Origin of the sequence: Tropicimonas sediminicola (assembly GCF_900188335.1) — a bacterium.
Classification (GTDB): domain Bacteria; phylum Pseudomonadota; class Alphaproteobacteria; order Rhodobacterales; family Rhodobacteraceae; genus Tropicimonas; species Tropicimonas sediminicola.
On sequence record NZ_FZOY01000007.1, the window covers coordinates 1 to 55979 of the forward strand.

The window sequence follows — 55979 nt, forward strand, 5'->3', positions numbered from 1 at the left end:
TCAAATCAAGAAGGGCAAAGGTGGACGACTTTTACGCCGCCCGCAGCAGGGTCATCCCGCCGCTACCGTGGCCGACTTTCTCACCGCCGTTCTCATGATTGGCGGAGGCGGTGGGATTCGAACCCACGGTACGCTTTCACGTACGCCGGTTTTCAAGACCGGTGCATTCGACCACTCTGCCACGCCTCCAGCAGACCCCCGATAGACCCTGGCCGACGATTCTGAAAGCCTCGGCGTGCAACGACTGCCAGCGAATGTCGCTCCAGCCGCGCCTCGGGCCTTCCCCAAAGGCGGATCTGCCTGTATAACTTTTGCAAATCGGGTCGAAAACGGCCTGAAAGCGAGCGGTGGGGTCGTCGGCCGGCCCCAAACAAGCGCGAACAACGCGCGAAAAGGGGTCAAGCATGGGCGGACACGGGCGGATTCTGTTCCTCGGAGCGTCACTTATCACTCTCACTGTATCTGGCTGCATGGAGGGCGGGCTCGGCACGTCCAAGGAGCCGGGCGGCGAGGCGACGGCATTTTCCGAACGTCCGGCGGCCACGCGACTTGTCGAACGGGATGTCGAGGCCCCCGAGGTCTTCCAGGTGTCCGACAAGGGCCTGTGGGACGGGCGCCCCTCGCTCGGTGGCGTCTGGGTTGCCCATCCCGACGTGACAGCGCCGGAACGCGTCGTCATCCGCAACGAGAGCAATGGCCAGTTCGTGATCGGCGCCCTGTTCAAGCGCGAGCGGGAAAACCCGGGACCGACCCTGCAGGTGTCTTCCGATGCAGCCTCCGCACTCGGGCTGCTCGCCGGGCAACCGACGCCCCTCAACGTCACGGCCCTTCGCCGCGAGGAACCGACCGAGGAAAGCGCCCCGGCGCCCGCCGAACCCGTGATGGCGGAAGTCGCCGAGCCGGTCGAGGCCGCGCCAGTGGCCACCCCGGAACCGGCAGGCGAGGCGATCGCGGCCGGCACCATCGGCGGTAGCCTCCCGGCCGAGACCCAGGTTGCCGAGACGACCATTTCCCAGGACACCGAGGCTCTCGGGGCGTCCGCGGCGGATGTCGCCGCCATCGAATCCGCCCCGGCCAAGAAGCGCCAGTTCTGGAACCCGTTCCGCAAGAAGGCGCCGATCGAGGAGGTGACGCCCGTCGCGCTCACCCCGTCCGAAGCGTCGGCCGTCGCGCTCGCCACCACCGAGACGCTCTCGAGCGAGCCGCTGGCCGCGGTTGCCGACGAGCCCGCCTCGGCACCGGCAGCGATCCAGGACGCCCGCAAGGCCGGCTCGAGCATCGACAAGCCCTACGTGCAGATCGGCATCTTCTCGGTCGAGGCGAACGCCAACAACACCGCCGAGGCCATGCGCCAGAATGGCGTTGTGCCGAAGGTCTACGAGCAGGAAAGCAGCGGCAAGACGTTCTGGCGCGTGGTTGTCGGCCCCGCGACCTCCACGTCGGACCGGACGAACCTGCTCAAGAAAGTGAAGGCGCTCGGCTTCGCCGATGCCTACCCAGTCAACGGCTGACGGGTTAGAGATACGGCCATGATGCGAAAGTTCACCGCTCTTCTGATTCTGGCCGCTTGCCTCGCCGCGTCTGCGGCGTCTGCGGCCTTCGAGACCCGGGCCACCTCTGCCTGGGTTCTGGACGAGACAACCGGCACGGTTCTTCTGTCGAAGAACGCGCAGACACCGCTGCCGCCGGCGTCGATGTCCAAGCTGATGACCCTCAACATGCTGTTCGAGGCGCTGGCCGACGGCCGCGTCACGCTCGACACCCGGTTCAGCGTTTCGGACAAGGCCGCCGCGATGGGCGGCTCCTCGATGTTCCTCACCCAGAAAGACCGACCGACGGTCGAGGAGCTCATCAAGGGCATCATCGTCCAGTCGGGCAACGACGCCTGCGTCGTGGTCGCGGAGGGGCTTGCCGGCACCGAGGAAGGCTTCGCCCGGCTGATGAACGAGCGTGGCCGCGCGATCGGACTGCGCAACTCGGTCTTCGCCAATTCTTCCGGCTGGCCGCATCCGAACCATCGCATGTCGATGGAAGATCTGGGCCTGCTGGCGACTCGGCTGATCGAGGACTTCCCGGAGTACTACGGCTACTTCGCGATGGAAGAATTCGCCTACGACGGCCGCGTGCCGTCGAACCACCAGAACCGCAACCCGCTACTGTCCCTCGGCATCGGCGCCGATGGCCTCAAGACCGGGCATACCGCCGAGGCCGGCTATGGTCTCGTGGGGTCCGCCGTTCAGGGCAACCGCCGGATCGTGTTCGTGATCTCCGGCCTCGACAGCGAGACCGCCCGCGCCGAGGAAGCCGAAAGCGTGGTGAACTGGGCGTTCCGCCAGTTCGTCCAGAAAAAGATCGCCGACAAGGGCACCCGCCTCGCCACCGCGCCGGTCTGGATGGGATCCAAGCAGACGGTGGGCATGGTGGTGCCCGAGGATCTCGAACTGCTGGTGCCCGCTGTCGTGCGCGGCGAGATCGAGGCCGAGATCACCTATGAAACGCCGCTGCGCGCGCCGATCGCGGCCGGCCAGCAGATCGGCACGCTGATCGTTGACCTTCCCGACCTGGCCCGTCAGGAACTGCCGCTGACGGCCGAGACGGATATCGCCCGGGGTGGCTTCCTGCCCCGGATCCGCACCGCCGCCTACGTTCTTTTCCGGCAGGTTACCGGACAGGCCGCGGGGCTCTGAACCGATGCCCGCCCCCGAGGCCCGCCGCGGGGTCTTCATCACCTTCGAAGGTATCGACGGCTCCGGCAAGTCGACCCAGGCCCGCCGTCTCTACGAGGCGCTGGCGGCGCGGGGTCATTCCGTGGACCTGACCCGCGAGCCCGGTGGCTCCGAGGGCGCGGAACAGATCCGCAGCCTGGTTCTCGAGGGCGACCCGGACCGCTGGTCCGCCGAAACCGAGATCCTGCTGTTCACCGCGGCACGGCGCGACCATCTTGAAAAACGCATCTGGCCTGCGCTCGACGCGGGACGGATCGTCATCTGCGACCGGTTTGCCGACAGCACCCGGCTCTACCAGGGACTGCGCGGCCCCGGCCTGCGCCAGCAGGTGGACCGGCTGCACGAGATGATGATCGGAACCGAGCCCGACATCACCTTTGTCATCGACCTCGACCCAGCCACCGGCCTCAGCCGCGCCAAGGGGCGGCAGACCGCCGAGGAGCGGTTCGAGGATTTCGGCGAGGGTCTGCAGCGGCAGATGCGCGACGGCTTTCTCGACCTCGCACGCGCGCATCCCGAGCGCTTCATCGTGATCGACGGTGCGCGCAGCCCCGATGCTGTGGCAGCCGACGTGCTTGACCGTGCGTCGGCCCGCCTGCCCCGGCCCGTCGCGGGCTGATGAGCGACATCGACGACATTCCCGAGCCGGACCGGCTTGCAGGCGCGCCTCACCCGCGCGATGCGCGCGAACTCATCGGACAGGGCGAGGCAGAGGCGACCTTTCTCGAGGCCTTCACCTCCGGCAGGCTGCACCACGCCTGGCTGATCACCGGGCCGCGCGGGGTCGGCAAGGCCACGCTCGCCTGGCGGATCGCCCGTTTCCTGCTGACCGCCCCCGATCCCGGCGGCGAAGACAGCCTGTTCGGCGCCCCGCCGCCTCCGACGACGCTCGACGTCGATCCGGAGAACCCGGTCTCCCGCCGGATGCAGGCGCTCTCGGAACCGCGGCTGTTCCTGCTGCGCCGCCCGTGGGACCCAAAAGCCAAGCGTCTGCGCCAGGAGATCACGGTCGACGAGGCACGCAAGCTCAAGGGCTTCTTCTCGATGTCCTCGGCCGATGGCGGCCGTCGCGTGGTGATCGTCGACGCGGCCGACGAGATGAACACCGCCGCGGCCAACTCGGTGCTGAAGCTCCTGGAGGAGCCCCCTGCCCGCGCCGTTCTGCTGCTGATCTCGCACCAGCCCTCGCGACTGCTGCCGACGATCCGCTCGCGCTGCCGGACCCTGCGGTGCCAGCCGCTCGAAGCCGACGAGATGGCCCGCGCGCTTGAAGCCGCCGGCGCGCCGATGCCGGATGACCCGGCCCCGCTCGGCGCGCTCTCGGGCGGATCGGTCGGGCTTGCGCATCAACTCCTCACCGAAGACGGGCTCGCGCTCTATGGCGCCATCGTGCGGCTGTTCGAGGGAGCGCCCCGGATCGACCGGGAACGCGCCCTTGCCTTCTGCGACATGGTCGGCGCCCGCGGCAGCGAGGTGACCATCGACCAGGTCCTGCAGATGCTGGACCTGTTCCTGTCCCGCCTCGCCCGCGCCGGCGTTTTCGGTCCGCCCGCCCCGGAGGCGGCCCCCGGAGAGGCTGCGCTGATGTCCCGCCTCTGCCCGCATTCAGGCGCGGCGCGCCAATGGGCGACGCTGCAACAGGCCGTCAGCGAACGGACGAGGCATGGCGTCGCCGTCAACCTTGACCCCGCCGCGCTGCTGCTTGATACGGTGCTCAAGATGAACGCGGCGGCCCAGGAGGGATCGCCCGCGCCAGATTGAGCCGAGCAAGATGCCCCTACCCGAGATCGTCGACAGCCACTGCCACCTCGATTTCCCCGATTTCGAAGGCCAGCATTCCGAGATCGTCGCCCGCGCGGCCGAAGCCGGGGTGACCCGGATGGTGACGATCTGCACCAGGTTGCGGCTGGAGCCGCAGGTCCGGGCAATTGCCGAAGCGCACGATCCGGTCTTCTACGCCGCCGGCACCCACCCGATGAGCGCCGCCGACGAGCCGCTCGCCACGGTGGAAGAACTCGTCGCGCTGGCCGCCCACCCCAAGTTCGTGGGGATCGGCGAGACCGGGCTCGACTATCACTACACCGCGGAAAGCGCGGGGGTGCAGCAGGAAAGCCTGCGCATCCATATCGAGGCCTGCCGCCGCACTGGCCTGCCGCTGATCATACATTCTCGCGACGCTGACGAGGACATGGCCCGGATCCTCTCCGAAGAGCACACCGCGGGTGCCTATACCTGCGTCATGCATTGCTTCAGCTCTGGCGCCGGGCTCGCGCAGGCCGCGCTGGAGCTGGGGTTCTACCTCTCGATGTCCGGCATCGCCGCCTTCCCCCGCAGCAAGGAGCTGCGCGAAATCTTCGCCGCCGCCCCGGTCGACAGGATCCTCGTGGAGACCGACGCCCCCTACCTCGCGCCGCCCCCCTATCGCGGCAAGCGTAACGAGCCCGCCTATACCGCCCACACGGCAAGGGTCGGCGCCGAGATCTTCGGCCTCGACTACGCGGAGTTCGCCGCCCGCACCTCGGCCAATTTCGACCGCCTGTTCTCCAAGGCCGCCGCCTGGGCCAAGGCCGCCTGATGGCCGAGCTGCGCTTCACCATCCTCGGCTGCGGCTCGTCTGGCGGCGTGCCCCGTGTCGGCGGGATATGGGGCGCCTGCGACCCGAAGAACCCGAAGAACCGCCGCCTGCGCTGTTCACTCCTGGTCGAGCGGTTCGAAGGCGACAGCGTCACGCGCGTCCTGATCGACACCACCCCGGACATGCGCGAGCAACTGCTCGCCGCCGAGGTCGGCACGCTGGACGCCGTGGTCTATACCCACGACCACGCCGACCACACGCACGGCATCGACGACCTGCGCATGGTGGTCTTCAATCGGCAATCCCGGCTGCCGGTCTGGGCGGATCCGGCCACCCAGAACGCGCTGCTGCTCCGGTTCGGCTACGCCTTCGTCCAGCCGGAAGGGTCCAACTACCCGCCGATCCTCGACATGCACACGATCAACAAGCCCTTCGCCATCGAGGGCGCGGGGGGCGCGATCGAGTTCGCGCCGATCCACGTCCGTCACGGCGGCATCGATGCGCTCGGCTTCCGGATCGGCAAGCTGGCCTACATGCCGGACGTGAACGAGATCCCCGAGGAAGCGTGGGAGCACCTCGCCGATCTGGACTGCTGGATCATCGACGCCCTGCGCTACACTCCGCACCCCAGCCATGCCCATCTCGACATGGCGCTCGACTGGATCTCCCGCGCCGCCCCGCGCAGCGCCGTGCTCACCAACCTCCATATCGACATGGACCACGACACTGTCGCGGGGGAGACACCCGACCACGTCGTCCCGGCCCATGACGGCATGGTCCTCGCCTGCGAAGTCTAGCCCATGCTCGGCATCCTGATCTCGATCCTGCCGGTCTTCCTCGTGGTTGGTTTCGGCTACATCGCGGTGCGCAACAAGCTGTTCCCGGACCAGAGCGTCGACGGCCTGATGATGTTCGCGCAGAACTTCGCGATCCCCGCGCTGCTGTTTCGCGCCATGTCCACGCTCGAACTCGGCGAGGCGTTCCACCCTGCCCTGTTCCTCAGCTACTACGGCGGCGCAACGGTCTCCTTCCTGCTCTGCCTGCTGGGAGCCCGACTGCTGTTCGAGCGCCCGTGGGAAGACAGTATCGCCATCGGCTTCTGCGGCCTGCTGGCCAACGGCCTGCTTCTCGGCGTGCCGGTCACCGAACAGGCCTTCGGGCCAGAGGCAACGGAATCGAACTTCGTCATCATCTCGGTCAATTCGCTCTACTGCTACGGCCTCGGCATCACCGCGATGGAGATCGCCCGCGCCCGCTCCAGCGGCGGCTCGCTGGCGCAGATGCCGATGCGGGTGCTGCGCGCGATGTTCCGAAACTCGCTGATCCTCGGGATCGGCGCCGGGCTGCTGGTCAACATCTCCGGCGTTACCCTGCCCGCCTTCTTCACCGAGGCGCTCGACATGATGGCCCGCGCCGCCCTGCCGGCGGCCCTGTTCGGGCTTGGCGGTGTGCTCTGCTTCTACCGCCCCGAGGGCGACCTGCGCACCATCGCCTGGATCGTGCTCGCCTCGCTCGTCGTCCACCCGACGGTGACATGGCTCATCGGCTCCGCGACGTCGCTGCCCGAACCTGGCTTCCGCTCCGCCGTGACGATGGCGGCTATGGCGCCGGGGGTGAACACCTATCTCTTCGCCAACATGTACGGGGTGGCCCGCCGGGTCGTCGCCTCCGCCGTGCTCATCGGCACGGCGGTCTCGCTGTTCACGACCTGGGTCTGGCTCGCGCTGCTGCACTAAGCGGGCGGGCTTCTTCTGTCGGAAAGTATCCCGGGGGTCCGAGGGCAGCGCCCCAGGTCCTGCGGCCTCAGCTGGGCGAGACGCCGCGCAGCCTCTCCGAACGCCGCCGCAACAGCTCGACCGTCGTCAGCAGGGCGATGGAGATCACGACGAGGATCGTCGCGACCGACAGGATCGCCGGAGAGATCTGCTCGCGGATGCCATTCCACATCTGGCGCGGGATCGTCTGCTGGTCATGCGCCGCCACGAAGAGCACCACCACCACCTCGTCGAACGAGGTCACGAAGGCAAAGAGCGCGCCCGAGATCACGCCGGGCAGGATCAACGGCATGGTGATCTTGAAGAACGTCGTCGTCGGGTCCGCGCCGAGCGACGCGGCGGCCCGTGTCAGCGAATGGTCGAAGCCCACCAGCGTCGCCGTCACCGTGATGATGACGAAGGGGATGCCGAGCGTGGCATGCGCCATGATGATCCCGATGTAGGTATTGGCGAGACCGGTGGCCGAGTAGAAGAAGAACAGGCCGGTCGCGGTGATGATGATCGGCACGATCATCGGCGAGATCAGGACCGCCATGATCGTCCGCCGGAACGGCATCTCCGGCCGCGACAGGCCGAGCGCCGCAAGGGTGCCGAGGCAGGTCGCCAGCACCGTCGAGAAGAAGCCGATGATGACGGAGTTCTTGGCGGCGTTGATCCAGGCAGCATTCGCCCAGGCGTCGGCCCACCATGAGCCATCCCGCGCCGCCTCCGGATCGACCATGCCGAAGGTCAGCAGCATGTCGTACCAGCGGGTCGAATACCCCGTCGGATCGAAGCTGAGCATCTTCTCGGTAAAGGTGAAATACGGCTCGGCGTTGAAGCTCAGCGGGATCACGATCAGGATCGGCGCGATCAGGAACAGGAAGATCAGCCCGCAGATCACCAGGTAGGCGTAGTGCCAGATCTTCTCGAGCGGCGAGGCATATGTCGGCAGGGCCATGGCGTTTCGTCCTTTCGGCTGGGCCGGGGGGCTAGCCCCCCAGACCCCCCAGGATTTTTCCGGACAGAAGATGCATCGGCGGTCTCCCCTATCCCAGCTTGAGGTTGTCGATCCCGACCAGCCGGTCGTAGAGCCAGTAGAGCAGCAGCACGCCGGCAAGCAGCAGCGAGGCGAGCGCCGCGGCCAGCGACCAGTTCAGCGACTTCTGCATGTGGAAGGCGATCAGGTTGGAGATGAGCTGCCCCGAGGAGCCGCCAACCAGCGCCGGGGTGATGTAGTAGCCCACGGCGAGGATGAACACGAGCAGCCCGCCGGCGCCGATACCGGGCACCGTCTGCGGCATGTAGACACGGCGGAATGCGGTCCAGGACGTGGCCCCGAGCGAGCGCGCGGCGCGGACGTAGGACGGGTCGATCGGGCGCATCACCGAGTAGAGCGGCAGCACCATGAACGGCAGCAGGATATGCGTCATCGCGATGATCGTGCCGGTCTGGTTGTAGATCATCTGGATGCGGTTCTCATCCGCGATCAGGCCGGCGGCGACACCGATGTCGTTGACCACGCCCTGGCTCTGCAACAGCACGATCCACGAGGTCGTTCGCACGAGGAGCGATGTCCAGAACGGCAGCAGGACGAAGATCATCAGCAGGTTCGACTTGCTCAGCGGAAGCGTCGCCAGCAGGTGGGCGATCGGGAAGCCCAGAACCAGGGTCAGGAACGTGATCAGCGCCGACAGGATCAGCGTGCGTTGGAACAGCAGGACGTAGACGGCGCGCTCTTCCTCGACCTTGACGATATTGCCATCCGCATCGCGGGTACGGTCGAGCGCGGCGAGGTAGAAGTCCAGCGTCACCGACTTGGAGGCGTTGCGCATCGCAGCCCAGAGCTTGGGATCAGCCCATTCGTCGTCGGCGTCCAGAATCGCCTCCTTGAAGGGCGGCTCCATCCTCTCGGCCTTGCGCGCGGTCGAGGTGAACATCGAGCGCGTGCCCGAGACTTCGTAGTTGATCCGCGTGCCGATCTGACCGATGGACTTGGTTTCGCGGGCGTGGGCGAGGCCGGCCCGGAGGGCGGCATAGGCGGCTTCATCCGGCTCGGTACCGGCCGGGTTGGCGTCAAACCACTCGCGCAGCTCGACCATCAGCGGCACGGTCTCGCCGGTGTCCCTGTCCTTCCAGGAGTAGAAGCCGGTGTTGGTGACCGACATCGACAGCATCTGGCCGATCGGGATCAGGAAGGTCACGACCACGAACAGCAGCAGTGGCATGACGAGGTAAAAGGCGCGGCGGCGGTTGCGGGCCTGGGACCGGGCCAGTGCCGCCTTGAGCGGCTTGCCATCGGCTGTGGTCAGCTTTTCCGTCGTGGACGTTGCGGCAACTGCGTCGGACATCCGCTCTCCCGCTGTGTAGGGGCCGCGGCGTGCGGCCCGGGTCTTGCCGGTGTCCGCCCCGGGTATTCCGGGGCGGACGGTTTCGCATCGGGCCGGATCAGCCGGCGAGCCAGGCGTTGAAGCGTTCGTTCAGCTCGGTGTCGCGGTCAGCCCAGAACTCGAAGTTCGACGGCAGTGCCTTCTGGAGGTTTTCCGCCGCGGTCGGCATGTGCGGACCCATCTCGGTCTTGCCGTCCTGGTAGAGGCCGACGAGCGGACCGGAGGACTTGCGGGCCGGACCGTAGCTGATCCACTTGGCCTGCTCGGCGAGCTGCTCGGTCTCGGTCGCGAAGACCACGAAGTCCAGCGCGGCCTCGAGGTTCGGAGCGCCCTTCGGGATCACGTAGCCGTCGTATTCGTAGACCTGGCCGTCGAAGATCGTGACGAAGGGCTGGCCCTCGCCGACGGCGGCGTTGAAGATGCGGCCGTTGTAGGCGGTGGTCATCGCGACCTCGCCGTCGGCCAGCAGCTGCGGCGGCTGCGCGCCGGCTTCCCACCAGACGACGCTGTCCTTGATGGTTTCGAGCTTGTCGAAGGCGCGGTCGACGCCCTCGTCGGTCTCGAGCATGTCATAGACCTCTTCCGGGGCCACGCCGTCGGCCATCAGCGCCATTTCGAGGTTCGCCTTGGCGCCCTTGCGAAGGCCGCGCTTGCCCGGATAGGTCTCCAGGTCGAAGAAATCCGCGATCGTGGTCGGCGGGTTGTCGGCGAACACGCTGGAATCATAGGCAAAGATGGTCGAGAACACGATCGTGGTCACCAGGCAGTCGGTGACCGCACCCGGCAGGAAATCGTCCATCGCCGGGGTGCCGTCCGCACCGTCGGGCAGGATCGAAGGATCGATCTCTTCCAGCAGACCCTCGTCGCAGAGACGCACGGCGTCGGCATATTCCACGTCGGCCACGTCGATGGTGACGTTGCCCGCCTCGACCTGGGCCTTGATCGGGGTCGCGGGGTTGTCGGCATCGACCGAAACCACCTTGATGCCGGTCTTGTCGGTGAAAGGCTTGTGGTAGGCCTCGATCTGGGATTTGCCGTAGGCGCCGCCCCAGCTCATCACCGTGATCTCCTGCGCCGAGGCGCCGAAGGCCATAGCCGTCAGGGCCGTGGTCAGGATCAGTGTCTTCTTCATGTTTGTCTCCCTGTTGGACACTCTTGTTTTGTTCGGACGGGCTTTGTGCCCGCGCCGTTTGATATGGCTCCGGATCACATCGGGTCGAGCGCCCGCGCGTCCTGCATATGCCAGCTGATCGGAAGCTTGCGGCCCGGTGTCAGGCGCTCCTGGCCGAGCATGTTGCGGCATTTCATGATGAAATCATCGTGGCCGGCGACCCGCAGCCGGGTGCGGAAGCTGTCGCCCATGTAGATGAACTCCAGCACCTCGGCCTCGATCGTGTGCGCCCCCGGGTCGAAGTTTTCCGGCTTGAACTCCACCCGTTCGGGACGGATCGACACCAGCGTCTGCTGTCCGACATTGGTGATGTTCACCGGAGTCGCGTCGATCAGTTCCCCGGTCTTCAGACGCACCGTTGCCTTGGACCCTTCGATGCTCTCGATCGTGCCTTCGAGCCGGTTGTTCTCGCCGATGAACCCGGCGACGAAGCTGTTCTGCGGCCGCTCGTAGAGCTCGTCCGGCGGGGCGAGCTGCTGGATCACGCCGTCGTTGAAGACTGCCACGCGATCCGACATGGTCAGCGCCTCGGTCTGGTCGTGAGTCACGTAGACCACCGTGATGCCGAGACTTTCATGCAGGTGCTTGATCTCGAACTGCATGTGCTCGCGCAGCTGCTTGTCGAGCGCGCCGAGGGGTTCGTCCATCAGCACCAGTTCGGGCTCGAACACCAGCGCGCGCGCCAGCGCAATGCGCTGCTTCTGGCCACCGGAAAGCTGGGCGGGACGACGCGCCGCGAAGGCCCCCATCTGCACCATCTCCAGCGCACGCTTCACCTTGGCCTCGCGCTCCGACTTGTCCATGCCGCGCACTTCCAGCGGGAAGGCGAGGTTCTCGGCCACGGTCATGTGCGGGAACAGGGCGTAGTTCTGGAACACCATGCCGATCCCGCGTTTGTGCGGCGGGATGTTGTTGATCGACCTGCCGTCCAGGTTGATCTCGCCGTGGGTCGCGGTCTCGAACCCGGCAAGCATCATGAGGCAGGTGGTTTTTCCAGATCCCGACGGCCCGAGCATCGTCAGAAACTCGCCTTTCGGCATCTGGAGGTTGAGATCCTTGACGACGAGAGTTTCGCCGTCATAGCTCTTCTGCACCCTGTCGAACTCGACAAAGGGTCGATTAGCTGGCTCGGTCAAGGCAGCTCCTGTTGGACAAGTCTTGCGTTCATTGATGGTGACGCAATTGATTGGGCTCAACTAAAGCAACCCAATTCCCACTTGGCAATGCCCAACAGCGGATCAAATGCTGTCGAAAACGACAGATGCCCTGTGTTTCAGCAGCCCTTCCGCGTGGTCTGCCGGAGGATCCGGCAGGAACACGCTATGTTTTCGAATGGGAATAACTCTGAAACGCAGGCGCTTCAGCCAGAGCGATCGGCGGAGCCGCTCAACGCCCGGCAGCACAGATTTCCGCTGTATCTACTTGCAGTTGCGCAGCCCGTCGGCGAGGCCCTGCAGAAGCGCGCCATAGAGATCCGGCCCCGGTTCCAGGTCGACGCCAAGGGGGTCGAGCACGGCCAGCCCCACGTTCCGCCCTTCCGTCACGGCGTCGATGAGCGAGGCGTTGAACTGCGGTTGCGACAGGATGCAGGTGACGCCTGCGCTGCGCATTTCATCCCGCAAGGCCGCCACGCGGGCCGCGCTCGGATCGGTCGCATCGCCCTTGGAGATCGCACCAAGCGCGCTCAGGCCGAAACGCTCCTCGAAATATCGGTAGGCGTCGTGCAGAACGACGAATCGCATGTCCTGAACCGAGGCGAGATCGGCGACGATCCGGGCTTCCAGCGCGACGAGCGCGACGATCCCCGCCTCCGCGTTCGCGCGATAGACGTCGGCGTTTTCCGGGTCGGAGTACGCCAGAGCCTCGGCGATGGCCGCGAGCCAGACCCGGCCATTCTCCGGATCGAGCCAGAGATGCGGGTCCGCACCCTCGTGAACGTGACCTTTGTGATCGTCATGCGCTTCGTGGTCATCGTGATCCGCATGATCGTCGTGATCGTCATGCGACTCGTGGTCATCGTGATCCGCCTGATCGTCGTGTTCAGCATGGTCGTCATGCCCATCATGATCGGTGTCGCCGTCATGGTGCTCGGTGTCCTCCTCCATGGAAAACACGGCGTCCTCGCGCATCTCGAACTGCACCGTGCCGGGCACCTCCGAGAGCGTCAGCACCCGGGCGCTCTGCCCGAGGTTCCGAATGGGGGTCTCGAGCCAGGGTTCCAGGTCCTCGCCCACCCAGACGACCAGCCCGGCTTCCGAAAGCGCACGCGCCTCCGAAGGTCGCATCGCATGGCTGTGCGGCGAGGCCCCTTGCGGCACGATCAGCGTCGGCGCGCCGAGATCGCCCATGACCTGGGCCACCAGCGAATGCACCGGCGCGATGTCGACAGCCACGCTGGGCACTTCCGCGGTCGCGGTCGTGGCGAACAGCATTGCGACTATGAACGATTTTGCGATACGGCTTTGCATTCCCGGCCTCCAGTTCTCGATGGCGGCTCCCTAGATGATATGTTATAACAAAACAAGTCCAATTCGGAGGGGCCATGTCGGACCTGCACAGACATCAGGAAACGCTGGGATTCGCGCGCCATGACCACGGCGGATGCGTCACCACCGCAATGGCGGCGGCCGAAGCGCGCTGCGCCGAGGACGGCTTGCGTTTTACACCTGTCCGACGCCGCGCGCTCGAGATCCTGCTGGAGCGTCACCAGGCCATGGGCGCCTACGAGGTGCTGGAGCGGCTGCAGAAGGAAGGTCTGGGCGCGCAACCGCCGGCGGCCTATCGGGCGCTCGACTTCCTCGTCAGCCATGGCTTCGCCCACCGGATCGAACGGCTCAATGCCTTTGTCGCCTGCGTTTGCCCGGGCAGCGACCACCTGCCCGCCTTCCTGATCTGCACCTCTTGCAACCGGGTCGCGGAGACCGTCACGATACCTGCCCGGGAGTTCTTCGAGACCGCGGCCGCGGAGGCGGATTTCGCGATTGCCAAGATCCTCGTGGAGGCAGAGGGCACCTGTGCCACCTGCCGGAGCAAGGAAACCTGATGAAAAGCCCCCAAGCGCCCCTGGTGTCGGTTCGCGGCCTGGCGATCCGGCTCGGCCCCCACGACGTGCTGCGCAACGTGGATCTCGACATCGCCGCAGGCGAGATCGTGACAATCGTCGGGCCGAACGGCTCCGGCAAGTCGACCCTGCTGCGCGCGATCATTGGCGCGATCGAGCCGCGCGCAGGCACGGTCACGCTGCGGCCCGGCGTCCGGCTGGGCTACGTGCCGCAAAAGCTGCAGATCGACCCGACGCTGCCGATCAATGTCGCGCGTTTCCTCAACCTGCCCACCCGCCGGCCTGCCGCTGACATCGCCGAGGCGCTGCACACCGCCGGACTGCCGGACCTGCAGAAGCGTCCGATGTCGGCCCTGTCCGGCGGCCAGTTCCAAAGGGTGCTGCTCGCCCGGGCGCTGCTCGAGAAGCCCGACCTGCTGCTGCTGGACGAACCGACGCAGGGGCTCGACCAGCAGGGCTCCGCGGCCTTCTACCAGCAGATCGAAGAGGTCCGCGCGCGACTCGGCTGCGCGATCCTGATGGTGAGCCACGAGCTGCACGTGGTGATGAGCGCGTCCGACCGGGTGATCTGCCTCAACGGCCACGTCTGCTGCCACGGCACGCCCGAGGTCGTGGCCTCGGCGCCGGAATACCGCGCCCTGTTCGGCACCGGCACCAAGGGCGCGCTGGCGCTTTATCGGCACACCCACGACCACGGGCACGATCACGACCATCCGCAGCCCGACCATCATCACGAGGACCACGCGATCTGATGCTCGACGATTTCATGATCCGGGCGGCGCTTGCCGGCGTCGGCACCGCGGCCGCGGCCGCGCCCCTGGGATGCTTCGTGGTCTGGCGCCGCATGGCCTATTTCGGCGATGCGACAGCCCACGCGGCCATGCTGGGCGTCGCGCTGGCGCTGACCTTCCAGGTGCCGGTCTTCGGCGGCGTGCTCGCCGCGGCGCTCGCCATGGGTCTCACCGTCAGCACCCTCTCCGGCAAGGGGCTGGCCGCCGACACGCTGCTGGGCGTGCTCGCGCATTCGGCCCTGGCCTTCGGCCTTGTCGCTGTCTCGTTCCTGTCGGGCGTTCCGGTCGATCTCATGGGCTACCTGCTTGGGGACATCCTCGCCGTCAGCAAGGGGGACCTTGCGGTCATCTGGGCCGGCGCGGCCATGGTCTCGGCGCTGATCGCCTGGCGGTGGTCGGACCTGCTCATCGCCACGGTCGGTCCGGATCTCGCACGGGCGAGCGGCATCGATCCGCGCCGGGAGCAGATGGTTCTGACGCTCTGCCTCGCCCTGACCGTCGCAGTGGCGATCAAGGTCGTGGGGGTTCTGCTGATCGCCGCCCTGCTGGTGATCCCCGGCGCGACCGCGCGCGGCCTCGCCAGCAGTCCGGAGGCCATGGCCCTTACGGCCGCCGGCCTGGGGAGCCTGTCGGCGCTCGGCGGCCTCTGGGCCTCCTTCCAGTTCGACACGCCCACCGGCCCGACCATCGTCTGTGTCGCGGCCACGCTGTTCGTGCTCTCGACCCTGTTGCGCAGCGTACGGGAAGCCTGAACCAGGCGCGTCAGGCGACCGCCAGCACCCGCGCTTCGGGAAACCCGGCCCGGATCGAGGCGCAGAAGGCATCCAGATGCACATCGCGGACCAGCGCCACGATGGCCCCGCCAAAGCCACCGCCGGTCAACCGCGCCCCGAGCGCGCCCGAGCGCATGGCGCCATCGACCAACGCGTCCACGCGGGCGATCGACACCTCGAAATCGTCCCGCTGCGAGAGGTGGCTCTCGATCATGCGCCGGCCAAAAGCCGCAGCCGCCCCGGCTTCCAGGTCCGCAACCCCGGCGCGGACCCGTTCGTTCTCGGTCACAACGTGGCGCACCCGACGGCCGAGCGGTTCGGCCAGCCCGATGGCGCGGCCGAGATCGTCGAGCGACAGCTCCCCGAGATCGGCCACCCCTAGCTCGCTGGCGGCCCGGGCGCATTCGGCGACACGCTCGGAATAGGCGTCGAGCGCCAGGCGGTGGCTGACGCCGGAATGGACCACGACGAAATGATGGTTGTACGGCAGACGGATCGGGGAGACGTCCAGCGTGCGGGTGTCGAGCAGCAACGCGAGCCCGGGCACCCCGGCCGATGCCGCCACCTGGTCCATGATCCCGCAGGGTACGCCGACATAGTCGTTCTCGACCTTCAGCGCGATCCGCGCCAGCTCGCCGGGTTCGTCCTCGCGCCCGAGAAGCGCATTCGCCGCCCGCAGCGTCGCCACCTCGACGGCCGCCGAGCTGGAGAGCCCCGCCCCCACCGGCAGCGTCGCCGAGACCGCACAGCGGCAGCCGTCGCGCGCGATCTCCTCGCCGGCGACAGCCTGCAAGCAGCCGAGCATGTAATCCGACCAGCGACCGGCCGGCGGATCGTCAGCTCGGCGACGGTCGGTCTCGGAGAGCGTTTCGCTCACGAATTCGACGAGTCCGGGCTCGCTGCCCGGCCCGACCGCCACCGCGACCCCGAGGTTGAGCGGCATCGGCATCGCGAGCCCGCCGGTGTAGTCCGTGTGCTCGCCGAGCAGGTTGACCCGCCCGGGCGCAAAGGCGACGGCTCCGGGCTGGCACCCGAATGCCGCTTCGAAAGCATTGGACACCTGGACGAGCAGTTCCTCGTCGGTCACGTTGCTTACCCGTTGCACCCCCTGCCCTCCCCGATGCGGCGCACCGGCCATCGGGGCGCGCGACGTTCACGATAGGCGGGGGCGATGCCGGCGTCCATGGCCGCCACATATGAAAACCCGCGCGGGGCCGGGTGGCGCCGCGCGGGTCGGGATCCGTGTCGGGTGTCTGGCCCGCGCGTCAGCCGAGCGCTTCCACCGAGGCGCGTGCGCCCTTGGCCACCAGCGCCGCATGGACCGGCTGCAGAAGTGGTTCGAGCCGTGCCGCCAGGTCTGCGGGGAAGACCTCGCGGACCGTCAGCAACGCGTGCACATCGCCGTTCTCCGGCGCCTCGTCGGTCAGGGTCCACAGCCGCTCGGCCAGCGGGTCCTGAACGTCGATCGCCGCGCCCTTTTCGTCGGTACCGGCGACGTAGCGCATCCATGCGGACACCGCGAGCAACAGCCGCGGCGAGGCGCGGTCGTTGTCGAGGTTCTCCTGCAGCGTGGAGAGGATCCGCTGCGGCAGCTTCTGGCTGCCGTCCATGGCGATCTGCCAGGTGCGGTGCCGGATCGACGGGTTGCGGAACCGGTCCAGCAACATGCCGGCATAGGCGGTGAGATCGACCCCCTCGGGCGGCGTGAGCGCCGGGATGATTTCCTCGCCCCAGAGCTTCTCCACGAAGCCCGCGAAGGCCGCGTCGGCAGTGGTGTCGGCAATGGTCTCGTGGCCGGCAAGGTAGCCGAGGTAGGCCAGCGAGGAATGCGCCCCGTTCAGCATCCGCAGCTTCATGTGCTCGAAGGGCGTGACGTCCTCGACCATCTGTACGCCGACCGCCGCGAAATCCGGGCGCTCGCCGCCGACGAACTCGTCCTCGATCACCCATTGCCGGAACGGCTCGTGCATCACCGGGGCGGCATCGTGGTAGCCCACGGCCTCCTCGACGCGGGCGATGTCCTCCGGCTTGGTCGCGGGCACGATCCGGTCGACCATCGTGGAGGGGAAACACCCCTCCGCCTCGATCCAGTCGGCAAGTTCCGGGTCGATCAGCCGCGCAAGGTCGATCACCACGCCCCGCGCCACCTTGCCGTTGTTGGGAAGGTTGTCGCAGCTCATCACGGTGAAGGGCGGCCGGCCGGCCTTCTTGCGCCGCTGCAGCGCCCGAACGATGAAGCCCGGCGCAGATTTCGGCAGCTCGCCGGTGCAATCGTAGACGATGTCGGGATGCTTCGGGTCGAGCTCGCCCGTCGCCGGGTTGTGGCAATAGCCCTTCTCGGTGATGGTCAGCGAGACGATGCGGACATCGGGATGCGCCATCGCCGCGAGCAGCGCCTCTGGGTCTTCCGGCGCAACCAGCATGTCGCGCACATTCTCCACCACGTTGAAGCGCTCGCCCTGCGGCGCCAGCTCCACGGCGGTATAGGCGTAGCCCTGCGGCTTCAGGGCATCGCGCACCGCCGGGGAGCGGAGCGAGACCCCCAGAATGTCCCAGTCGCCGCCGCCCGCCCGGACTGCTTCCGCGATCCAGGGAGCGCCGAAGGCGCGGAAAAAGGCGCCGAGGCCCAGATGGACGATTCCGATCCGGGCCTCTTCCGCGTTCCTGCGGGTCAGTCGTTCAGCGGGCAAGCCAGCCTCCGTCAACGTTGTAGACAGCCCCGTTCACATAGTCCGAAGCGGGCGCTGCAAGGAAGACCGCCGTGCCGGCGATGTCCTCGGGCGTGCCCCAGCGGCCGGCGGGAATGCGGCCGAGGATCTCGGCGCTGCGGGCAGGATCGGCGCGCAGGGCGGCGGTGTTGTCGGTGGCGATGTAGCCCGGCGCGATGGCGTTCACGTTGATGCCCTTCGCGGCCCATTCGTTGGCCATCAGCTTGGTCAGTCCCGCCACGCCGCTCTTGGAGGCAGTGTAGGACGGCACGCGGATACCACCCTGGAACGAGAGCATCGAGGCGATGTTGATGATCTTGCCCGGCCGCTCGGCCGCCAGCGCCGCCTTCGCGAAGGCCTGGCAGTTCAGGAAGACCGCCTTCAGGTTGATCGTCATAACGTCATCCCAATCGGCCTCGGAAAAGTCGACCGTGTCGTCGCGCCGGATGATCCCGGCGTTGTTGACCAGGATGTCGATCTGCCGCTCGGCGAAGATCGAGGTCAGCGCCTTGGGATCCTCGATCAGGTTGACGAGCACCTCGTCGGTGCTGCCGAGCTTCTCCAGGGTCTCTGTCGCCGGCACCACGCCGGCACAGATCACCTTGGCCCCGGCGCCCGCCAGCCCGAGCGCGATGCCCTGGCCGATACCGGTGTTGGCGCCGGTCACCAGCGCGTTTTTTCCTTCGAGCGAGAACGAGATCATTTGAGCTCCTCCACGGGGATCATGTCCATGTCGGTGAAGGCCATGTTGTCGCCTGCCATGGCCCAGCAGAAGGTGTAGGAGCCGGTGCCGGCGCCGGAGTGGATCGACCAGGGCGGCGACATGACGATCTCTTCGCTGTGCATGACCAGGTGCCGGGTTTCCTGCGGCTGCCCCATGAAGTGGAACACGCACTGGCCCTCGGCCACGTCGTAATAGAGATAAGCCTCCATCCGGCGGTCATGGGTGTGGGCAGGCATGGTGTTCCAGACCGAGCCGCCGTGCAGCTTGGTGTAGCCCATCACGAGCTGGCAGGATTTCACGCCGTTCTCGTGGATGAACTGGTAGATCGTGCGGTCGTTCGAGGTCTCGGCGGAGCCGAGCTTCACCTCGTTGGCATCCGCGGGCCTGGCCAGCGTGGTCTGGTAAGTCTGATGCGCCGGGGTGGAGACGATATAGAACCGTCCCGCGCCGGAAAAGGTCACCGGGCCCGCGCCCATGCCGATGTAGAGCACATCGCCGTTGGCCAGCTCGTAGGTTTCGCCGCCGACCGCAACGCTGCCGGTCTCGCCGATGTTCAGGATGCCGGCCTCGCGGCGAGCGAGCCAGGTGTCGGTGCCGCATTCGGCCACCGCGTCGAGCGTCAGCTCCTTGCCGGCCGGCACCGCGCCGCCGACGATCATGCGGTCGTAGTGGGTGTAGGTCAGCCGGATCTCGCCCTCGGCGAACATCGCCGGCACGTGGAACTTCTCGCGCAGCTCGGCGGTGTCGTACCGCTTCGCGGCCTCCGGATCGGTGGCGTAGAGTGTCTTGACGGTCAGCATCTGGTGAGTCCTTTCAAATGGACGCCGCGCCGGGCGCGACGATGTCGGCAATCGGTCCCGCCTGCCGGTCGCAGGCGTGCGTCGGCATTCAGGTCAGAGGCGGTAGGCCTTCTTGACGAGCCGGTATGCGAGCTCCTGCGCCACGTCGAAGGCCTCGTCCTCGGCCAGCCGCCCGGTGTTGACGAGCGTCGAGAGGAAGGCGCAGTCGACCCTGCGCGCGACGTCGTGCCGGGCGGGGATCGAGCAGAAGGCACGGGTGTCGTCGTTGAAGCCCACGGTGTTGTAGAAACCGGCGGTCTCGGTGGTCATCTCGCGGAACCGGCGCATCCCCTCGGCGCTGTCGTGGAACCACCAGGCGGGTCCGAGCTTGAGCGACGGGTAGACGCCGGCCAGCGGCGCGAGTTCGCGGGCATAGACGGTCTCGTCCAGGGTAAAGAGGATCACGCTCAGGCGCGGGTCCGTCCCGACCTCGTCCAGCAGCGGCTTGAGCGCGGTCACGTAGTCGGTCCGTCCGGGAATGTCGAAGCCTTTGTCGCGGCCGTATTGCGCCATCATGGGCGCCGAGTGGTTGCGCCGCGAACCCGGATGGATCTGCAGCACCAGCCCGTCGTCGAGGCTCATCCGCGCCATCTCGGTCAGCATGTGGCCGCGGAAGGCGTCTGCCTCTTCTGCGGTGCAGGTGCCTTTCAGCGCCTTTTCGAACAGCGCCACCGCCTCGGATCGGGGAAGGCATTCGGTCCGCGCTGTCGCGTGGCCGTGATCCGAGGAGGTGGCGCCGAACTCCTTGAAATACGCACGGCGATTGCGGTGCGCCTCAAGGTATCCGTCCCAGGTGATTGCGTCGGTGCCGGCCATCTCGCCGAACCGCGCAACATTTTCCGCAAAGCCTTCAAACTCCGGGTCGACCACCGCATCGGGGCGATAGGCCGTCACGACCCGCCCGGCCCAGCCGCTCTCGCGGATCATCCGGTGCCAGCGCAGATCGTCCAGCGGGCTTTCGGTCGTGGCGATCACCTCGATCCCGAAGCGTTCGAAGAGCGCCCGCGGCCGGAACTCCGGCCTGGCGAGGCAATCGGAGATGTGGTCGTAGAAGGCATCCGCCGTCTCCGGGCCGAACCGGTCGGTCAGGCCGAAGACATGCTCGAAGGAATGGTCGAGCCAGAGCCGCGAGGGCGTGCCGCGGAACAGGTAGTAATTCTCGGCAAAGAGCCGCCAGATCTTGCGGCCGTCGGTCTCTGCCCGCGAGCCATCGGCCCGCGGCACGCCGAGCGAGTCGAGCGAGACCCCCTGCGAGAAGAGCATGCGGAAGACGTAATGGTCCGGGGTGACGAAGAGCTGCGCCGGATCGGGGAAGGGCTCGTTCTCGGCGTACCAGCGCGGATCGGTATGTCCGTGCGGGCTGACGATCGGAAGATCCTTGACGGAGCCGTAGAGCGCACGCGCCAGATCGCGGGAACGCCCCTCGACCGGGAAAAGCCGATCATCATCCAGTTGGCTCATCTTCCCTCCCCCTGTATTTCAAAGTCTTGGCCGGGTGGCCATTGCTTTCTGGCAGACTGATATGCTAGAATGCTTGACAAGTCAACGGGGCGGAACAGTCATGGCAGGCATCTCGAAAATCACCTCACTGGAGCCCATTCCTCGGCCGTCCGTCGCGGATCAGGTCTTCGACACGCTCTACGAGCAGATCGTCTGGCTGGAGCTGCCGCCCGAAACGCGGCTGTCGGAAATCGAGGTCGCGCGTGCGCTCGACGTGTCGCGGCAACCGGTTCGCGACGCCTTTTTCCGCCTCTCCAAGCTGGGGTTCCTGGTGATCCGGCCGCAAAGGGCGACGACCGTCAGCCAGATCTCGATCCGCGCAGTCCGGGAAGCGACCTTCGTGCGCACCGCGCTCGAGGTCGAGGTGCTGCGCCACGCCTGCGACACGCTCACGCCCGGGGACTTCGACGAGCTGGAGGACAACCTCCGCCAGCAGAAGGAGGCCGTCGCGGCAAATGACCGGTCCGGCTTCCACAAGCTCGACGACGTCTTCCACCAGACGATCTGCGAGCTGATCGGCCATCCCTTCGCCTGGCGGATCATTCGCGAGAGCAAGGCGCATATGGACAGGGTACGTCTGCTGTCGCTGTCCTTCGGCTCGCACGGCGCGCTGGAGGACCACGTCAAGCTGCTTGCCGCGCTCCAGGCCGGCGACAAGGCGGAAACCGAAGCGCTGATCCGTGCGCATCTCGGGCGGATCCACGACCAGCTCGGGCGCATCCGCGCCGAACACCCGCAGTATTTCGCCGACGAAGACGAGGGATGAGGCACCCCGGCCGCCCATCCCCCTGCCAGGAATTCCGGAGCCTTTCATGACATCAAGCACAGAGCAGCTCAGCCGCGAACTCGGCACGTCCGGCGTCAGGGGGTCGGCCGTGGGCCTCGGCACCTGGGCCATCGGCGGCTGGCGATGGGGCGGCACCGACGAGGCCGCGGCGATCGACGCGATCCGCGCCTCGATCGACGAAGGCATCAGCCTGATCGACACCGCGCCTGCCTACGGGCTCGGCCGCTCAGAGGAAATCGTGGGCCGCGCCATCGCCGGCAGGCGCGACGAGGTGATGCTCTCTACCAAATGCGGGCTTGTCTGGCACACCGACAAGGGAACCCGGAAGTTCGAGCACGACGGCAAGACCGTCTACCAGTATCTCGGTGCGGATTCGATCGTCCACGAGGTCGAGCAAAGCCTGCGCCGGCTCGGCACCGACCGGATCGACCATTACATCACCCACTGGCCCGACGTGACGACCCCGGTGGACGAGACGATGGAGGCGCTGATGCGCCTCAAGGCGCAGGGCAAGATCCTCTCCATCGGCGCCTCCAACGTGACGCCCGAGCTGGTGCGGGAGTACCTCGCCGCCGGGCCGCTGGATGCGGTGCAGGAAAAGTTCAACGTGCTCGACCGCGGGCTTTCCGACGCCCTGCTGCCGCTCTGCCGCGAGAACGGCGTCTCGGTGATGAGCTATTCCTCCCTCGCGCTCGGCCTGCTGACCGGCAAGATCGGACCGGAACGGCGCTTCCCCGAAGACGACCTGCGACACGGCAACCCGCGCTTCTCGGTGGAGACCCGCCAGAAGACCGCGGATTTCGCCGCGGCCATCGCGCCGATAGCCGAGGGGCATGGGGCGACCATCGCGCAAATCGTGATCGCCTGGACGCTGGCGCAGCCGGGCATCACCTTTGCCCTCTGCGGCGCGCGCAACCCGGATCAGGCCCGCGAGAACGCCGGTGCCGGGCGGCTGCGACTGCCGGAAACGGATCTCGCCAAGATCGACGCGGCGGCCCGGCGCTGCCTCGCTGGCATCTGAGACCGGCCGGTCAGACCGAGACCGCCTGCTTCAGCTCTTCCTTGGACAGCTCCTCGCGGCTCCCGGCCATCGACACGGAGCCCCGCTTCATCACGACGAAGCGGTCGGCCAGCCCATAGGCAAACTCGAAATACTGCTCGACCAGGATGATCGCCATGTCGCCCCTGTCGCGCAGGTATTCGATGACCCGCCCGATCTGCTGGATGATGTTGGGCTGGATGCCCTCGGTCGGCTCGTCGAGCAGCAGAAGCTTCGGCTTGGTCAGCATGGCGCGGGCGATGGCGAGCTGCTGTTGCTGCCCGCCGGAGAGGTCCCCGCCGCGACGCCCGAGGAACTCCTTGAGGATCGGGAACAGCTCGTAGATCTCGTCGGGGATGAAATGCTCGTCGCGCGGCAGGCAGGCATAGGCGGTCTCCATGTTCTCCTTGACCGTCAGCAGCGGGAAGATCATCCGCCCCTGCGGCACGTAGCCCACGCCCTTGCGGGCCAGCGCCTGCGCCGGGACGCGGCCGATCTCCTCGCCGGCAAGCTCCATCCGCCCGCCGGACCGCGGATGGGTGCCGGAGATCGCCTTGAGCAACGAGGTCTTGCCGACGCCGTTGGTGCCCATCACGCAGGTCACCTCGCCGGCCGCGGCCTCGATGTCGATGCCGTGGAGGATCTGGCTGCCGCCGTAATGCAGGGTCAGGCCTTCGGTTTTCAGCATCTCTAGCGCCCCAGGTAGACGTCGATGACGTCCTTGTTTTGCGTCACGTGATCGAGGCTGCCCTCGGCGAGAACCGAGCCCTCGTGCAGCACCGTGACCTTGCAGTCGAGCCGCCGGACGAACTCCATGTCATGCTCGACGACCACCACGGCGCGGGTCTTTGCGGCCTGTTTCAGCAGGTCGGTGGTGTGCTCGCGCTCGGCCAGCGTCATGCCGGCGGCGGGTTCGTCCACCAGCAGCAGCTGCGGCTCCTGCGCCAGCAACATGCCGATCTCCAGCCATTGCTTCTGCCCGTGCGACAGCTCGCCCGACTTGCGGCCAAGCTGATCGGCCAGGCCGATCTCCTCGGCCAGTTCCTCGATCCGCGCCATGTCCGCCGAGGAGGGCCGGAAGGTCAGCACGCTCCAGGGGCTGCGGTTCTTCTTCAGCGCCATCATCAGGTTGTCGCGGACGCTCTGGTCCTCGAACACCGTCGGGCGCTGGAACTTGCGCCCGATCCCGGCCTGCGCGATCCGGCTTTCGGACATCTTCAGGAGCGACTGGTTCATCTCCCCCCAGAGCACGTGGCCCTCGTCCGGGCGAGTCTTGCCGGTCACGATGTCCATGAAGGTGGTCTTGCCCGCGCCGTTCGGGCCGATGATCGCGCGCAGTTCGGCAGGGCCGATGGAGAAGCTGAGGTTGTTGATCGCGCGGAAGCCGTCGAAGGTGACGGACACGCCGGAGACCTCGAGGAGCTGGCTCATTGCTCGGCCTCCTGCTCGCGGAAGCTGCCCTTGTCCGGGCCGAGGTCGGCGCCGTGGCGGTCGGGTGCGCGGCGGCCGCTGATCAGGTCGAAGAGGCCGCCGATGCCCTTGGGCGCGAAGAGCGTCACCAGCACGAAGGACAGCCCAAGCAGCACCTGCCACCAGTCGACCCAGTTGATCGTGTAGAACCCGAGCGGGACGCTCGGCACCTGGCCGCCGGTGAACATGGTCGACAGGAGCGAGACGAATGCCGCGCCGATCACCGCGCCATAGAGCCGGCCGCGCCCGCCGATGGCGACCCAGACCGCAAGGTAGATCGAGGCGATGGGCGCGATCTCGGCCGGGTTGATGATGCCCGCCTGCGGATAATAGAGCGCGCCCGCAATGCCGGCGATCACCGCCGTCAGGGTGAAGACGAAGAGCTTGTAGCCCTCCACCGAGTAGCCGAGGAAGCGCACGCGCGCCTCGTCGTCGCGGATGCCGCGGATCACCGAGCCGAACTTGCCCGAAACCACCCAGGCGCAGAGCAGGTAGCCCGCGCCAAGCGCGACCGCCGAGGCCCAGAAAAACCACAGCGAAAGCTGGGATTGCGGCACGGCGGTGAGGCCGGGGATGTTCTGCAGGCCTGACAGACCGTTGTTGCCGCGCAGGCCGGAATCGTTCTGGAAGAGGTAGAGCGCCAGCGCCAGCGTCATCGCCTGGGTCAGGATCGACAGATAGACGCCGGTGACCCGGCTGCGGAAGGCCAGCCAGCCGAAGACCAGCGCCAGAAGACCGGGAACCAGCACCACCAGCGCGAGCTGGATCCAGAGGCTGTCGGCGAAGGCCCAGATCGGCGGGAACTCGGCCGAGCCGACGACGCCGAAGATCTGCGTGCCGATGGCATCGACGACCTCCTGTTCCGTCGGGGGGATGGCCGAGTTGGCCATGGACGCAGTGACGATGTCCTCGGTCCGGGCGTACATCAGCCACATGCCGATCATGTAGCCGCCGATGCCGAAGAAGGCCATGTGGCCGAGGCTGAGGATGCCGGTGTAGCCCCAGACCAGATCCATCGCGAGTGCGACGAGGCAGAGGCAGAGCGTCTTGCCCAGCGTCTTCAGGAAGGAGGTGGAGAGCGCACCGGTCCCGGCGGCTTCGCTGGTCATCGTCACCGCGAGGGTGAACAGCGCCAGGCAGGCAAGGAAGATCGGGACCGAGGGGTTACGCGTGAGGAAGGTTCCGGTCATGGGCGGCCTCCGCCGGTGACGCGGGGGGCCGGCCCCCCGCACGCTCCGGGATATTTACGGACAGAAGAAGTGACGGTCTGGTTTCGCATGATCAGTCTCCCGCCGCCCGGCCCTTGAGCGCGATGATCCCGCGCGGCCGGAACTGAATGAAGATGATGATGAAGATGATCATGTAGGTCTGGGCCGCGAGCGTGTTCGACGGGTTGAGCCATTCGATGCCCTTCTGCAGGAAGCCGATCATGGTGGCGCCGAGCAGCGTGCCCCAGATGTTGCCGACACCGCCGACGACGACGGTCATGAAGCTCTGGACGATGTAGTCGGAGCCGAGCTCGGAGGTGACCTTGGCGTAGAGCCCGATGGCGACACCGGCGATGCCGGCGATCCCGGAGCCAAGCCCGAAGGTCAGCATGTTGATGCGGTCCGGGTTGATGCCCATCGAGGCCGCCATACGCGGGTTCTGGGTAACCGCGCGGACCTCGAGTCCAAGCCGCGTGCGGCGCATGATGAAGAGGAACACGCCGAGGAACAGCAGGGCGAGCACGAAGATCGCGATGCGGATGTAGCTGATCGAGACGACATCGTTCAGCACCAGCGCGCCGTCGAGCCAGCCGGGCGAGGTGAGCGGACGGGCCTGGGTGCCGAAGATGTTCTTGGCGAGCTGCTGCAGCGCGATCGAGATGCCGAAGGTGGCCAGAAGCGTCTCCAGCGGGCGGTTGTAGAGCCAGCGGATCACCAGCCGCTCCATAGCTACGCCTGCGGCGAAGGTGACGGCGAAGGCGAGCGGCAGGGCGACCAGGATCGAGACGGTGTAATTCGGCACGATCTGCTGCACGACGTAGCCTGTATAGGCCCCCATCATGATGAACTCGCCATGCGCCATGTTGATCACCCCCATCACGCCGAAGGTGATGGCGAGGCCGATGGCGGCGAGGAAGTAGATCGAGGCAAGCGAAAGCGCGTCGAGCGTCAGATCGAGGGCCTGGTTGAGACCGACGCGCAGGTTCATGCGGGCCAGCGCGGCTTCGGCGGCATCGGTGATGGCGGTGGACGGCTCAAGGTACCGGTCGAAAAAGACATGTGCGTCGAGCGCGGCAGCCAGGTCCGCCGCGGTGGCGGTCGGCGGAACGATCCCGGCCTGCGCCAGCGCGGCATAGGCACGGTCGCGCGCCTCCTCGGTGTCGAGTTGGCCCACCGGGACGCCGCCGACACGGCCGCCCTCGATATTGGTTTCCAGTGCGGCACGCCTGTCGGCCGCGCTGATGCGCGCGGGCGCGAGGTCGTTGTCGACGAGCAGGGAATAGGCGGCGGCTTCGCTGAGCTCCTCGCTTCCGGGCTTCAGCTCGCGCGCGATGTTCAGATCCGTGGGGAGGTCCCCTGCCACGGCTTCCCGGCGGGTGGCGAGAAGCGGGTTCAGCGCGGCGCGGGCATCGACCCCGAGATCGCCGGCGAAACTGTTGATCGCCTCGACGCGGGCGGCCTCGTCATCCCCGTAGGTGATGGTCAGCAGGCGGACGAGGCGCTCCTCGCGGGCGCGTATCCCGGGGTCGGTCTCGGTTTCCAGCGCGCCCAGAAGGGCCGGCAGGTGGTCCGGCTCGGGATCGCGCTGAATCGCGTCGAGCGCTTCGGCCCGCTTGGCCGGGTTCGGGTCCATCAGCTGGAACTGCACCAGCGCCGCTGCGATCAGGCCGCGGACGCCCGAGTTGGGCTTGAGCTGGTCGATGTCGGATTTCGCGTATTCCCCCACCGGGGCGCCGCCGTCGATCTCGATCAGGCGATAGGTCGAGCGGTCGATCTCCTCGGCAAAGAAGAACAGGCCGTCCTCCTTGCGTTGCCAGAGTTCCTTGGCCTGCCAGTTCTCGAGGACGGCGCGGGCTTCGGGCAATCCGCTGTCACGAAGCGCGGCGATCGCGGGCTCGATGGTCCGGCGGGACGCCTTCTCGATCAGCGCGGCGTGCTCCTGGAGCAGCGCCTGGATCGGACTGACCTGTGCGGAGCCGTCCTGGCTTTCCTGCGCGGCCGACACGCCGGCACAGAGCATCAGGGCAGCAAATGCTGCCAGTAGGTATCGTATCATCGCTGCCTGCGCCCGGAGAGGAAGTGGAAGGGCGCGAACGCCCTTCCCGTCTGTCGATCTGATCTGCGGCGGATCAGTAGTTGGACTTCATCTGCACGCAGGTCTCGGTCTCGGTGTTGTACATGCCGCAGCCAAGATCCGCCCAGTCGGACTTGAGCACCGCCGATTCCGGCAGGAAGTCGGTCCAGGCGTCGCCCGGAACCGGATCGGTCTCGGAGATGATGTCGAACTGGCCGTCTTCGAGGATCTCGCCGATCAGCACCGGCTTGGTCAGGTGGTGGTTCGGCAGCATGGTGGCGGTGGAGCCGGTCAGGTTCGGGTATTCCTGGCCGATCATGGCGGCGGAGACGGCGTCGACGTCGGTGGTGCCGGCCTCTTCGACGGCGTTGACCCACATGTTGAAGCCGATGAAGTGGGCTTCCATCGGGTCGTTGGTCACACGATCCTCGCCCATGCGCGCCTTCCAGGCGGAGATGAACTCGTCGTTCAGCTCGGATTCGGCGGACTGGAAGTAGTTCCAGGCGGCCAGGTGGCCGACGAGGTTGGAGGTGTCGAGACCCGAGAGCTCTTCCTCACCCACGGAGAAGGCCACGACGGGGATGTCGTCGGCGGAGACGCCCTGGGCGGCCAGTTCCTTGTAGAAACCGATGTTGGCATCGCCGTTGATGGTGGAGATCACGCCGACCTTCTTGCCGTCGGCGCCGAGCGCCACGACATCGGAGACGATCTTGGACCAGTCGGAATGGCCGAAGGGGGTGTAGTTCACGAAGATATCCTCTTCGGCGATCCCCTTGTCCTTGAGGTAGGATTCCAGAATGTTGTTGGTCGTGCGCGGGTACACGTAGTCGGTGCCGAGCAGCGCGAATTTCTCGACGCCCAGTTCCTCCAGGAAGTAGTCGGTTGCCGGAATCGCCTGCTGGTTGGGAGCGGCGCCGGTGTAGAACACGTTCTTCGAGCTTTCCTCACCCTCGTACTGCACGGGGTAGAACAGCAGGCCGTTCAGCTCCTCGATGACCGGCAGGACCGACTTGCGCGACACCGAGGTCCAGCAGCCGAACATCACGTCGACACCTTCGACGGTGATCAGCTCGCGCGCCTTCTCGGCGAACAGCGGCCAGTCGGAGGCCGGGTCGACGACCACGGCTTCGAGCTGCTTGCCGAGCACGCCGCCCTTGGCGTTCTGCTCGTCGATCAGCATCAGCATGGTGTCCTTCAGCGTCGTCTCCGAGATCGCCATCGTGCCGGACAGCGAGTGCAGCACGCCGATCTTGATGGTGTCGTCCTGGGCCATGGCGCTGGTCGCAAAGGCCAGAGCGCCAACCAGCGCGGAGGTCATACGAAGTTTCATGATGAACGGAATCCCTGTCGCTTGTCGGTGTGAGGACGGCACCCTTTTCGGTCGGCGCACTGAGGCGCCGAGCGTCGTTCCTGCCGGACCGCACCACCGGTTTCCTGTTGTTGAGATCGCAGAGAGTTGCCCCCCCCTGGACCCATCTGATCTGCCGCGTCTGGCTGTGAGCCGCGGCTGGAGGAGATAAGAGGCAACCGCCGTGCGTTGCGCAAATGTTAGGCACATCAATCCGACCACAGGACGCCGAACGCCGAAAAATGCGCGATTTGAACGCTGATTTCACGGAGCCGTGATCAATTTGTGAGCAAAAGAGAGTCAAATAGCCACGAATTCGGGGCCTCCGGCACGACCGGGTGGGCCTCGCCGCGGCCGGCCCCGGGGCGGGCTACTTCTTCAGATTCTTCAGAATGAGGGTCAGCAGGGGCACCAGCGCCGTCAGCCCGGCCGCGCTCAGAGGATTGCGCGCGACGGTCCTCAGGTCGTTCGCCAACCCCTGGACTTCGGCCGCAGCGTCGACGACCTCGCCCTCCAGATCGGACAGGGCCAAGTCCCGCACTTCACGGGCGGCCTCGACATCCCCGTCGGCGCTGACGTTCCGGGCGACCAGCAACAACAGGGCCGCAAGCGCAAGGTTGACGATGGCCACGATCAGCGCGGCGAGCCAGGGCTCCAGCCGGGCCGCGAGCGCGAGATAGCCTGCGACGTTCAGCATGATCAGCCCGACGGCTCCAAGGATTCCCGCGGCGGCGGTCATGCCGATCTGGCGACCGACCGCGGCCACCTCGCGACGGGCGATGAGTTTTTCCATCCGGATGGCTATGGCGGCGTTGCGCGTGATACGGCTCATGTGCGGCTCTCCTTCAACGGGCCCGACCCAGAACATAGCCGAGCACGAACGCCGCGAAGACGGTCACCAGCGGCTTGTCATGGTGCAGGTCCTCCAGTTCGGCGATGAACTGCTTTGCCAGCGTGTCGAGTTCGGTGTCTTCCAGTTGCGATATCGCCCAGGAGAGCGGCGAGGCGTGGGCCTCCCCGGTTTCCTGCCCGGTTTCCTCCCCGGTTTCCTCTTCGGGGCTTTCGTCCGGCGTGCCGGCCTGTTCAGGCTCCGGCTGACCGGCCTGTGCCCGCGCTTCGGCCAGTTCGCGCCGCAGCGCCTCGAGTTCCGCGACGAGTTCGGTTCTTGTCGGCATGTCTCACTCCCCCATCGCTTCGTCGGGCAGGGCCTGTGTCGACCGCATCCCCTCCGAAACCGCTTCCGCCCTGGTGTTGACGGCCAGTTGCCCGTCGCGCGACATCAGCACGGCCAACCATCGCAGTCCCGGCACATGGGCGAACACGATCAGCATGCCAACCATGATCGGCACCGACAAGAGCGCCCCCGCCACCCCCCAGATCGTCGTCCAGAAGGTCAGCGAGAGGATGACGAGGAAGGGCGAGAGGTTGAGCGAGCGCCCGGTGATCGACGGCTCGAGGATGTTGCCGATGGAGAACTGGATCGTCCCGCAACCGATCGCGATCACCAGGAAGGGCGTGATGGTGTCGAACTGCACCAAAGCCACCAGCGCGGGCAGCACCACGCCGAGGATCGAGCCGATCGAGGGAATGAAGTTCAGCGCAAAGGCCAGAACCGCCCAGGTCTCGGCGAAATCGAGCCCCATGGGCTTGAAGATCGCGTAGCTGAACAGCCCGGTGAGGACAGAGACGAAGGTCTTGACGATGAGATAGCGTTGCAGGCCGACCGAGATCGACTGGACGACGGAGCGCACTTCGAGCCCGGTCTTGCGGTCTGGCGCGGCGATGGGGAACTTGCGCTTCATTGGCCCGCGTTCGGCCAGCATGAAAGGCACGTAGAGGATCACGAGGAAGAGCCCCGCCAGGAACCCCTGGGCCGACGACAGCGCGCTCACGGCCCAGCCGCCCATGTCGATCTCCGCCAATGCCTCGCGCAGGGACTCGGCGTTCTCGTCGCCGATCAGCGACACGATGCCGGAAGCCAGTCCGTCGAACCTCTCGGCATATCGCGGGATCGCCTCGGAGACCTGCTCCCCCTGGCTCGACAGGATCAACCCGATGACGAGGAAGCCGGACAGCACGACCATCACGCCGGCAAGATGAGCGATCCAGATCGGCACCTGCACCGGGCCGATGCGGATGGCGGCGATCCGGTCGATCACCGCCACCAGCAGGACGAACACCAGCACCGCGAAGGTCAGCGGCAACAAAAAAGCCGCCCCCTTCACGAGGCCATAGATCGCAAGCACCATGACGAGCAGCAGGTCGCGCCAGAATTCCAGCGTGCCGGCGCTGCGGCGGAGGGTACTGTCCACGGAGGCGGGGCGCTCCTCCGCCATGAGGATCAGTCGACCGCCTTCTTCATGCGGTCATAGGCATCCTTCATGCGCAGGCCGAGCTGACGGGCCGCCTCCCCGACCTCCTCGGTGGAGCGGTCGAACTGCGACCGGCTCAGGAACTTGTCCCACTCGCCGGTCAGCTCCGTCCATTCATCCTCGGCTTCCTTGCTCGCGAGGTGCAACTGCAGCCGCATCTCGTCGCGTGCGCGCTTGAGATCTTCCTTCAGCTTCTCGAGATCAGCCATGGCGAACTCCTTTCTCCCATGGGGAACAGATATGCAGTTCCCCGGCGAACACCAGTCAGGAGGGTCGGAAATCGCCTGTCGCGAGTCAAGCGCAGGGCGTTTCAGTCGAGCCGCGCCTCCAGCCGGTCGCAGGCCCAGCCGACCCCGCGATGCAGCAGCAGCGCCAGCGCCGCCAGCACCAGCAGCGCGGCGAACATCAGGTCGGTCTTCACCCGGCCGTTGGCCAGCAGCATCAGGTAGCCAAGACCGCCGGACGCGCCGACCCATTCGCCGATCACCGCCCCGATCGGAGCGTAGACAGCTGCCAGCCTGAGCCCCGATGCGAGCGACGGGATCGCCGCCGGCACCTGGATCCGCCAGAGCAGGCGCGCCGGTGTCGCGCCCATGGTCCGGCCAAGGTCGAGCCAGCCGGGCGGGGTCCGCATCAGGCCGTCGAAGAAGGCGGAGGCGACGGGGAAGTAGATGATGAGCACCGTCATCACGACCTTCGACCAGATGCCGTAGCCCATCCAGAGCGTCAGGATCGGCGCCAGCGCGAAGACCGGGAGGGATTGGGTCGCCACCAGCGCCGGGCGCACGAGGTAGCGCGCCGCCGGCGAGACCGCGAGCACGATTGCCGTTGCCGCGCCAAGCCCCGCGCCAAGCGCCAGCCCGGCCAGCACCTCGGTCAGGGTGATCCCGGCGTGCCAGCCGATCAGGCCGAGGTTGCTCCACAGGGCCTCGACCACCCGCACCGGTCCCGGAAGAATGAAGGGCGGTATGTCGGCCAGCGTCACCAGCGCCTGCCAGAGCAGGACGAAGACAGCCCCCGCCGCGAGCCCACGCACCGGCCCGGCCATCACGCGGGCTCCCGGAGCGCCGCCAGCAGGCGCCCCTGGAACGCGAGCGTCTCCGGGTCCGCCGCCGGTCGGATCGCGGGCAGCGCCGGCGGCACGGCCTCGACCATCCCCTTCGCGCCCATCAGGAACACCCGGTCGCCCAGCCGCGCCGCCTCCCCCGGATCATGGGTGACGAGAAGCACGGTGCGGCCCTCCAGAGTCTCGGCGGCGAGATCCTGCATCTCGGCCCGTGTCCGTGCGTCGAGCGCCGAGAACGGCTCGTCGAGCAGCACGATCGGCCGGTCCTCCATCAGCGTCCGCGCTAGCGCCACGCGCTGCCGCTGCCCACCCGAAAGCTGCCCGGGCCGCTTGTGGGCGTGCGCCGCAAGGCCGAGCCGCGCCACCAGTTCGGTCGCCGCCTCGGTTTCCGGCACCTGTCCGCGCAGCCGCGCCCCGAGCGTCACGTTGCCCAGCACGTCGAGCCAGGGCAGCAGCAGGTCGGTCTGCGCCATGTAGGCCACGCGCCCGGCGATCGGACGGCCGTCGCTGGCCCGCACCTGCCCGTCGAAATCGACGCCGGTCTCGAGCCCCGCGATCAGCCGCAGGATGGTGGTCTTCCCGCAGCCCGAGGGGCCCAGCAGACAGGACCACGAGCCGGCGTCGATCTCCAGATGGACCGGCGGAAAGAGCGGCGCCGCGCCGAAGCTGGCGCCACCGACAAGCGTGATCCCGGGCGCCGGCGTCATTCGGCCCCGAGATCGACCGCGATCTCGGAGACGAGCCGCCGCCCCTCGACCATGCCGGTTTCCTGAAGGAACGCCTCGAACCGGGCATAACGCCCCGCGTCGAGCCCGGCGGGCGCCAGCGAGAAGCGCGGCCAGGTATCGGCCCAGGCCTTCTCGTTCAGCTCGTCCCTGAGTTCCTTCGCGGTGCCGGAGAACACCTCCCATGCCTCCTCGGGGTGGTTCACGATGAAATGGGTCGCCTGTTCGGTGGCTTCGAGGAAACGCAACACCTTGTCCTTGTCCATCAGTTCCGGATTGGCGACGTAGATCAGCTCGTCATAGGGCGGCAGCCCCTCTTCCTCGAGGTAGAAGCAACGACCGGGCACCTCCTCGATCTCCATCTGGTTGAGCTCGAAGTTGCGGAAAGCCCCGATCACCGCGTCGACCTGCCCGGCCATCAGCGCGGGCGAGAGCGACCAGTTGACGTTGACCAATTCCACGTCGTCGAGCGTCAGCCCGGCATTGCCGAGGATCTTGCCGAGCAGCGCCTCTTCGACCCCGGCCACGGAATACCCGATCTTGCGGCCCTTCAGGTCGGCGATTTCCGCGACCGGGCCGTCCTCCAGCACCAACAGGCAGTTCAGCGGCGTGCCGATCAGCGTACCGACCCGGCGCAGCGGCAGGCCGTTGGCGACGGCGAGGTGCAGCTGGTACTGGTAGTCGATGGCGATGTCGGCGCGGCCCGCCGCGGCCATCTTGGGCGGCTCCGAGGGATCGGAAGGCGCGATGATCTCGACCTCCAGGTCCTGCTCGGCAAAGAAGCCCTTTTCCCGGGCGACGATGATCGGCCCGTGGTCCGGATTGATGAACCAGTCGAGCACGACGGTCATCTTGTCGGCCGCCGCGGCCGGTCCGGCCGCCATCAGCGCGAGAACGAAGGAAAGCTTGCGCATCTTGCGTCTCCTTGAAGATCAGAGGTCTCCGGCCAGCGGCCAGAGTGCGTGGAAATGGTGGCTCGGTCCATGGCCATGCCCGACGCCGAGGTCGTCGGCGCCGGCAATTGCGCCGGTCAGCCATGCCTTGACGGTAGCGACGGCCTCCGGGAGCTCACGTCGCTTCGCCAGCTCCGCGGCGAGCGCGGAAGAGAGCGTGCAGCCGGTTCCGTGCGTGTTGGCCGTGGGCACCCTCGGCCCTTCGAGCCAGATGGTTTCGTTGCCCGAGGCGAGCAGGTCCGGGCTCGCTCCGCCCCCGAGATGACCGCCCTTGAGCAACACCGCCTCGGGGCCGAGCCCAAGCAGCGCCTTGGCCTGGCGCTCCATCTCGGCGCGGGTATCGGCCACATCGCAGCCGAGCAGCGCCGCCGCTTCCGGCAGGTTGGGGGTGAGCAGGGTGGCCCGCGGCAGAAGCCGGGACCGCAGGCTGCCCACCGCATCTTCCGGCAAGAGCGGGTGTCCGCCCTTTGCCACCATCACCGGGTCGAGCACCACCGGCCCTGCGAACCCCGCGATGGCATCGGCCACGGCCTCGGCGATCTCCGCGCCCGCGATCATACCGATCTTGATCGCATCGACGCGGATGTCGTCGAGGATCGCGGCGATCTGCTGCGCCACGAAACCCGGCGGCACCAGGTGCACTCCGCTGACGCCAGTCGTGTTCTGGGCCGTCAACGCGGTAAGGGCGGCCATGCCGTAGACACCGCGCGCCGAGAACGCCTTGAGATCCGCCTGGATGCCGGCGCCGCCCGACGGGTCGGAACCGGCGATGCTCAGAGCCGTTGCAACGCTCATGCCATGCCCTCGCTCACGGCCGCGAGCAGCCCGCGTGCCGCCTCTTCCGGGTCGGGCTTGCCGCAGATCGCGGAGACCACGGCCAGCCCCGCCGCTCCGGCCCGCAGAACCTCTGCCGCGTGGCGTGCTTCCAGCCCGCCTATGGCGACGGCCGGCACCGCCGACAGCGCCACCATCCGCGCCAGCCCGTCAAACCCGATGGGCTCGGCGTGATCGGGCTTGGTCGCCGTGCCGAAGACCGGCCCGGCGCCGAGGTAATCCACCAGCACGGGGTCGACGGCGCGGACGTGGGCCTCGGTCTCGACAGAAAGCCCCAGCACCATGTCCGGCCCGATGGCGGCGCGCGCAGCGACCGGGGCAAGATCGCCCTGCCCCACGTGAAGCCCGTCAGCGCCGAGCGCGACTGCGGCCTCGACGTCGTCGTTTACCACAAGATGCGCGCCGCTGCCGGCAAGCGCCGCCTGAAGCTCGCGGCCAAGCGCGATCCGCTCCGCTGTGGTCGCCATCTTGTGGCGCAGCTGGACCGTGCGCACACCGCCGGCCGCCGCCGCCCGTGCCGTCTCGACCATACCGGTCGCACCGCAGAGATCCGGGTCCAGCACGAGATAGACTGAAAGATCGAGCGCGCGCCTCATGCCGCGCGTACCCGCGCCGCGCCGAGGCTCTCGGGCCCGACAGCCATCAGGGCATCGAGGAAGGCCGCGGAAAAACTGCCGGGTCCGGACACTCCGTCGCCCGCCATCTCCCCGGCCACCGCGAAATGCGCCAGCGCGCCCACGGTGGCGTCCAGCGGATCCTCCACCACCGCCGCATAAGCACCGACGAGGCAGGTCAGCGCACAGCCAGTCGCCGTCACGCGCGGCATCAATGGCGAGCCGCCGCTGATCCAGACCCCGCGCGCCCCGTCGGTCACGAAATCGACCGCGCCGGTCACGGCGACGACCGATCCGGCCTCCTGCGCCACCTTGCGCGCCGCCGCCTCTGCCGCCTGCACGCTGTCGCCGGCATCGACCCCCTGCCCGCTGCTGCTCTCCCCGGCGATCGCCAGGATCTCCGAGGCGTTGCCGCGCACGATCGTCGGCCGAAGTTGCATCAGCTTCGTCGTCGTCTCGCGGCGCAGACCGGTCGCGAAACAGGCAACCGGATCAAGCACCCAGGGCTTGCCCGCCCCCGTCGCACCGTCAATCGCCTCGACCATGCCCGCAACCCATCGCGGGCTCAGCGTGCCGATGTTCACCGTCAGCGCCCCGGCAACTGCCGCGAACTCCCCCGATTCCTCGGCGTCATGCACCATCGCCGGCGCCGCGCCGGCGGCGAGCAGCACGTTGGCGGCGAAGTTCATCGCGACATAGTTGGTGATGCACTGCACCAATGGCGCGCCGGCGCGCATGGCCTCGAGCGATCGGGACGGGGATGTCATCTGTCTGCCTCCTGGGACGGAGGCAAAGCGGGAATTGGAGGGTCTACGCCTGTCCGCTCCCGACTCCCTCCGCCAGCATCATCTGGTTCAGGTTCAAAGGGTGCTTCTCAGACCGCTCGCGCGGACGCCCCTGTCGATGGTGCCGGACAAGAACAGATTGCCCCGCGGTTGTCACGGGGCAATCCGTGCAGTCCCGAGATTCCCGGCGGCGGGCCCTCAGGCGAGTTTCATCTCCTGGACCACGTCCTGCACGATAAGGTTCGCGGAGGTCGCTTCCTGCACCTGCTCGACGGTCACGCCGGGCCCGACCTCGCGAAGCACCAGGCCCTCCTCGGTGGGCTGGATCACCGCCATCTCGGTCACGATGAGGCTGATCCGGCGCAGCGCCGTCAGCGGCAGCGTGCATTCCGGCACGATCTTGGGCTTGCCCTTCTGGGTGTGGACCATCGCCACGACAACGCGCTTGGCGCCGGCCACGAGATCCATCGCGCCGCCCATGCCCGGCACCATCTTGCCCGGAACCATCCAGTTGGCGAGGTAGCCGCGCTCGTCCACCTGCAGCCCGCCAAGCACCGTCATGTCCAGGTGGCCGCCACGGATCAGCCCGAAGGACATCGCCGAATCGATCGACGCCGCGCCAGGCACCGCTGTGACGAAGGCGCCGCCGGCATCGGTCAGGTCGGCATCCTCCATCCCCTCCGGCGGTCGCGCCCCGAGGCCGATCACCCCGTTCTCGGCCTGAAAGAAGACGTCCACGTCGTCCGGCAGGAAATTGGCCACCATCGAGGGCAGTCCGATCCCGAGGTTCACCAGCATGCCGTCCTTCACCTCGAGGGCGACCCGGCGGGCAATGATCTCCTTGGCGTCCATCTCAGTGCTCCCGTTCCAGAAGGTGATCGACCAGCACGCCGGGCGTCTTGACGGCATCCGGTGGAATGGCCCCGACCGGCAGGATCGTGTGCGGCTCTGCAATCACCGTATCGGCGGCGAGAGCCATCACCGGGTTGAAGTTATGGGCGGTCAGCGAATATTCGAGGTTTCCCTTGTAGTCGGCCGATTTCGCCGCGATCAGGGCGAAGTCGCCGCGGATCGGGATCTCCAGCAGGAAACGCCTACCCTCGACCTCGACCACCTGCTTGCCCTCCTCGACCGGCGTGCCGAGACCCGTCGCCGTCAACACCCCGCCCAGCCCGACGCCGCCCGCGCGGATCCGCTCGACCAGAGTACCCTGCGGCACCAGGTCGACGTCGATCTCGCCGGAGATCATCTTGGCCTGGGTCTCGGGGTTCAGCCCGATGTGGCTGACAACGGCCCGCGCAATCAGCCCCGCCGTCACCAGCTTGCCGATCCCGGTGCCGGGCATGGCGGTGTCGTTGGCGACCACTGTGAAGCCGCCGACGCCGCGCTCCACCAGCGCATCGATCAGACGATGCGGGCTGCCCACCCCCATGAATCCGCCGATCAGGAGCGTCGATCCCTCGGGGATCAGCTCCGCGGCCGCCTCGACCTTCGTGGCTCTCTTCATCACCTGCTCCTCTGAGGTCCGGCCGCATGCCGGCAGTCGCTCCGCCGATAATGGTCCGAGATGACCCTGCCATGTCATAGACAGCATGTCGCAACTTGCGGGCAGCCGGACGATGCTCCAGAACCGGTCGAACAGCAGCACGAGGACCGCCATGACACCGCTCCACGGCCTGAAAGTCGTCGAACTCGCCCGCATCCTCGCCGGCCCCTGGATCGGCCAGGCGCTGGCGGACCTCGGCGCCGAGGTGATCAAGGTCGAGGCGCCGGAGGGAGACGACACCCGCCGCTGGGGTCCGCCCTTCATCGAGCGCGACGGCGACCGGTCCGCCGCCTACTTCTACGCCGCCAACCGCGGGAAGCGCTCCGTCACCGCCGATTTCCGCACCCCGGAAGGCCAGGAACAGGTCCGCGCACTGGTGCGGGACGCCGACATTCTGATCGAGAACTTCAAGGTCGGCGGCCTCGCAAAGTACGGGCTCGACTATGCGAGCCTGCGCGACCTGAACCCGCGCCTCGTCTACTGCTCGATCACAGGCTTCGGCCAGACCGGCCCCTATGCCGCGCGCGCCGGCTACGATTTCCTGATCCAGGGCATGTCCGGCCTGATGTCGGTCACCGGAGAACCCGACCGGCAGCCGCAGAAGGTCGGCGTCGCCGTGACCGACATCGTCACCGGGCTCTACGGCGCGATCGGTATCCTCGCGGCGATCGAACAGCGTCACAGCACCGGGCGCGGCCAGCACATCGACCTTGCCCTGCTCGATTGCGCCACAGCGATGATGGCCAACCAGGCGATGAACTGTCTCGCCACCGGCATCGCCCCCGAGCGCCGCGGCAACGCGCATCCCAACATCGTGCCCTACCAGGTCTTCCCGACCTCCGACGGCCATATCATCGTGGCGGTCGGCAACGACGGCCAGTTCCGCCGCTTCTGCGAGGTCCTCGGTCAGCCGGCGCTCGCCGAGCATCCGCATTACGCCACCAACCCGGCCCGTGTCGCCAACCGCGAAGCGCTCACCGCCTTCCTCGAGCCCCTCACGGCAGCCCGCCCCGGCGCGGACCTGCTCGCGGCACTGGAGGCCGCCACCGTCCCCGCAGGGCCGATCAACGACATGGCCGCCGTGTTCGAGGACCCGCAGGTCATCGCCCGTGGCCTCCGGATCACCCCCGAAGGCATCCCCGGCGTGCGCGGTCCCTGGGTCTTCTCCGAGGCCGAGCTCGCCCTCGACCGAAGCGCCCCGACGCTGCCAGAACCTGACTGACGCCGGAACCGCGCGCGGCGTCCGTCTTCTGCTGTCCCGAAATATCCCCGCCGGAGGCTCCCGAACCCGCCGCGAACGCGCGGCTGGGCGCCTCAGCCGCGGAACACATCCTCGTAGGTCTGACGCAGCAGCTTTTTCTGCACCTTGCCCATGGAATTGCGCGGCAGCTCGTCGACAATCACGTAATGCCGCGGCTGCTTGAACCGCGCCAGCCGGCCTCCGATCTCCGCCTCGATATCGAGCACGTCGAGCTTGGCACCGGCCTCCGGCACCAGCACCGCCACGACGCTCTCGCCCAGGTCGGGATGCGGCGCGCCGATCACCGCGCTCTCCAGCACCCCCGGCTGCTCGTCCAGCACCTGCTCCACGTCCACCGGATAGACATTGAAGCCGCCGGAAATGATCAGGTCCTTGCCGCGACCGACGATCGTCACGTAACCGTCCTCGCCCTGCACACCGAGATCGCCGGTGATGAAGAACCCGTCCGGCCGCAACTCCTCGGCAGTTTTCTCCGGCATCCGCCAGTAGCCCTGGAAGACGTTCGCACCCCGCACCTCGATCATGCCGGCCTCGCCCACGGGCAGCGTGTCGCCGCTGTCGGGATCGGTGATGCGCAATTCCACCCCGGGCAGCGGCAGGCCCACGGTCCCGGCACGGCGCTCCCCCTCGTAGGGGTTGGACGTGTTCACGTTGGTCTCGGTCGTCCCGTAGCGCTGGATGATCCGATGCCCCGTGCGTTCCTCGAACGCGCGGTGCGTCTCGGGCAGCATCGGCCTGGAGCCCGTAATGAACAGCCGCATGTTGGCGCAGCGCTCCCGTGTGAAGCCGGGGTGGTCCAGCAGCCGCGTGTAGAAGGTCGGCACCCCCATCAGGCTCGTGGCCTGCGGCAGGGCCTCGAGCACCGCGTTCAGATCGAACCGCGGCAGAAAGATCATGGACCCGCCGGCCAGCAGCATGACGTTCGCAGCGACGAAAAGCCCGTTGCCGTGAAAGATCGGCAGCGCGTGGATCAGCACGTCCTCGGCAGTGAAACGCCAGGCCTCCTTGAGCACCCGGGCATTGGACAGAAGGTTGCGCTGGCTCAGCATCGTGCCCTTGGAGAGCCCGGTGGTGCCCGAGCTGTAGAGCAGCGCGGCCAGATCGTCGTCGCTGCGGTCACAGGGCTCGAAATGCTCGGGCAGCCCCGCGGCGAGATCGGGGAAACTGCCGGTTCCATCGGCCTCCAGCGTCTCGTAGCGCACCGCCATCCGGTCGCAGTCGCGGTGCAATTCCTCGCGCGCATCCGATCGCCCGAGCACCATCGCGGCGCCCGAATTCTCGACGAAATAGCAGACCTCGCGCGGCGTATAGCCGGTGTTCAGCGGCAGAAACACGATGCCCGCCATGATGCAGGCCGCGTAGACGGCCAGCGCTTCGGGCGACTTGTCCACCTGAACGGCCAGTCGGTCTCCCGGCTTCAAGCCGGCGGCATCCAGAGCATGGGCGTATCGGGCAGCGGTGGCGAGAAACCTGCCGTGCGTCAGGACAGTTCCGTCGCCGAGGATCAGGAAGGGCGTGTCCCTGTCGACATGAGGCGCAAGAAGGGCGTCGTGCAGCGGATTGGGCATCGGCGGGCCTTTGGGTGGCTGGAGATGCCCGACACCTACCCCCGCCCCCCCTCTCAGGGCAAGGCGGCGGAATGCACTCCCGACCGGGTCGCTTCGCCGCGCCCCCCGGCCCCAGCCCGACCAACCTCTCCCGGCAAGTCCAACCATTGCGTCAATGGCATAGCTCACGCAACGAACGACCCCGGCGGGTCGGCAACAAAGGCATGTTGATAACTAATTCGACCAACTTGTCCCGCGAGCCGCATCGAGTGACGCACGGTCACTGGGAATAAAACACATTCAGGATTGCCAATGCTCACCCTAGGGATCCACCCCGACAAGCCCCTGAATCAGAATAATTTTTCGCGGAAAAAACGAGGTGCGGCTCGCTCATTTCGCGACATGGGGTCGCTTCGGAACGGCGAAGGTCCGCATCAATGCGGCCGCGAGTCGTGTGGATAACTTTGTGGAGGCAATTCCCTGCTCAAGGTCGATACGCCGCTGCGATGCAGCATGTTGCGGATGCGCAACGGGCATTCCCTGCGCATCCGCGTAACCCCCTAGAGACGCGGCAATGCCTGCATCAGAGGCAGGAAATCCGCCATCTCCGGACCGCGCGCGCGGCCGGTGAGCGCCTTGCGCAGCGGCATGAAAAGCCCCTTGCCCTTGCGCCCGGTCGCAGCCTTGACCTCCGCAGTCCAGTTCGCCCAGGTGCTGTCATCGAAGGGCAGCGGCGGGAGCAGGTCCAGTGCGGTGCGCACGAACTCAGCATCCTCGGGTTCGACCTGCGCCTCCGCACCTTTGGAAAGGATCTCCCACCACGCGGCCATTTCGGCACGGGTCCCGATGTTTTCGCGCACGACGTTCCAGAAGCGCTCCGCCATCTCCCCCGGCACGCCAAGCGCTGCGATCTCGCTCGCGACCTCTTCTTTCGGCAGGCCATGCAGGTAGCGGGCGGTCAGCGGCCAGACATCCTCGACGTCGAACTTGGTTGGCGCGGCGCCGAAATGCGACAGCTCGAACCCGTCGATCAGCTCCTGGTGGCTGCTGCGCAGCTCCACCGGGTCGGAGGACCCCAGCCGGGCCATCAGCGACAGCAGCGCCAGCGGCTCGACGCCGCGATCGCGCAGATCGCGCAGCGCCAGGGTGCCGAGCCGCTTGCTCAGCGCCTCGCCCTGCGGGCCGGTCAGCAGCGAATGGTGCGCGAAGGCCGGAACCGTGCCGCCGAGCGCCTCGATGATCTGGATCTGGGTCGCGGTGTTGGTGACGTGGTCGGAGCCGCGCACGACGTGGGTGATGCCCATCTCCGTGTCGTCGACCACCGAGGCCAGCGTGTAGAGCACCTGCCCGTCGCCGCGGATCAGCACGGGGTCGGAGACCGAGGCCGCGTCGATCGAAATGTCGCCGAGGATGCCGTCGTTCCACTCGATCCGCTCCTGGTCGAGCAGGAAGCGCCAGTGCCCGGGCCGCTCCGCACGGAGCGCGGCCTTCTCGTCCTCGCTCAGCGACAGCGCCGCACGGTCGTAGACCGGGGGCTTGCCCATGTTGAGCTGCTTCTTGCGCTTCAGGTCGAGCTCGGTCGGCGTCTCGAAACACTCGTAGAACCGCTTTCTCTCGCGCAGCTCGTCGGCGGCGGCGGCGTAGCGGTCGAGGCGGGCCGACTGGGTCTCCTCGCGGTCCCAGGTCAGGCCGAGCCATTCGAGGTCCTCGCGGATGCCGTCCGCATATTCCTGCTTGGACCGCTCCGGGTCGGTATCATCGAGCCGCAGGATGAAGGTGCCGCCGGCCTTGCGCGCGATCAGCCAGTTGAACAATGCAGTGCGCAGGTTGCCCACATGCAGATATCCGGTGGGCGACGGGGCGAAGCGTGTGACGGTCATTCTCTCTCTCCTGTTGCGCGCCCTCTTCCACAGGGGAGAGTTCTTGTCCATACCGGAGGCACCGGAAGATGGGGAAGAGGCATGGACTGGACCACCGCTAACGCGCCAAGCGTCGAGGATATTGCGGCCCTCGCGGAGGAGGCACGCAAGGCCTTTCCGCAGCCGTTCGACTTCCCCGCTCGCGCGGTGGTGATCCAGGTCGAGGAACTCGCCGACGACGAGATGCTCGAGGACCTCGAGATCGACGACCCCTTCGAGCTGACCGGGCTCTACGACGGCATCCCGATGACCGAGCGGTCGGTCATGGACCAGCCCACGCAGCCGGACATGATCTGGCTGTTCCGCCGCGCGATCCTCGAGGAATGGATCGAGCGCGGGAACGTGCCCCTCGCCGAACTGGTCAGCCACATCGTGGTGCACGAATTCGCGCACCACTTCGGATGGTCCGACAAGGATATCGCCCGGATCGACCACTGGTGGGAATAACCGGCCCGAGCGACGGCGTCGCTGACCGGACATCCGATGTATTACCAAAGCCCACGCAGACTTGATCTTGCACGGCCAGATCGCTGTTGATCCATTCCGGGCTCCTGACCGTAATGCTGCCAGGAAGCGCAGAACAGGAGATTCCCATATGACTGCAAAGCTTACCCGCCGCACCGCTCTTCTTTCGACACTCGCCGCGCCGGTTGCGATCGCAGCCCCGCTCAAGGTCTCGGCCCAGCAGGCCGATGCGGCCCCACTGGCCATGAGCCGCGCCCGCGGCTTCCGCGTCGGGGACATGCAGGTGACCACGCTGTTGTCCGGCAGCGCCATGCGGGAAGAGCCGCAATCGATCTTCGGCCTGAACGTCGATGCCGAGGAATTCGAAAAGGTCAGCAGGGAGAATTTCATCCCCACCAACGCGGCGCAGTTCTACTTCACGCCGACCCTCGTCCGCACCGGCGAGAACGTGATCCTCTTCGACACCGGCCTGAACCCCGCCGGGATCACCGGTGCCCTGGCTGAAGCCGGGGTCGCTCCGGAGGACGTCACGCACGTTGTCCTGACCCACATGCATGGCGACCACATCGGCGGCCTGATGGAAGACGGCAAGGAGACCTTCGCCAACGCCGCCTACATCACTGGCCAGGCGGAATACGACCACTGGGCCGCTGCCGGCAATGAAGGTTTCGACACCAAGGTCAAACCGCTCTCCGAAAAGATGAGCTTCCTTGCCGATGGCGATTCCGTTGCCTCCGGCATCACCGCAGTCGCGGCCGCCGGTCATACGCCGGGCCACATGGCCTACATGCTCGAAAGCGGCGGCAGCCAGATGCTGCTCATGGCCGACCTCGCGAACCACTACGTCTGGTCGCTCGCCTACCCGGACTGGGAAGTGCGGTTCGACGCCGACAAGGCGATGGCCGCCGAAACCCGCCGCCGCGTGCTTGGCATGGCCGCCACCGACCGGATCCCGGTGATCGGCTACCACATGCCCTTCCCGGCCGCCGGCTTCGTCGAAACCCGCGGCGACGGGTTCCACTATGTCCCGGTCACCTACCAGCTGACCTGATCGCGCTTCGCTTCGGCCCGTCCGCGTCGCGTGGCGCGGACGGGCCGCGGCCACCTGACACCGCTCGCCGTTCCCGGACGGCACGTCCGGCGCCCCATCGCGCCGGGGCCTCGATCGCCCCCCGGATGAGTCGTCCAGCATCAATGTGCACAAGGTATAGCCGATCTGCGTGAGGGTCGGGCAGCGCGACACTTATGCGGTTGCATCATTGCGCTGAATGCGCAGTGTGGGCGCAAACATTGCGCCGAAGGGAGAGGCCACCGTGTCGGATATCCTCACGATCACCCTGAATCCAGCGCTCGACATCAACACCGAGACCGACAAGGTCGTGCCTGATGTGAAGCTGCGCTGCACCGAACCGCAAGTCGACCCCGGCGGCGGCGGGATCAACGTGGCGCGGGCCATCCGGCACATGGGCGGCAACGCAACCGCCATCGTCGCGGCCGGCGGGCACAACGGCAACCGCCTGCTCGACCTGCTGGCGTCGGAAGGCATTCCCACGATCACCATCCCCTCCCCCGGCGAGACCCGGGCCAGCGTGGTGGTGAATTGCAAGGAAACCGGGCTGCAGTATCGCTATGTCCTGCCCGGGCCGCCGTGGGAAGAGAACCATGTGCGCCTCGCGATCACGACGACGGTGCAGAATGCGCCGAAGGACGGGCTGATCATCCTGTCGGGCAGCCAGCCCCCGGGCGTGCCGCTCGATTTCGAGGAATCCCTGTCCGCCGCGATCAGCCATGCCGGCGCGCGGCTGATCGTGGATACTTCCGGACCGGCGCTGCGCCGGATCGTCGAGGACCACAACTCGCCCCCGTTCCTGCTGCGGTCGGACGACGAGGAAGCCGAGGGCCTTGCCGGGCACAAGCTGGCGACGCCGGCCGACACGGCCGCCTTCTCGCGCGGTCTCATCGAGAAGGGCGTGGCGCAGAACATCATCTTCGCCCGTGGCTCCGAAGGGTCGGTGCTGACCACGCCCGAAGGCTCCTGGCTCGCGACCGCCGCCAAGGTGGAGGTCGTCTCCAAGGTCGGCGCGGGCGACAGCTATGTCGGCGGCTTCGCCCTCAGCCTGTCGCGGGGCAACTCGATCCAGGAGGCCGCCCGCTACGGTGCCGCTGCTGCTTCCGCCGCCGTCACCACCGAGGCGACCCAGCTGTGCCGGGGCGAGGACGTGGAGCGGCTGCTGCCGCAATGCAAGCTGATCGAGCTCTGACCGGCCCGGACCGATGGACGTCACGATCTATCACAACCCCGCCTGCAGCAAATCGCGCGAGGTACTCCGGGTGATCGAGGCCTCCGGCTACACGCCGGAGGTCGTTGAATATGTCGAGACCGGCTGGGAACGCGGACAGCTTGAAGCCCTGCTGCGCGACGCTGGCCTGACACCGCGCCAGGCCCTCCGCAAACAGCGCGGGCCGGCCGCCGACATGGGGCTTCTCGAAGACGGCGTCACGGATGCCGAGATCTTCGAGGCGATGCTCGAGCGTCCCGTTCTGGTGGAGCGCCCCATTGTGCGGACCGAGCTAGGCACGCGTCTATGCCGGCCGGTAGGCGTGGTCCTTGACCTGCTGGAACGCTGGCCCGACGCCCCCTTTGCCAAGGCGAACGGCAGGATGCTGATCGACGCGCAGGGCCTGCCGGTCCCCGGCGAGTGACGAAAACGGGCCGCCGACGCTTCCGCCGACGGCCCTCTCAAGCGCGAACGCCATCCCTTGCCCCCTCGCGCACGCGCAAGGACCGGGACCTACCCGTCTGTCGGGTGAACGTAGCTGGTGGAGATGATCTGCCCGCGCGCCGGATCGACGTTGATCTTGACCTCGCTGCCCTGCGCATCGAAGGCGCTGAGAACACCCTCCTGCGGATCGAGCACCCGCACCTCGCGGTAGCCCTCATTGATCAGCTTGGCGTTCATCCCGTCGTAGAACTCCGTCGGCATGGTGTAATCCAGCTCTCCGCTTGATGCAGGCAAGACGAGAGTGAACATGGCTGCGCAAACGCAGCCAAGGCGAGCATAGGTCATGGTATCCTCCCAAGATCCCCCTGGCCTCGCCGCGTCAGGTCTCAAACAAAGTACTTGCGTCGGTCGGCCGGATCATCCGATCCGGCCGCCGGAAATGGTCGTGCGGCTAATGCGGTCGCAGAGGAGCCCGACGCCAATCGCCGGGTGACGTAAGGTAACACAGATCCCCCTGAGTCGGCTAGCCCGCCCCCCGCGACATCGCCCGCCCGGCCGTCAGTCGGTGTCGTCCGCATAGACGCGAAGGTAACGCCCGGCGACCTCGATGCCGACGAAATCCTGCTCGAAGGCCCGGCAGAGGCGTTGGCCGAACGCGACCACGGCATCGCTGTCGTCGGTGCGAATGCGGGCCAGCAGGATCTTTCGCAGGGTGCCGTCGAACGTGGCATGTGCCTCGTGGATCGCCGCGGACGGGAAGAAGATCGCCGCCTCCTGCGCCAGCTTCTGGATATCCGCACCCGTCAGCCAGCGCATCTGGGTGTTGGGCAGGTAGACGAGGTGCACATGCTGGCCGATCTCCACCTCCAGATGGCGCAGCGCTTCCTTCCGGCCCTCCACGTTCATCGGCACATCGTCGCGGATCGCCCGCTCCGCTTCGGCGGCGGTCTCCTCGAACAAGCGCTCCAGTTCGTCATTGGCGCCGCGACCCGCCGCGATCAGCTTGCGGCAGCCATCGAGATAGCCAAGCTTGCGCTCGATGTCCCACCCCGCCGGGGCAGAGACCACCAGCGCGCGCAGGTTGGAGATCACATCGGCCGTCTTCACCGCACGGGAATCGGCAGGCTTGGAAGGCATCGCCGCCAACCGCCGGGCCTTTCGCTCGGGCTTGGAGAGCGTCATGTCGTCGGTGTTGTCGACCACCATGCGCGCCACCCGCGTCCCGAAGCGCTGCTCCAGATCCTCCGCCGTCACCCCGGCGTCCTCGATCGTGTCGTGCAGCAGCGCCGCGATCATCTGCTCGACGTCCTGCCCGCCCGTGGCGCGCGCCACCAGGTCCATCACCTCGATCAGGTGATTGACATAGGGCTCCTGCGCCGCGCCCTTGCGCCGCTGGTTGCGATGCGCCTCTGCCGCGAACACGAGGGCGCGGGAAAGGGCAAGGATGTCGTCCGACATGGGCACTCCTGTCTTGGGCGAGGCAGCGCAGGCGGCGCCCCGGAATTCAGAGATAAAACGCAGAGGCGATGGAGAAAAAGATCAGAACCCCGAAGACGTCGTTCGAGGTGGTGATGAAGATCCCGGTGGCGACCGCAGGATCGAGCTTCATGGCACGCAGCACGAAGGGGATCAGCGAGCCGAAGGTGCCGGCGATCACCGTCACCAGCGTCAACGAGAGGACGCAGGTGAGGGCCAGGCTGGGGGCATTCCCGATCTCGATGAAGGCCGAGACGAGCAGCACGAGGCAGGCCACCACCGTTCCCACGACCAGCCCGTTCACCAGCGAGGCGGCGACCTCGCGGCCGAGCCGCCACAGGAAATCGCCCTTCCATGTCATGCCCTGCCCGATCGCCTGGATCGACATGGTCGATGCCTGGATGCCGACGTTGCCGGCGGTGGCCATGACCACCGGGATGAAGCTGGCCAGGATCGCGGCTTCGGTCAGCGCGTCCTCGTAGGAGCCGATGACCGAGGCCGCGACGGAGGCCCCCACCAGCCCGCCAAGGATCCACGGCAGCCGCCGCCGGACGATCTGCAGGGGCGAATCGAAATGCGTCGCCCCGGGTGAGACGCCGCCCATCAGGAGCGCGTCCTCTTCCGCCTCCTCGTCGGCGATCTGGCGCAGCTCGCGCGGCGTGATCCCGCCCAGGAGCACGCCGTCGGCATCGACCACCGCGAGATTGTGGATTCGCTGCGCCTTGGCGAGCGCCAGCACATCCTCCTGGTCGGTTTCGGCAGTCACGACCACCGGGTCCGTCTGCATGATCGCCGAGATCGGCGTGGCGTCGGGGTTCATCAGCAGATCCCGTCGGCGGACGACACCCTTGAGCCGGCCGGCATCGTCGACCACGTAGACGCGCCCCAACTGCTCGATCTCGTCGGCACTGGCGCGGATGTCGGCGATCACTTCGCCGACGGTGCCCCCCTCTCGCGCCGTCAGCAACCCGCGCCGCATGTGCGCGGCGGCCAGGTCCTCGTGCACCTCGAGCGCGGCACGCAACTCCTTGGCGTGCGGGTGCCCCTCCAGCAGATCGAGCGCGTAGCCATGCGGCAGGGCGTCGAGCAGGGGAAAGGCCTCGTCGGGGCTCATCTTCTCGATCAGCTTGCGAAAGGTGCTGCGCGTCTCTTCCTCGGCCAGCACCGCGTGAAGCCTCGGGTCCAGTTCCGCAAGGACCGCTATCCCCATCTCGTCGGGCATCCATTCCAGCAGCCTGCGGGCGTATTTCGAGCGCATGGCGACAAAGAGGGAAAGTATGTCCGCAGGCGGCCACCGCCGGATCGCCGCGAGCACCTTCAGACGTTCCCCGGCCTTGATCAGCCGCTCCAGTTTGCGGACGACGCCCCGGTTCGCAACTTCGGCGGCCTCGGTGCTGGAGGCATCCCAGCGAAACGCGGCGGCGGTCTCGACCATGGTTTCTCCTTCCCTCGGCTCATGCAGACGCGCGCCAATCTGGCGGCGCGGGCAACCTGACGCGAAAGGATGACCGCCCCGTGACGCCCGCTGCCCTGCTTCCTGATAGGATCAAATCCGCTCATCGGCCAGCAGGCCGCGTGAAACCTCACTTTCCGACAATCGCTGGATTCACGGAGGCGTGGTAAATTGGGCGATATTTTCTCGAGGACCTTATTGTAATGACCAGTTTCGAATTCCTGTCGGGGCGGACCCTGCTGGCGCTCGGTGCGGCGCTTGGCTACACGATCGCAACGATCATCATGAAATACATGGCGGATACGACGGACACCCTGCTGATCGGGGCCGTTGCCGCGGTGCTCGCCCTCACGGTGATCGCCGAGGTGCATCTGCTGCGGCAGGTCGACCTCGGCCTTGCCTACGTCGCCATCATCGCGACCGAATCCATCCTGGTGCTGCTCTTCGCCCTGATGATCGGCGAAACGCTGAGCCCGCGCGAGATGGCCGGCGCGGCGCTGGTCGTCGCCGGCGCCGTGATGGTCAGCTTCTGACGGCGGCCAGGCCGACACCCGGCACGGCGCATCCCGTTACTCGGTGTTGCGCCGTCCGATCGGATCGCGCCAGCGATTGACGATCGGGTAGCGCCGGTCGAGCCAGAAGGCGCTGCGGGTCAGCCGCGCGCCGGGGGCCGACTGGAAGCGCTTGTATTCCGACAGATAGAGGAGGTGCTCAACCCGGCGAACATCCTCGATGGCGAAGCCTTCGGCGAGGATCTCCTCGAAGGAGGCTTCCTCGTCGACCAGCATCTCGAGGATGCGGTCGAGCACCGGATAGGGCGGCAGGCTGTCCTCGTCCTTCTGATCCTCGCGCAGTTCCGCCGAGGGCGGCTTGTCGATCACGCGCGGCGGGATCACTTCGCCCGAGGGCGCCAGCATCCAGTCGCGGTGATTGGCGTTGCGCCAGCGGCAGGTCTCGAAGACCCGCATCTTGTAGAGATCCTTGATCGGATTGTAGCCGCCCGCCATGTCGCCGTAGATCGTGGCATATCCGACCGCGACCTCGGACTTGTTGCCGGTGGTCAGAAGCATCTCGCCGAACTTGTTGGAGAGCGCCATGAGCATCAGCCCGCGCAGGCGGGACTGGATGTTTTCCTCCGTCGTGTCGGGCGTCGTGCCCTCGAAGAGCGGCGCCAGCGCCTCGGTCACGGCGGCACGCGGCCCGGCAATCGGCACGGAATCGAGAGCGCAGCCGAGGTTGCGCGCCACGGCTTCGGCATCCTCCAGCGAGTGGACGGATGTGTATTCCGACGGCAGCATCACGCAGCGCACGTTCTCCGGGCCAATGGCATCGGCAGCGATGGTGGCGACCAGCGCCGAATCGATGCCGCCCGAGAGCCCCAGCAGCACCTTGGAGAAACCGGACTTGCGCAGGTAATCCCGCAGGGACAACACCATCAGGTGATAATCCTGCTCCCAGTCGTCGGGCAGGTGCGCCATCTCGCCGGCCTCGGCTTCCCAGCCATCACCGCCCTCCACGAAATCGACATGGGCGATCGCCTCTTCGAACACCGGCATCTGGACCACGAGCTGCCCGTGCGGGTTGAGCACGAAGGAGCCGCCGTCGAACACCTGGTCGTCCTGCCCGCCAACCATGTTGAGATACACCAGTGGCAGGCCGGTCTCGACCACGCGGGAGACCATGTGGGTCAGCCGCATCTCGCGCTTGCCGCGGAAATAGGGCGAGCCGTTCGGCACCAGCAGAAGCTCGGCGCCGGTTTCGGCGAGCGTCTCGCAGACATCCGGATGCCAGGCATCCTCGCAGATCGGTATGCCGAGCCGCAGCGGGCCGAGACCGATGGGGCCGTTCACGTCACCGGAGGAGAAATACCGCTCCTCGTCGAAGACGTTGAAGTTGGGCAGGTGGTGCTTGACGATCTGCGCCGCGACCTTTCCGCCCTTGAGCACCACGTAGACGTTGAACAGCTCCGCGCCCTCGAACCAGGGCAGCCCGATCCCCAGCGCCGGCCCGTCGGCGCAGGCTGCCGCGAGCTCTTCCAGCACGACCTGGCAATCGATCACGAAGGCCGGCTTCATCACCAGGTCCTGGGCCTGGTAACCGGCCAGGAACATCTCCGGAAGCGCGACCATGTCGGCGCCGGCGGCTTTCGCCTGCTCCCAAGCGGCCTTGGCCTTGGCGGCGTTGCCGCGCAGGTCGCCCACCGTGGGGTTCAGCTGTGCCAGCGTCAGTCGGAATCGGTTCATCGGCGCGCTCCTTCGGGCAGGCCCCGGCACGGGCCCCGGCCCTCTTAGCAGACTGACGCGCGCATGGAAGCCGCCGGAGGCAAAAGGCGTTGCCCATCTTCGGGGTGGCAACTAGGGTTGCGCACCGAAGTCTCGATTCAAGACCCCGGCGCGGCCGAGGGGAGAAAGCATGATCCGACAGGTGAAAACCGCATTTCTGACCGCACAGATGGCCGTTTTTCTGGCCACGGCCTGGCCGGCGACGGCGCAGTCCTCGGATGTGCAGACCAAGCAATACGACAACGGCGGCGTCTACGAGGGCACGTTCAAGGACGGGCTCCAGCACGGCACAGGCACCTACCGGCTGCCGAACGGCTACGAATACACCGGCGACTGGGTCGAGGGAGAGATCCTCGGCCAGGGCATCGCCCGCTTCCCCGACGGCTCCGTCTATGAAGGGCAGTTCGCCAAGGGCAAGCCGCACGGCATCGGCAAGATCACCTTTGCCGATGGCGGCACCTACGAGGGCGAGTGGGTCGAGAACGAGATGACCGGCAAGGGCGTCGCCAACTACGCAAATGGCGTGCGCTACGAGGGTGACTTCGTGAACGCCCTGCACGACGGCGTCGGCACGATGACAGCGCCTACCGGCTATCGCTACGAGGGCGAATGGGTGGCCGGCGTCAAGGAGGGCAAGGGCACGATCACCTACCCCAACGGCGCCGTCTACGAAGGCAACCTGAACCGCGGGCTGCGGTCCGGGCAGGGCAAGCTCACCATGCCCGACGGGCTGGAATACGAGGGCGCCTGGAAGGACGGGCAGATCAACGGCCTCGGCCGGCTCAAGCAGTCCAACGGCGACGTCTATGAAGGGCTTCTCGCCAATGGCCAGCGCGAGGGCCGTGGCAAGGTCACCTATGCCAACGGCGATGTCTACGAGGGCGATTTCCAGGCCGACCGCCGGCACGGCGAGGGCGCCTTCACCGGCACCGACGGCTATGTCTACACCGGCGCCTGGATCGAAGGCCGCATCGAGGGCGCGGGCAAGGTCGTCTATCCAGACGGCTCGGTCTACGAGGGCGCGTTCAAGGACGACCAGCCGCACGGCAAGGGCAAGATCACCTATCCGGATGGCAACACCTACGAGGGTGACTGGGTCGACAGCGTGATCGAGGGGACCGGCATCGCCCGCTATGCCGATGGCCAGGTCTACGAGGGCGAGTTCAAGGACGCGCGCTACCACGGCAAGGGCGTGATGACCTACCCCGACGGCTACCGCTACGAGGGCGACTGGGTCGACGGCACCCGGCATGGCAAGGGCAAGGCCACCTACACCGACGGCAGCATCTATGAAGGCGACTTCAAGGACGGCCAGCGGACCGGACAAGGCACGCTCGTTGCGCCGAGCGGCTTCACCTACACCGGCGAATGGGTCGACGGCGAGATGCAGGGCAAGGGCATCGCGACCTACCTGAACGGCGATGTCTACGAGGGCAACTTCTCGGCCGGCATGCCCCAGGGCGAAGGCCGGATGCACTACGCCTCGGGCGAGGTGCGCGCCGGGGAGTGGAATGCCGGCGACCTGATCCGCCCGGATGCCAACGTCGCGCCCCCCGCCGAGACGGAGACCGCCGGCGAGACGGCAGAGCCCGAAGCAGCAGAAACCAGCCAGTAACACCACGCGGCAGTGCGCCACCCTGCCCGCGCGAGCGACACGAGCAATGGTCGCATCGCAGGGGCGGTCGACGCACGCGCCGCGAGCGAACGAGCGAGGGACGCGGCCATGTCGGACATCACGATCTACCACATCCCGGTCTGCCCGTTCTCCCAACGGGTCAAGATCCTGCTCAGCCTCAAGGGTGCTGCGCAGCGTGTGCGCTTCGAGGTCATCGACATCACGGTGCCCCGGCCCGACTGGCTGCTGGAGCTGACAGGCGGCACCACCGCGCTGCCTGTCCTGGTGGAGGACGCGGGGCGGGTGCTCAAGGAAAGCCTGGTGATCCTGCGCTACCTGGAGGAACTCCTGCCCGACACACCGGTCGCCCGCACCGATCCCTACGAGCGGGCCGTCGAGCGGATGCTGATCGCACAGGAAGGCGGGTTCACCGAAACGGGCTACCGGATGATCCTGAACCAGGACCGGGACCAGACCGCGCAATTCCGCGAGAAGATGGACGCGTTCTACCTCGGGTTCTCGCGGTTCCTCGAGCGGCACGCCACCGGGGACACCTTTCTTTTCGACCGGTTCGGGCTTGCCGAGGCCGTGTTCACCCCGATCTTCCAACGGTTCTGGTTCCTCGACCATTACGAGGGCTACCAGCCCCCCAGCACGCCCGACACCGCCCGGGCCCGGCGCTGGCATGACGCCTGTATCGCGCACCCCGATGCGCAACAGGTCAGCCGGCGGGAGATCGTGACGCTCTACTACGACTATGCCCTCGGCGCCGGAAACGGCGCCCTGCCGCCGGGACGGAATGTCTCCAGTTTCACCTTCACGCCCGACTGGCGCGACCGTCCGCTGCCGCCGCCCGAGAAATACGGCGCCTCCGCAAGCGACGCGGAGCTGGGCCTGCTCTAGGCGGCGAAAACCGCTTCCCTTTCGGGTCCGGCTGCGTATAGTCGCCCGCATGATGACGAACCGGCATATCCTTTCCGCACCCGCCTCCGCGCGGGCGCTGCCCCTTGCCGGCCTCCTCCTTCTCCTTAGCCGCCTCTGAGCGTGCCGTCCGGCGCGTCCGCTCAGAGGGCTTTGCGCAGCGCGCCACAGGATTGAAGGACACCAAGGAACCGAACCCATGACTGACACCCAGAACCGCGTGTTGATCTTCGACACGACCCTGCGCGACGGCGAGCAGAGCCCCGGCGCCACGATGACCCATGACGAGAAACTGGAGATCGCCCAGATGCTCGACGAGATGGGCGTCGACATCATCGAGGCCGGCTTTCCGATCGCCTCGGAAGGCGATTTCGAAGCCGTGCGCGACATCGCCGAAGTGACGAAGAACGCCGTGATCTGCGGCCTGGCGCGCGCCAATTTCAAGGACATCGACCGTTGCTGGGAGGCCGTGCGCCACTCCGAGCGGCCGCGCATCCACACCTTCATCGGCACGTCGGAGCTGCACCGCGCGATTCCGAACCTGACGATGGACGAGATGGCCGACCGGATCCACGAGACGGTCACCCACGCCCGCAACCTCTGCGACAACGTCCAGTGGTCGCCGATGGACGCCACCCGGACCGAGCACGACTACCTGTGCCGCGTCGTCGAGATCGCCATAAAGGCCGGCGCCACCACGATCAACATCCCCGACACCGTGGGCTACACCGCCCCCCGCGAGAGCGCGGACCTGATCCGGATGCTGCTGGAACGCGTCCCCGGTGCCGACGAGATCGTCTTTGCCACGCATTGTCACAACGACCTCGGCATGGCGACGGCCAACGCGCTGGCCGCCGTCGAAGCCGGTGCCCGGCAGATCGAATGCACGATCAACGGGCTGGGCGAGCGCGCCGGCAATACCGCTCTTGAAGAGGTGGTCATGGCGCTCAAGGTGCGCAATGACATCATGCCCTACACCACCGGCATCGACTCCCGGAAGATCATGAACATCTCGCGCCGGGTGGCGGATGTTTCGGGTTTTCAGGTGCAGTTCAACAAGGCGATCGTGGGCAAGAATGCCTTCGCGCATGAAAGCGGCATCCACCAGGACGGGATGCTGAAGAACCCCGAGAACTTCGAGATCATGCGCCCCGAGGATGTGGGCCTGTCCGCCACCAACCTGGTGATGGGCAAGCACTCCGGCCGCGCCGCGCTGCGCGCCAAGCTGCAGGATCTGGGCTACGACCTGGGCGACAACCAGCTCAAGGACGTCTTCGTGCGGTTCAAGGAACTGGCCGACCGCAAGAAGGAGGTCTACGACGACGACCTGATCGCGCTGATGCGCGATGCCGGTTCGGAAGTCGACGACACGCTGAAGGTGAAGTTCCTGCGCGTGATCTGCGGCACCCAGGCGCCGCAATCGGCGGACCTCGTGATGACCGTGGACGGCGTGGACCACATGGTCTCCGCCAGCGGCGACGGCCCGGTCGACGCCACCTTCAACGCGGTGAAGCAGATCTTCCCCCACAACGCGCATCTGAAACTCTACCAGGTCCACGCGGTCACGCGCGGCACGGATGCGCAGGCCACGGTCACCGTGCGCCTGGAGGAGGACGGCCGGATCGTCACCGGTCAATCGGCCGATACCGACACCGTCGTGGCCTCCGCCAAGGCCTATGTCGCCGCCCTCAACCGCCTGATCATCCGCCGCCAGAAGACCGGCACGGACCAGAAGGAAATCACCTACCGCGACGCGGTGAGCTGATCCTTCCCACGGCTGTCAGTTCCGGCGGCCCGAGCGCATGTGCCCGGGCCGCCGCCACCGCAGCCTCCCCCAAAGATGCCACCGACAGCAACGGCGACGCCCCGGGAGATTGCGGCGGATCAACGCCGATACCCTTTTCTTTCGCCCTTTCGTATGGTGTTTACTAAGCCTATAAGTCATCCGGCCCGCGGCGAGGGGAGTCGCATGGGCCTTTAAGGCAATGGAAAAACAAGAGCAGGACAGGACATGGCGCTGTTTGGTGGGTTGTTCTCCTCCGACATGGCAATCGACCTCGGGACGGCGAACACGCTTGTCTATGTGAAGGGCCGGGGAATCATCCTCAACGAGCCCTCCGTCGTCGCCTATCACAACAAGAACGGACGCAAGGAAGTTCTGGCCGTCGGCGAGGATGCGAAGATGATGCTGGGCCGCACGCCCGGCTCGATCGAGGCGATCCGGCCGATGCGGGAGGGCGTGATCGCGGATTTCGACACCGCGGAGGAAATGATCAAGCATTTCATCCGCAAGGTGCACAAGCGCACGACCTTCACCAAGCCCAAGATCATCGTCTGCGTGCCGCACGGCGCCACCCCTGTCGAGAAGCGGGCCATCCGCCAGTCGGTCCTGTCCGCAGGCGCCCGCCGCGCCGGGCTGATTGCAGAGCCGATCGCGGCCGCCATCGGCGCCGGCATGCCGATCACCGACCCGACGGGGTCGAT

At 67.0% G+C, this 55979-nt stretch carries 55 protein-coding genes, 1 tRNA gene and 1 riboswitch (1 of these 57 running past the window's edge); of the genes, 22 read left to right on the forward strand and 34 right to left on the reverse strand.

Going from position 1 to position 55979, the window contains the following annotated elements; translation table 11 throughout:
* Positions 1-99 precede the first annotated feature (99 nt).
* Positions 100-189 (reverse strand) — tRNA-Ser (locus CHB86_RS16690).
* A 215-nt stretch (positions 190-404) separates the two neighbouring features.
* Between CHB86_RS16690 and CHB86_RS25105 the strand changes: the two genes are divergently transcribed.
* The 7 genes from CHB86_RS25105 to CHB86_RS16730 are packed head-to-tail and all read left to right on the forward strand — an operon-like array spanning position 405 to position 7037.
* Positions 405-1511, forward strand: a complete 1107-nt coding sequence (locus CHB86_RS25105; RefSeq protein ID WP_245838054.1) for an SPOR domain-containing protein — start codon at positions 405-407, stop codon at positions 1509-1511.
* 18 nt (positions 1512-1529) lie between these two features.
* On the forward strand, positions 1530-2687 hold the full coding sequence (locus CHB86_RS16705; protein ID WP_425445429.1) for a D-alanyl-D-alanine carboxypeptidase family protein: 1158 nt from the start codon (positions 1530-1532) through the stop codon (positions 2685-2687).
* A gap of 4 nt (positions 2688-2691) precedes the next feature.
* Complete coding sequence (gene tmk, locus CHB86_RS16710; RefSeq protein ID WP_089234232.1) at positions 2692-3345, forward strand: dTMP kinase; 654 nt, start codon at positions 2692-2694, stop codon at positions 3343-3345.
* On the forward strand, positions 3345-4487 hold the full coding sequence (locus tag CHB86_RS16715; RefSeq protein WP_089234233.1) for a DNA polymerase III subunit delta': 1143 nt from the start codon (positions 3345-3347) through the stop codon (positions 4485-4487). The genes tmk and CHB86_RS16715 overlap by 1 nt, the downstream gene beginning before the upstream one ends.
* 10 nt (positions 4488-4497) lie before the next feature.
* Entirely contained in the window at positions 4498-5301 is an 804-nt protein-coding gene (locus tag CHB86_RS16720) for a TatD family hydrolase (RefSeq protein WP_089234234.1), read from the forward strand.
* The gene (locus CHB86_RS16725; RefSeq protein WP_089234235.1) at positions 5301-6098 is read left to right on the forward strand and encodes an MBL fold metallo-hydrolase; all 798 of its coding nucleotides are present in this window, start codon (positions 5301-5303) and stop codon (positions 6096-6098) included. The genes CHB86_RS16720 and CHB86_RS16725 overlap by 1 nt, the downstream gene beginning before the upstream one ends.
* 3 nt (positions 6099-6101) lie before the next feature.
* Entirely contained in the window at positions 6102-7037 is a 936-nt protein-coding gene (locus CHB86_RS16730) for an AEC family transporter (protein WP_089234236.1), read from the forward strand.
* Between the two features lie 67 nt (positions 7038-7104).
* On the opposite strand, the gene CHB86_RS16735 is transcribed toward CHB86_RS16730, so the two are convergent.
* The 5 genes from CHB86_RS16735 to CHB86_RS16755 form a co-directional block, all read right to left on the reverse strand.
* Complete coding sequence (locus tag CHB86_RS16735; RefSeq protein WP_089234237.1) at positions 7105-8016, reverse strand: ABC transporter permease; 912 nt, start codon at positions 8014-8016, stop codon at positions 7105-7107.
* Positions 8017-8104: 88 nt separating this feature from the next.
* Positions 8105-9406, reverse strand: coding sequence for an ABC transporter permease (locus CHB86_RS16740; protein ID WP_089234238.1), 1302 nt, complete (start codon positions 9404-9406; stop codon positions 8105-8107).
* A 97-nt stretch (positions 9407-9503) separates the two neighbouring features.
* Positions 9504-10577 carry an ABC transporter substrate-binding protein gene (locus CHB86_RS16745; protein WP_089234239.1) on the reverse strand — a complete coding sequence of 358 codons (1074 nt, stop codon included), beginning with the start codon at positions 10575-10577 and terminating at the stop codon, positions 9504-9506.
* A 74-nt stretch (positions 10578-10651) separates the two neighbouring features.
* Positions 10652-11752 (reverse strand): ABC transporter ATP-binding protein, encoded by a 1101-nt coding sequence (locus tag CHB86_RS16750; RefSeq protein WP_089234240.1) that lies wholly within the window; start codon positions 11750-11752, stop codon positions 10652-10654.
* Positions 11753-12034: 282 nt separating this feature from the next.
* Positions 12035-13084, reverse strand: coding sequence for a zinc ABC transporter substrate-binding protein (locus CHB86_RS16755; protein WP_089234241.1), 1050 nt, complete (start codon positions 13082-13084; stop codon positions 12035-12037).
* Positions 13085-13158: 74 nt separating this feature from the next.
* Here CHB86_RS16755 and CHB86_RS16760 point away from each other — a divergent pair, with 74 nt between their 5' ends.
* The 3 genes from CHB86_RS16760 to CHB86_RS16770 are packed head-to-tail and all read left to right on the forward strand — an operon-like array spanning position 13159 to position 15220.
* Complete coding sequence (locus CHB86_RS16760) at positions 13159-13659, forward strand: Fur family transcriptional regulator (protein WP_089234242.1); 501 nt, start codon at positions 13159-13161, stop codon at positions 13657-13659.
* Positions 13659-14429: a metal ABC transporter ATP-binding protein gene (locus CHB86_RS16765; RefSeq protein ID WP_089234243.1), complete on the forward strand. Its 771-nt coding sequence runs from the start codon at positions 13659-13661 to the stop codon at positions 14427-14429. Before CHB86_RS16760 ends, CHB86_RS16765 begins: the two co-directional genes overlap by 1 nt.
* Positions 14429-15220 carry a metal ABC transporter permease gene (locus CHB86_RS16770; RefSeq protein ID WP_089234244.1) on the forward strand — a complete coding sequence of 264 codons (792 nt, stop codon included), beginning with the start codon at positions 14429-14431 and terminating at the stop codon, positions 15218-15220. The genes CHB86_RS16765 and CHB86_RS16770 overlap by 1 nt, the downstream gene beginning before the upstream one ends.
* A gap of 10 nt (positions 15221-15230) precedes the next feature.
* On the opposite strand, the gene galK is transcribed toward CHB86_RS16770, so the two are convergent.
* The 5 genes from galK to uxaC form a co-directional block, all read right to left on the reverse strand.
* Positions 15231-16346: a galactokinase gene (gene galK / locus CHB86_RS16775; protein WP_176442910.1), complete on the reverse strand. Its 1116-nt coding sequence runs from the start codon at positions 16344-16346 to the stop codon at positions 15231-15233.
* A gap of 160 nt (positions 16347-16506) precedes the next feature.
* Positions 16507-17931 (reverse strand): mannitol dehydrogenase family protein, encoded by a 1425-nt coding sequence (locus CHB86_RS16780; RefSeq protein WP_245838057.1) that lies wholly within the window; start codon positions 17929-17931, stop codon positions 16507-16509.
* A complete protein-coding gene (kduD, locus tag CHB86_RS16785) occupies positions 17921-18652 on the reverse strand; it encodes a 2-dehydro-3-deoxy-D-gluconate 5-dehydrogenase KduD (RefSeq protein WP_089234246.1) in 732 nt (243 codons plus the stop codon). The genes CHB86_RS16780 and kduD overlap by 11 nt, the downstream gene beginning before the upstream one ends.
* Positions 18649-19473, reverse strand: coding sequence for a 5-dehydro-4-deoxy-D-glucuronate isomerase (gene kduI / locus CHB86_RS16790; protein WP_089234247.1), 825 nt, complete (start codon positions 19471-19473; stop codon positions 18649-18651). Before kduI ends, kduD begins: the two co-directional genes overlap by 4 nt.
* Positions 19474-19566: 93 nt before the next feature.
* Positions 19567-20973: a glucuronate isomerase gene (gene uxaC, locus CHB86_RS16795; RefSeq protein WP_089234248.1), complete on the reverse strand. Its 1407-nt coding sequence runs from the start codon at positions 20971-20973 to the stop codon at positions 19567-19569.
* 100 nt (positions 20974-21073) lie between these two features.
* Here uxaC and CHB86_RS16800 point away from each other — a divergent pair, with 100 nt between their 5' ends.
* Positions 21074-21778 (forward strand): GntR family transcriptional regulator, encoded by a 705-nt coding sequence (locus tag CHB86_RS16800; RefSeq protein ID WP_089234249.1) that lies wholly within the window; start codon positions 21074-21076, stop codon positions 21776-21778.
* Positions 21779-21824: 46 nt separating this feature from the next.
* Positions 21825-22820: an aldo/keto reductase gene (locus CHB86_RS16805; protein ID WP_089234250.1), complete on the forward strand. Its 996-nt coding sequence runs from the start codon at positions 21825-21827 to the stop codon at positions 22818-22820.
* A gap of 10 nt (positions 22821-22830) precedes the next feature.
* Here the strand turns inward: CHB86_RS16805 and urtE are convergent, their stop codons facing one another.
* From urtE to CHB86_RS16890, 17 genes are all read right to left on the reverse strand, one after another.
* Positions 22831-23526 (reverse strand): urea ABC transporter ATP-binding subunit UrtE, encoded by a 696-nt coding sequence (gene urtE, locus CHB86_RS16810; protein ID WP_089234251.1) that lies wholly within the window; start codon positions 23524-23526, stop codon positions 22831-22833.
* A gap of 2 nt (positions 23527-23528) precedes the next feature.
* Positions 23529-24269, reverse strand: a complete 741-nt coding sequence (gene urtD, locus CHB86_RS16815; protein ID WP_089234252.1) for an urea ABC transporter ATP-binding protein UrtD — start codon at positions 24267-24269, stop codon at positions 23529-23531.
* A complete protein-coding gene (gene urtC / locus CHB86_RS16820; protein WP_089234253.1) occupies positions 24266-25498 on the reverse strand; it encodes an urea ABC transporter permease subunit UrtC in 1233 nt (410 codons plus the stop codon). The genes urtD and urtC overlap by 4 nt, the downstream gene beginning before the upstream one ends.
* 91 nt (positions 25499-25589) lie before the next feature.
* On the reverse strand, positions 25590-27572 hold the full coding sequence (gene urtB / locus CHB86_RS16825; RefSeq protein ID WP_089234254.1) for an urea ABC transporter permease subunit UrtB: 1983 nt from the start codon (positions 27570-27572) through the stop codon (positions 25590-25592).
* 73 nt (positions 27573-27645) lie between these two features.
* A complete protein-coding gene (gene urtA, locus CHB86_RS16830) occupies positions 27646-28920 on the reverse strand; it encodes an urea ABC transporter substrate-binding protein (protein WP_089234255.1) in 1275 nt (424 codons plus the stop codon).
* Positions 28921-29308: 388 nt separating this feature from the next.
* Entirely contained in the window at positions 29309-29770 is a 462-nt protein-coding gene (locus tag CHB86_RS16835; RefSeq protein ID WP_176442911.1) for a phage holin family protein, read from the reverse strand.
* Between the two features lie 13 nt (positions 29771-29783).
* A complete protein-coding gene (locus CHB86_RS16840) occupies positions 29784-30113 on the reverse strand; it encodes a hypothetical protein (RefSeq protein WP_089234257.1) in 330 nt (109 codons plus the stop codon).
* A gap of 3 nt (positions 30114-30116) precedes the next feature.
* A complete protein-coding gene (locus tag CHB86_RS16845; protein WP_245838059.1) occupies positions 30117-31250 on the reverse strand; it encodes an AI-2E family transporter in 1134 nt (377 codons plus the stop codon).
* A 29-nt stretch (positions 31251-31279) separates the two neighbouring features.
* Entirely contained in the window at positions 31280-31519 is a 240-nt protein-coding gene (locus CHB86_RS16850; RefSeq protein WP_089234259.1) for a hypothetical protein, read from the reverse strand.
* Between the two features lie 101 nt (positions 31520-31620).
* The gene (locus CHB86_RS16855) at positions 31621-32358 is read right to left on the reverse strand and encodes an ABC transporter permease (protein WP_089234260.1); all 738 of its coding nucleotides are present in this window, start codon (positions 32356-32358) and stop codon (positions 31621-31623) included.
* Positions 32358-33083, reverse strand: coding sequence for an ABC transporter ATP-binding protein (locus tag CHB86_RS16860; RefSeq protein ID WP_089234261.1), 726 nt, complete (start codon positions 33081-33083; stop codon positions 32358-32360). The genes CHB86_RS16855 and CHB86_RS16860 overlap by 1 nt, the downstream gene beginning before the upstream one ends.
* A complete protein-coding gene (locus tag CHB86_RS16865) occupies positions 33080-34015 on the reverse strand; it encodes an ABC transporter substrate-binding protein (protein ID WP_089234262.1) in 936 nt (311 codons plus the stop codon). Before CHB86_RS16865 ends, CHB86_RS16860 begins: the two co-directional genes overlap by 4 nt.
* An 18-nt stretch (positions 34016-34033) precedes the next feature.
* Positions 34034-34849 (reverse strand): bifunctional hydroxymethylpyrimidine kinase/phosphomethylpyrimidine kinase, encoded by an 816-nt coding sequence (gene thiD, locus CHB86_RS16870; RefSeq protein ID WP_089234263.1) that lies wholly within the window; start codon positions 34847-34849, stop codon positions 34034-34036.
* Positions 34846-35484, reverse strand: coding sequence for a thiamine phosphate synthase (thiE, locus tag CHB86_RS16875; protein ID WP_089234264.1), 639 nt, complete (start codon positions 35482-35484; stop codon positions 34846-34848). Before thiE ends, thiD begins: the two co-directional genes overlap by 4 nt.
* A complete protein-coding gene (gene thiM / locus CHB86_RS16880) occupies positions 35481-36269 on the reverse strand; it encodes a hydroxyethylthiazole kinase (protein ID WP_089234265.1) in 789 nt (262 codons plus the stop codon). Before thiM ends, thiE begins: the two co-directional genes overlap by 4 nt.
* A gap of 47 nt (positions 36270-36316) precedes the next feature.
* A riboswitch (TPP riboswitch) is annotated at positions 36317-36411 on the reverse strand.
* A gap of 74 nt (positions 36412-36485) precedes the next feature.
* Complete coding sequence (locus CHB86_RS16885; protein ID WP_089234266.1) at positions 36486-37139, reverse strand: 3-oxoacid CoA-transferase subunit B; 654 nt, start codon at positions 37137-37139, stop codon at positions 36486-36488.
* A gap of 1 nt (position 37140) precedes the next feature.
* Positions 37141-37794: a 3-oxoacid CoA-transferase subunit A gene (locus tag CHB86_RS16890; protein WP_089234492.1), complete on the reverse strand. Its 654-nt coding sequence runs from the start codon at positions 37792-37794 to the stop codon at positions 37141-37143.
* 151 nt (positions 37795-37945) lie between these two features.
* Here CHB86_RS16890 and CHB86_RS16895 point away from each other — a divergent pair, with 151 nt between their 5' ends.
* Positions 37946-39055: a CaiB/BaiF CoA transferase family protein gene (locus tag CHB86_RS16895; protein ID WP_089234267.1), complete on the forward strand. Its 1110-nt coding sequence runs from the start codon at positions 37946-37948 to the stop codon at positions 39053-39055.
* A gap of 92 nt (positions 39056-39147) precedes the next feature.
* Here CHB86_RS16895 and CHB86_RS16900 read toward each other — a convergent pair whose 3' ends face one another.
* Both CHB86_RS16900 and gltX read right to left on the reverse strand, forming a co-directional pair.
* Positions 39148-40662, reverse strand: a complete 1515-nt coding sequence (locus CHB86_RS16900; protein WP_089234268.1) for a malonate--CoA ligase — start codon at positions 40660-40662, stop codon at positions 39148-39150.
* 539 nt (positions 40663-41201) lie between these two features.
* Positions 41202-42521: a glutamate--tRNA ligase gene (gltX, locus tag CHB86_RS16905; RefSeq protein WP_089234269.1), complete on the reverse strand. Its 1320-nt coding sequence runs from the start codon at positions 42519-42521 to the stop codon at positions 41202-41204.
* 81 nt (positions 42522-42602) lie between these two features.
* Between gltX and CHB86_RS16910 the strand changes: the two genes are divergently transcribed.
* The 4 genes from CHB86_RS16910 (at position 42603) to arsC (ending at position 45728) form a co-directional block, all read left to right on the forward strand.
* Complete coding sequence (locus tag CHB86_RS16910) at positions 42603-43007, forward strand: metallopeptidase family protein (RefSeq protein WP_089234270.1); 405 nt, start codon at positions 42603-42605, stop codon at positions 43005-43007.
* A 148-nt stretch (positions 43008-43155) separates the two neighbouring features.
* On the forward strand, positions 43156-44076 hold the full coding sequence (locus CHB86_RS16915) for an MBL fold metallo-hydrolase (protein WP_089234271.1): 921 nt from the start codon (positions 43156-43158) through the stop codon (positions 44074-44076).
* Positions 44077-44338: 262 nt separating this feature from the next.
* A complete protein-coding gene (locus CHB86_RS16920; protein ID WP_089234272.1) occupies positions 44339-45286 on the forward strand; it encodes a 1-phosphofructokinase family hexose kinase in 948 nt (315 codons plus the stop codon).
* Between the two features lie 13 nt (positions 45287-45299).
* Positions 45300-45728 carry an arsenate reductase (glutaredoxin) gene (gene arsC / locus CHB86_RS16925; protein ID WP_089234273.1) on the forward strand — a complete coding sequence of 143 codons (429 nt, stop codon included), beginning with the start codon at positions 45300-45302 and terminating at the stop codon, positions 45726-45728.
* An 89-nt stretch (positions 45729-45817) separates the two neighbouring features.
* Here the strand turns inward: arsC and CHB86_RS16930 are convergent, their stop codons facing one another.
* The 3 genes from CHB86_RS16930 to mgtE all read right to left on the reverse strand — a co-directional run bounded on the left by CHB86_RS16930 (position 45818) and on the right by mgtE (position 48659).
* Positions 45818-46093, reverse strand: coding sequence for a hypothetical protein (locus CHB86_RS16930; protein ID WP_141134918.1), 276 nt, complete (start codon positions 46091-46093; stop codon positions 45818-45820).
* Positions 46094-46306: 213 nt separating this feature from the next.
* Complete coding sequence (locus tag CHB86_RS16935; protein ID WP_089234275.1) at positions 46307-47206, reverse strand: HD domain-containing protein; 900 nt, start codon at positions 47204-47206, stop codon at positions 46307-46309.
* Between the two features lie 46 nt (positions 47207-47252).
* Entirely contained in the window at positions 47253-48659 is a 1407-nt protein-coding gene (gene mgtE, locus CHB86_RS16940) for a magnesium transporter (protein ID WP_089234276.1), read from the reverse strand.
* Between the two features lie 221 nt (positions 48660-48880).
* Between mgtE and CHB86_RS16945 the strand changes: the two genes are divergently transcribed.
* On the forward strand, positions 48881-49210 hold the full coding sequence (locus CHB86_RS16945; protein WP_089234277.1) for a hypothetical protein: 330 nt from the start codon (positions 48881-48883) through the stop codon (positions 49208-49210).
* A 36-nt stretch (positions 49211-49246) separates the two neighbouring features.
* On the opposite strand, the gene CHB86_RS16950 is transcribed toward CHB86_RS16945, so the two are convergent.
* Entirely contained in the window at positions 49247-50920 is a 1674-nt protein-coding gene (locus CHB86_RS16950) for an NAD+ synthase (protein WP_089234278.1), read from the reverse strand.
* Between the two features lie 208 nt (positions 50921-51128).
* On the opposite strand from CHB86_RS16950, the gene CHB86_RS16955 reads away from it, so the two are divergent.
* From CHB86_RS16955 to CHB86_RS16970, 4 genes are all read left to right on the forward strand, one after another.
* The gene (locus CHB86_RS16955; protein ID WP_245838127.1) at positions 51129-52574 is read left to right on the forward strand and encodes an MORN repeat-containing protein; all 1446 of its coding nucleotides are present in this window, start codon (positions 51129-51131) and stop codon (positions 52572-52574) included.
* A gap of 108 nt (positions 52575-52682) precedes the next feature.
* Positions 52683-53477: a glutathione S-transferase family protein gene (locus CHB86_RS16960; RefSeq protein ID WP_176442912.1), complete on the forward strand. Its 795-nt coding sequence runs from the start codon at positions 52683-52685 to the stop codon at positions 53475-53477.
* A 217-nt stretch (positions 53478-53694) separates the two neighbouring features.
* On the forward strand, positions 53695-55260 hold the full coding sequence (locus tag CHB86_RS16965; RefSeq protein ID WP_089234280.1) for a 2-isopropylmalate synthase: 1566 nt from the start codon (positions 53695-53697) through the stop codon (positions 55258-55260).
* Between the two features lie 246 nt (positions 55261-55506).
* Positions 55507-55979, forward strand: the start of a protein-coding gene (locus CHB86_RS16970) for a rod shape-determining protein (RefSeq protein WP_089234281.1). It continues 565 nt past the right edge of the window; 473 of the gene's 1038 nt are visible here — the first part of the coding sequence; the start codon lies at positions 55507-55509; its stop codon lies off the right edge, out of view.

What these genes read in the sequence shown, in the direction of transcription:
- CHB86_RS25105 (WP_245838054.1), top strand. Translation starts at nt 405, where the DNA reads ATGGGCGGACACGGGCGGATTCTGTTCCTCGGAGCGTCACTTATCACT.
- CHB86_RS16705 (WP_425445429.1), top strand. Translation starts at nt 1,530, where the DNA reads ATGATGCGAAAGTTCACCGCTCTTCTGATTCTGGCCGCTTGCCTCGCC.
- tmk (WP_089234232.1), top strand. Translation starts at nt 2,692, where the DNA reads ATGCCCGCCCCCGAGGCCCGCCGCGGGGTCTTCATCACCTTCGAAGGT.
- CHB86_RS16715 (WP_089234233.1), top strand. Translation starts at nt 3,345, where the DNA reads ATGAGCGACATCGACGACATTCCCGAGCCGGACCGGCTTGCAGGCGCG.
- CHB86_RS16720 (WP_089234234.1), top strand. Translation starts at nt 4,498, where the DNA reads ATGCCCCTACCCGAGATCGTCGACAGCCACTGCCACCTCGATTTCCCC.
- CHB86_RS16725 (WP_089234235.1), top strand. Translation starts at nt 5,301, where the DNA reads ATGGCCGAGCTGCGCTTCACCATCCTCGGCTGCGGCTCGTCTGGCGGC.
- CHB86_RS16730 (WP_089234236.1), top strand. Translation starts at nt 6,102, where the DNA reads ATGCTCGGCATCCTGATCTCGATCCTGCCGGTCTTCCTCGTGGTTGGT.
- CHB86_RS16735 (WP_089234237.1), bottom strand. Translation starts at nt 8,016, where the DNA reads ATGGCCCTGCCGACATATGCCTCGCCGCTCGAGAAGATCTGGCACTAC.
- CHB86_RS16740 (WP_089234238.1), bottom strand. Translation starts at nt 9,406, where the DNA reads ATGTCCGACGCAGTTGCCGCAACGTCCACGACGGAAAAGCTGACCACA.
- CHB86_RS16745 (WP_089234239.1), bottom strand. Translation starts at nt 10,577, where the DNA reads ATGAAGAAGACACTGATCCTGACCACGGCCCTGACGGCTATGGCCTTC.
- CHB86_RS16755 (WP_089234241.1), bottom strand. Translation starts at nt 13,084, where the DNA reads ATGCAAAGCCGTATCGCAAAATCGTTCATAGTCGCAATGCTGTTCGCC.
- CHB86_RS16760 (WP_089234242.1), top strand. Translation starts at nt 13,159, where the DNA reads ATGTCGGACCTGCACAGACATCAGGAAACGCTGGGATTCGCGCGCCAT.
- CHB86_RS16765 (WP_089234243.1), top strand. Translation starts at nt 13,659, where the DNA reads ATGAAAAGCCCCCAAGCGCCCCTGGTGTCGGTTCGCGGCCTGGCGATC.
- CHB86_RS16770 (WP_089234244.1), top strand. Translation starts at nt 14,429, where the DNA reads ATGCTCGACGATTTCATGATCCGGGCGGCGCTTGCCGGCGTCGGCACC.
- kduD (WP_089234246.1), bottom strand. Translation starts at nt 18,652, where the DNA reads ATGATCTCGTTCTCGCTCGAAGGAAAAAACGCGCTGGTGACCGGCGCC.
- kduI (WP_089234247.1), bottom strand. Translation starts at nt 19,473, where the DNA reads ATGCTGACCGTCAAGACACTCTACGCCACCGATCCGGAGGCCGCGAAG.
- uxaC (WP_089234248.1), bottom strand. Translation starts at nt 20,973, where the DNA reads ATGAGCCAACTGGATGATGATCGGCTTTTCCCGGTCGAGGGGCGTTCC.
- CHB86_RS16800 (WP_089234249.1), top strand. Translation starts at nt 21,074, where the DNA reads ATGGCAGGCATCTCGAAAATCACCTCACTGGAGCCCATTCCTCGGCCG.
- CHB86_RS16805 (WP_089234250.1), top strand. Translation starts at nt 21,825, where the DNA reads ATGACATCAAGCACAGAGCAGCTCAGCCGCGAACTCGGCACGTCCGGC.
- urtE (WP_089234251.1), bottom strand. Translation starts at nt 23,526, where the DNA reads ATGCTGAAAACCGAAGGCCTGACCCTGCATTACGGCGGCAGCCAGATC.
- urtD (WP_089234252.1), bottom strand. Translation starts at nt 24,269, where the DNA reads ATGAGCCAGCTCCTCGAGGTCTCCGGCGTGTCCGTCACCTTCGACGGC.
- urtC (WP_089234253.1), bottom strand. Translation starts at nt 25,498, where the DNA reads ATGACCGGAACCTTCCTCACGCGTAACCCCTCGGTCCCGATCTTCCTT.
- urtB (WP_089234254.1), bottom strand. Translation starts at nt 27,572, where the DNA reads ATGATACGATACCTACTGGCAGCATTTGCTGCCCTGATGCTCTGTGCC.
- urtA (WP_089234255.1), bottom strand. Translation starts at nt 28,920, where the DNA reads ATGAAACTTCGTATGACCTCCGCGCTGGTTGGCGCTCTGGCCTTTGCG.
- CHB86_RS16835 (WP_176442911.1), bottom strand. Translation starts at nt 29,770, where the DNA reads ATGAGCCGTATCACGCGCAACGCCGCCATAGCCATCCGGATGGAAAAA.
- CHB86_RS16840 (WP_089234257.1), bottom strand. Translation starts at nt 30,113, where the DNA reads ATGCCGACAAGAACCGAACTCGTCGCGGAACTCGAGGCGCTGCGGCGC.
- CHB86_RS16850 (WP_089234259.1), bottom strand. Translation starts at nt 31,519, where the DNA reads ATGGCTGATCTCGAGAAGCTGAAGGAAGATCTCAAGCGCGCACGCGAC.
- CHB86_RS16855 (WP_089234260.1), bottom strand. Translation starts at nt 32,358, where the DNA reads ATGGCCGGGCCGGTGCGTGGGCTCGCGGCGGGGGCTGTCTTCGTCCTG.
- CHB86_RS16860 (WP_089234261.1), bottom strand. Translation starts at nt 33,083, where the DNA reads ATGACGCCGGCGCCCGGGATCACGCTTGTCGGTGGCGCCAGCTTCGGC.
- CHB86_RS16865 (WP_089234262.1), bottom strand. Translation starts at nt 34,015, where the DNA reads ATGCGCAAGCTTTCCTTCGTTCTCGCGCTGATGGCGGCCGGACCGGCC.
- thiD (WP_089234263.1), bottom strand. Translation starts at nt 34,849, where the DNA reads ATGAGCGTTGCAACGGCTCTGAGCATCGCCGGTTCCGACCCGTCGGGC.
- thiE (WP_089234264.1), bottom strand. Translation starts at nt 35,484, where the DNA reads ATGAGGCGCGCGCTCGATCTTTCAGTCTATCTCGTGCTGGACCCGGAT.
- thiM (WP_089234265.1), bottom strand. Translation starts at nt 36,269, where the DNA reads ATGACATCCCCGTCCCGATCGCTCGAGGCCATGCGCGCCGGCGCGCCA.
- CHB86_RS16885 (WP_089234266.1), bottom strand. Translation starts at nt 37,139, where the DNA reads ATGGACGCCAAGGAGATCATTGCCCGCCGGGTCGCCCTCGAGGTGAAG.
- CHB86_RS16890 (WP_089234492.1), bottom strand. Translation starts at nt 37,794, where the DNA reads ATGAAGAGAGCCACGAAGGTCGAGGCGGCCGCGGAGCTGATCCCCGAG.
- CHB86_RS16895 (WP_089234267.1), top strand. Translation starts at nt 37,946, where the DNA reads ATGACACCGCTCCACGGCCTGAAAGTCGTCGAACTCGCCCGCATCCTC.
- CHB86_RS16900 (WP_089234268.1), bottom strand. Translation starts at nt 40,662, where the DNA reads ATGCCCAATCCGCTGCACGACGCCCTTCTTGCGCCTCATGTCGACAGG.
- gltX (WP_089234269.1), bottom strand. Translation starts at nt 42,521, where the DNA reads ATGACCGTCACACGCTTCGCCCCGTCGCCCACCGGATATCTGCATGTG.
- CHB86_RS16910 (WP_089234270.1), top strand. Translation starts at nt 42,603, where the DNA reads ATGGACTGGACCACCGCTAACGCGCCAAGCGTCGAGGATATTGCGGCC.
- CHB86_RS16915 (WP_089234271.1), top strand. Translation starts at nt 43,156, where the DNA reads ATGACTGCAAAGCTTACCCGCCGCACCGCTCTTCTTTCGACACTCGCC.
- arsC (WP_089234273.1), top strand. Translation starts at nt 45,300, where the DNA reads ATGGACGTCACGATCTATCACAACCCCGCCTGCAGCAAATCGCGCGAG.
- CHB86_RS16930 (WP_141134918.1), bottom strand. Translation starts at nt 46,093, where the DNA reads ATGACCTATGCTCGCCTTGGCTGCGTTTGCGCAGCCATGTTCACTCTC.
- CHB86_RS16935 (WP_089234275.1), bottom strand. Translation starts at nt 47,206, where the DNA reads ATGTCGGACGACATCCTTGCCCTTTCCCGCGCCCTCGTGTTCGCGGCA.
- mgtE (WP_089234276.1), bottom strand. Translation starts at nt 48,659, where the DNA reads ATGGTCGAGACCGCCGCCGCGTTTCGCTGGGATGCCTCCAGCACCGAG.
- CHB86_RS16945 (WP_089234277.1), top strand. Translation starts at nt 48,881, where the DNA reads ATGACCAGTTTCGAATTCCTGTCGGGGCGGACCCTGCTGGCGCTCGGT.
- CHB86_RS16950 (WP_089234278.1), bottom strand. Translation starts at nt 50,920, where the DNA reads ATGAACCGATTCCGACTGACGCTGGCACAGCTGAACCCCACGGTGGGC.
- CHB86_RS16955 (WP_245838127.1), top strand. Translation starts at nt 51,129, where the DNA reads ATGGCCGTTTTTCTGGCCACGGCCTGGCCGGCGACGGCGCAGTCCTCG.
- CHB86_RS16960 (WP_176442912.1), top strand. Translation starts at nt 52,683, where the DNA reads ATGTCGGACATCACGATCTACCACATCCCGGTCTGCCCGTTCTCCCAA.
- CHB86_RS16965 (WP_089234280.1), top strand. Translation starts at nt 53,695, where the DNA reads ATGACTGACACCCAGAACCGCGTGTTGATCTTCGACACGACCCTGCGC.